Below are 55,056 nucleotides of genomic sequence, written 5' to 3'. Positions count from 1 at the left end.
CCCTGGAGCTCGGACACGATGATGACCTCGCTCGAATCATCGGCCGTGTGCCCGAGACCGGTGTTGCACCGCTCGGCCACCTCACCCGGGCGGCTCTGCGCGGAATCGGCCTCGCCCGCAGCGGTGACGCGCGTGAAGCCGTCCGACACCTCGAAGACGCCCTCAGCCTGGCGGAGAAGCTGGGCATCAACGAGCCGGGCCGTCGCCTCTGGATCGAAGTCGACCTCGCCCGCGCCTCTCTCCAGGTCGGTGACCCCGACCGGGCGCGGTCGTTGGCGACGAACCTGCACGAGATCGCCGAACGCACCGGTCGCGCCCTCCCTCGACTGCAGGCCCAGCGCATCGAAGCCTGGCTCGCCCTGGGTTCAGAACCGTCCGAGGCCGTCCTCAAGCGTGCGCTCGCCCTTCTCGTCGCATCCGCGACCATGGAGTGGCTGCCCGAACGCGCCCGCCTGACCACGGAAGTCCTTCGGCTCCTCCGTGACATCCCCGTCGACGATGCCCACCGAACGACGGTCACTCGCGCGGCCCACAGCATCCTCACCCTCCTCGAGGCGAGCGTGACGCGAAGCGCCCTGGCCGCCGAACTCGCCCGCTGGGAGCAGTCGCGAGTCTCGTCCCTCACCCCGAGCGAGCGCCGCGTCGCCGAACTCATCACCCAGGGCGTCTCGAACAAGGAGGCCGGCGAGATCCTGCGCCTCAGCCCCCGCACCATCGAGTCGCACCTCAGAAGCGTCTTCCTGAAGCTGGGCATCTCGAGCCGAAGCCAGCTCATCGCGCAGTTCTCGCCGGTGATGGGGGCGCGGGCGGTCTGATCGCGCGCCGGCACGCATGACGGCGGATGCCGGATGCCGGATGCAGTCCGGCGGCGGCCACGCGAGTTCGACGACCCGCCCTACGCGCTGAGAAGTGGCACGATCCGATCGAGCTCTTCGGTCTTCGCTTCGTTGACGAGCTCGAGGTCGTACCGCGTCTGCAGGTTCGTCCAAAACCGATCCGAGGTGCCGAACGCGCGGGCAAGCCGAGCGGCGGTATCGGGGGAGATGCCCCGCTTGCCGTGCACGATCTCGTTGATCCGCCGAGCGGGCACATTGATCGCCTGCGCCAGCCGATAATGACTGATCTCCAGCGGCCTCAGGAACTCCTCGAGGAGAATCTCGCCCGGGTGGATCGGTGCGTGTGCGGTTGCCATGGTGTCTCCCCTCAGTGGTAGTCGACGATCTCGACATCCATCGGGCCCATCGGGGTCCAGACGAAGCAGATGCGCCATTGGTCGTTGATCCGGATGCTGTACTGACCTTCGCGAGCACCTTCGACTCTTCAAGACGGTCGCCGGGCAATGGTAACGAGCGCGTCGCCAGTGGCATGGTGACCACTTTCTACCTAATCCTCTATCGGTGCAGTCGTCCCTAGAACGTGGAAATGGCCCCCGCCGCCAGGCGAGGGCCATTTCCAGTTGTTACTTACGGCTTGACGAAGATGTCGTCAGCGAGGATGCCCGGCTGCACGCGAAGCAGGACGCTCTCGCCGTCTGGAACGGCGAACGCCGCAGAGCCGGTGGCCGAAGCGCCCGAGAAGAGCTCGTCCAGTCCGATGCTGTCCGGGAGTGACACGAGCGAGGTGTAGCTGTCGATGACGTTGCCGGAGCTGGTCACGACGTCGACGAAGACCTCGCTGGCGTAGCTGGAATCCGCACCTGTGTACGTCACGGTGTAGTTGACGATCTCGTAGTGAGACCCGGCAGGTGCCACGTCGTTGAACTGGTTCGCCGATGCCACCGTCGCGTTGCCGTCCGCGTTGTACGAGTTGATGACTACAGTCCAGTCGTCATTGCTCAACGCGGTCCCGATCGGAATGGGGTTGGTTCGCGTCCCAGCCTCATCGGCAGGCGCCTGTTCCGCAGGTGCCTCCTCGACCGGCGCTTGTCCTGCCTGAGTCGGTTCTGTGATCGATATCTCCGATCCACCGTCGAACGCATCGTTGAACGACGTCGCAACGACCGCGAAGAACACGACGAATCCGACAATCGTTCCCACGATCGAGATGATGAGGGCGGCGATCCCCAGACCTTTACCGCGGCCTTTCAAGAACAGCGAGACGAGCGATAGCACGAACGCGATCGGCAGCAGGATCCAGCCGATGATGAGCGCGCCGGGGATGCACGCGAAGATGAACCCGATCGCAGACACGATCAGGGCGATGAGAGCGATGACATTCCGGCCACCCTGAGGCGGCGGAGCCTGCGGCGGCACCTGACCCTCGGGGTAATAGGGCGGCTGGTTTGCGATCGGTCCTGCGGGGTAGTTCGCCTGCACTGGCGGCACTGCTCCTGCGGGGTACTGGGGCTGCTGTGATTGCTGGGGAGGCTGTGGCTGTGAGCCCGCCCCGAACGGTTCTTGATGGGTCATGGACCCACACTGACACATGTTGATTATCCGACGCGGCGGCGCGACCAGCCGCGGCACCCCCAATTCGGGTGGCTTTCGAATTCCCGCTCATTGCCAGTCTGAATTTCCGCGATAGGCGAATGGCGGTCGTCGTCTGGCCTCTTCGACGGCCTGTGCAGCGACGACCGCAGTACCACAGTCTCCGGGGCTCTCAAGGTCCCGGAGCTGATAAACTGAGAAAAAATCGACGAAACGCGGTAAGTGGGTCCAAGGTCGCCTACTCTGTCCCCATGACCTGGCGACGAATCCTGCTCCTCTGGGTCAGCGCGGTGGCGATTGGCGGGGCGTCTGGAAGCATTCTCGGTGTGCTGGGCAGCATCTATTATCAAGCGAACCTCCCCGTCGGAGATGTCTTCTTCCCTTTGGTTCTCGCCACATCCTTGGTCACAGGCGCCGTCGGCGCGTGGTGCGGCTTCGTCGCAGGGCTCTTCGCCGTTGCTGCCGTGGCGTTGTTCGACCGTCGGCTGAGGCTTCACGCTCTTCACCGAAACCTGCTCATCGGTGTGGCGTCGGGTCTGGGAGGCTACGCCGCACTCCTGCTCTTCTACTCAGGTCCCTCAAATCTCGAGAGCCCTTGGGCCTTCGTGGGCGTGGGTGTTGCTATCGCCATCACGGCGTTCGTCGCGGCCGCCATCTGCGGTCGACGAGCTGAGACGCCAGGTCCCAGCTCGTCGGACTTCTAGAGCGAGAGGTTCTGCGCGAACCCCGCCCACTGGGCCGCAGCAAAGGTGACGTACAGCGGATTGGGTAGTCCACCGGGGAAGTCGTTGTGCACTATGCCGCCCACCCAGAGCCGCGTCTGCCCAGTGGAACGATTCCGGATGACGTCGAAGAAGATCGCTGAGCCGCGACCGTCGATGTGACCGTCTGCCGCGGCGAAGTACCAGCCCCATCCCGAGGGCATGCTGTTGTAAGTGGACCCCATCGTGCAGTGAAAGTTGTTCACCACGGTGGCGAACCTCACCACGAGAGGAAGGTCGCTTCCGTCGCTCGGGTAGACGGCAGGCGCGCCTTCGATCGGTAAGTAGCAGCTCAAGCAACTGTGCAGCTGCGCCCAGGCCGACCCAGGACTGGCGGAACCGAGCGAGTAATCCACTCCGTACTGCCAATCCGGGTCGGCGATGACGGGAAAGCGGATGGCCGGGCCCGAGAAATCGACGTGCTGCGTCAGCGTCGTTCCCTCCCAGGTGAACGAGGTCGGGAGCGACCGGCCGGTGGAGTCCACTGCCCACGGCGCCGCGAGCAGACCGATGCGGTCGCCGGCGGGATCCACGAGATTGAAGACAAGCCCATCGTGTGCCGAGACCAGATCGGTGCCGGCGGGGACGTCCAGCGTGTAGGAGAAGCTGTCGGGTGCATTCGCCGAAGCGATCGCCGTGATGATCTGCACTCCGTCATGCGTCGGATGCACGTAAGCGGCGATACCGGAGGTGGCGGACTCGAAGACGGTGAATTCTCCTGATTCCAAGCGAGTCGAGGCATCGACGTAGTCGACACCGATTGCGGTCCCGGCCCCGCCATTCATCGAAGACGCCTTGATCTGAGGTGCTTCTCGCCCCTGCGCTCCGTCCGGGTGGGTTGAGATGTCCAGGGCCGACTTCTCTCCCGGGGCTCCGACGAGCGTCGGGGCGATCTCCTCGACGATGGACTGCGCGTCGCGGAGGTCGACATCGGGTTCGTGCGGTGCTGCTGCGGCTGCCTGGGCTGAGGTGAAGCTCAGCATGAGGATGGCGGCAGTGGCCGCGGCGATTGCTCGGTTACGTTGGCGCATGGTGGAACTCGTTTTCAAGTCCCAACCCAGCCACACTCTAGCGCTAGCTGACAAATCCTCGTCAAAGACATCCTGATTGACGGAGTGAAGCGGTTCGTGCCGCCGCCTCGTCGCAATCAGCCCCGCTCTAACCTGTCGAAATGGCGAGCTCCCCAGCCTTCGCCTCGGTGACGAGTTCCAAGTCGTACCGGGCTCGCCGGTTCGTCCAGAACAGGTCGGAAATACCGAACGCCCAAGCGAGACGTACGGCGGTATGGGTGAGGTGCCCCGCTTGCCGTACGCGACCTCGGCGATCCGCCAAGCGGGCACGTCGGTCGTCTGCGCAAGTCGGTACTGACTGATCTAGAGCGGTTTCAGAAACCCCTCCAGAAGGATCTCTCTCGGATGAACGCGTGCGAATCATCGCCGCGTTAGGGGAGGACGGCGGCTGGTCGCGCTTGGCAACGGCGTCGCTTTCGAACGTCCCATCGGACATCCGCGCCGAGGCTCTCGCACCTCGTGCCTGACATGGACACTTACCGCCGGCCGGCCCCGATCGCTGGCGGCGGGGTGGGGAGCGAGTGGTTCGAGGTTCTTCGACTAGTTCCGGTTGAGCCCATGACGTCGCGAGTCGAGCGCATCTTTGAAGTGGCTCTCCGCGGCGTCGATGTTTCGTGTCGGCGTTGCCGGGTCGAAGACGCGAAGTATCGAGAAGCGAAAGCTTGAGGGTTCGAGGTCGCGCAGCTCGACGTTGCCGCCGTGTCCGTTGGTCGCGTAGGCATTCCAGCGTTGCCGGATGCTCTCTGCGCCGTCCGCCTTGCCGACGTAGTTTCGTCCGTCACGAGTATCAGTGATGAGGTAAATGCCGAAGACTGAGGAGAGCGCTGTGCGCCAAGACGCATAGCGGTGCTCCCGCATGACAGCCTGTAGCTGGACGTGGCTAAGCACGAGTTGATCGAAGCCGGGAAAGGGCACCGGTGCAGCATCCGCGATACCGATAACTGGGTAGCTCGCAGCAGTTGTGGCGTTCATCCTCCAAGTGCGGGGTGACCTCCAACCGATAACCAGTCGGTTGCGCAGATCCGCCATGTGCTCGGACTGCACTACATCGAAAACCCGGTGGACTCCGTCCGCACGAACTTCGCCTCGGTTTTCCACGACCGACCAGAGCCGCGCTTGATCACCACCTTCGCGGATGAACACGACCCAGAGCCGCGGGGGAACGGCCGGGAACCGCATGGTGTTTGCCGACTGCGTCAAGGTGTATTCGAGGATCTGCGCGTCGGTGGAGTCGGAGTGGATGCCGCGGAGACCACTGTCCTCGTGCTCGCGAACGTACGCGTGACGGAGAACGAGAGCCTGCGCCGGATCGATGCCGGCATCGACCAGAAGCGGGCCGAGAGTCAGCGCCATATCTTGAGATTCCCTTCATTCCCAGCCCGGACATCGGAGGGCTCACTAGCGCTTATCGTTCACCGGCGGGAGCTCATGATCATTGCCGGGACGGACCTTCTTGATGACTCCATCTGCAAGTTTGACGGCGGTCATCCTCGCGCTGTCGGCGGAGGCCGCTGCGTGTTTGCCGACGGCTGCGATACCGGCGGCGCCGATCTTTTTGCTTACATCGAAGCCGGCCACACCCGTGTTGCGCACCGTGTCTCCAGCTTCGACAGCAGCCGCGACCCAGCGCTTCTTCTCGAGCGCGTCGCGACTCATGGTGATACCAAGAGTTTCTTGAAAGACCAGGACGTCCGCACCGACTTCGTTGCTCGAGCGCACGACATCGCCAGGCTTGAACGGGTGCAGCAGCACCTTGCTGTTGGCTCGCCCCGCAGCGACATCCATCCGAGCAAGTAACCGCTCGGTGCTCTTGGCGATGAGCTCGCGGCGCCTGGTTCGTCCCGCCTGGATTGCCGCACGGTGACGATCGAGTTCGTCGGGGGCTGAATCCAGAACTCTATCCAGTTCAAGGACATCGAGGGAATCTTGAAGCTGGAAGCATCGCGCCAGCACGGCGAGCCATTCCTCGACATCGCGCTCCGCTTCCTTCGCAATTCTTGCGAGGTCGCTAACTTTCGACTTCTTCTCGATCTTCTCGGCGAGAGCTTTGAGTCTGTCGAGTGCGTACGACTGCGTTTCAGCAATTGACTGGGCAGCCCCGTGCAGGCTCGACCATGTCACTTCCGAAACTCGGCCTACGTGCTCACGCTTTAACAGGGCGTCGTCGATGACCAGGCCCACACCGACCATGCGTGAGATCGAAGCGTCTTTCTGTGAGCGCAAGATGTCATCGACCTTTTCGTCGATCACGGCAAGATAGTCAGTTATCTCGTTCATGGTCTGCTGCATGGCGAGTTGCGCCATGACACCGGCCGCACCCGCCAGCATGGCAGGGTTTGTGAGAATCGATCCGACGGTTCCAGGTTTCACAAACTCCAGGATGTTTGTGATCTTGCCTTTGCTTGTCGTCACGATGGCGCGGCTCACGCTGTCTGACGAACCCTTCATTGCATTGCCAAATTTGAGCGCCTTCGCGGACTCCTCAGTCAGCTTCACCCAGCGACCGGCGTTAGCGGCGACCTCGGACCCGGCCTTCGCGGCTGCAGAACCGATGCCGAGCGCAGCGCCAACCTTCTGCGTAAATTGCAGATCTCGAGAAGGCACCCCAGCAGAGGACAAAAACCGATCGACCGCGGCCGAGTTCCCGATGACAGCGACACCGTCTCCGTCGCTGACAAGCTCAACCGTGTCTTGTGGTTCGTCTTCGTCCGACATCGACGCCCCTTCCGCCCCAGCCTCAGGCTACCGCGGTGCAACCAGAACGGTGTGGCGACGGAGTTACGCGACTGTTCTGTCCGCCGCTTGTTCTGCTTGAAGACCTATTCGACAGCCTGAAGTTCGACGGCGTCTTCACCGGCCCCACCCTTGAAATTGTCAACAGCGACCTCGTCAAGCTGAGCCCGTTAACGTCGCTCATCGACGGTCAGGCCTTTGCCGTCGAGACTGTCGTGGGGAGCCTCTTCGACGACATGCGCAGCTACGACCGAAGCACCACGGACATCCCGGGCGTCCCCCGCACCGGCAGGACCGTCGTCGCGAACTAGTTGCTGAAGCTGCTCACCGACATCCACACCTCGACGCTCTCGACGACGACGACGGCGGCGGCTCCCTCATCTCGAGGACCGGATGCGCGCGAACCGACCGGTCGCTCGTTAAGCGTTCTTGTCAATGGACTCGCGCATCGTATCTGGCTGAACCCACAAACGCTGCTGGGCTGACTGAAGCAAGGATGTCTGCACCTGACGATACGGTTTGATAGACCAGCAGAAACAAGATGCAATGCGCTATGCGCGCAGGGGACGAATTACATGGCACCGACCACCAAAGAAGCACAGCGCGCCGAGGTCCACAAGACGATTTGGCGCATCGCAAACGACCTTCGCGGCTCGGTGGACGGCTGGGACTTCAAGTCGTACGTGCTCGGCACATTGTTCTACCGCTTTATCTCCGAGAACCTGAGTGCCTACATCAACCGGAACGAGCGCGCGGCCGGCGAGCAGGACTTCGACTACGCGCGACTCGGCGACGCCCAGGCTGAGTTCGGCCGCACAGAAACCGTCGACGAGAAGGGCTTCTACATTCTGCCGTCGGAGCTGTTCCAGAACGTGCGACGCGGTGCCGCGAATGACGCGAACCTGAATGAGACGCTTGCACGCGTCTTCAAGAACATCGAAGGATCGGCCGTCGGCACGGATGCCGAAGATGACCTCAAAGGCCTTTTCGACGACCTCGACGTCAACAGCTCCAAGCTTGGCAACACCGTCGCCAAACGCAACGAGAAGCTCGTCAAATTGCTCGACGCCATCGGCGACCTGCCCCTCGGCAACTTCGAGGACAACTCGATCGACCTCTTCGGTGACGCTTACGAGTACCTCATGCAGATGTACGCCTCGAGCGCCGGTAAGTCCGGCGGGGAGTACTACACGCCGCAGGAGGTCTCCGAGCTGCTGGCCCGCATCACCGTCGTGGGCAAGACCGAGGTGAACAAGGTCTACGACCCGGCCGTCGGATCGGGATCGCTGCTCTTGAAGTTCGCGAAGGTTCTCGGCAAGGAGAACGTTCGGCAGGGTTTCTACGGCCAGGAAATCAACCTCAACACCTACAACCTGGCTCGCATCAACATGTTCCTGCACGACGTGAACTACGAGCAGTTCAATCTCGCGCACGGTGACACGCTGACCGACCCGGCGCATTGGGACAACGAGCCGTTCGAGGCGATCGTCTCGAACCCGCCTTACTCGATCAAGTGGGACGGCGACGCGAACCCATTGATGATCAACGATCCTCGCTTCGCGCCGGCCGGAGTGCTCGCGCCGAAGTCGAAGGCAGACCTCGCGTTCACGATGCACATCCTGTCCTGGCTGGCCGTCAACGGAACTGCGGCGATCGTGGAGTTCCCCGGCGTGCTCTACCGGGGCGGGGCGGAGCAGAAGATCCGCAAGTACCTCATCGACAACAACTATGTGGACGCGGTCATCCAGCTTCCACCTGACCTCTTCTTCGGCACCACGATCGCCACGTGCATCATCGTGCTCAAGAAATCGAAGACCAACAACGCCGTGCTCTTCATCGACGCCTCGGCCGAGTTCACCCGCGTCGGCAACAAGAACAAGCTCACCGAGCCCCACCAACAGAAAGTACTCCACGCTTTCACTTCGCGACAGGAGGTCGCGCACTTCGCAGCGCTCGTTCCTAATGAGTCTCTGGCTGCCAACGATTACAACATCGCCGTCTCTTCCTACGTCGTGGCCGAGGACACCCGGGTGGCCATCGATATCACTGCCCTCAACGTCGAAATCGCCCGGATTGTCGCCCGCCAGTCCGAACTTCGCACCTCCATCGACGCCATCGTCGCTAGTTTGGATGGCGAGAATTGAACCCGATCTCGAGCCTCTTGAAGAGACTTGCTCCGAGAGGGGTCCCGCATCGAACAGTCGGAGAGACTGCGCGTATCGTATCGATGCCTGGTGCCGTGAAGCGCGAGGAGTTCGGCCTCGGTTCTCGCTTCCCGATTGTCGACCAGTCGCTCAGCTATCTTGCTGGTTATACTGATGACCCCCGATTCGTGGTCGACGCGGGCGAGTATGTCGTGTTCGGCGACCACACGCGAGCGGTCAAGTGGGTCGACTTTCCGTTTGCTCAGGGCGCTGACGGAATCAAGGTGCTGACTGCCAGCGAAGGGTTGATTTCGAAGTATCTGTACTACGCGATTGACAATCTTGAAGTCCCGAGCCGGGGTTACAACAGGCACTGGACGATCCTCCGGGACCTCCGAATCCCGGTGCCACCGCTCGCGGTGCAGCACGAGATCGTGGGGATATTGGACCAGTTCACAGAATTGAACGGGGAGCTGGAGGCGGAGCTCGATGCGCGGCAACGCCAGTATGCGCATTACCGGACTCAACTGCTCGATGGTGCAAGTCACGAGGCCAACTTCATCGAACTCGGCGCGGTCGGGCGAATTATTACTGGCAGAACGCCCAAAGCCTCTGATAACGCGGCATGGGGCTCTGCTCTCGCCTTCGTTACGCCGTCTGACATCAAGAATGGTATGAGGAGGATTTCGAAGCCAGCCCGCAGTTTGTCTCAAGCTGGTGCGGCAACGATGACGAAAATTCTCGTCCCGGCCGGGTCTCTGCTCGTCACGTGCATTGGCGCGGACATGGGGAAGACGGTGATGAACGTTAGCGAGTGCGTGACCAACCAGCAGATCAACGCGATCATCCCCGCCGGCGGCGTGGACGTCGATTATCTTTTCTTCGTTCTGACGTCAATGCGACGGCAAATACGTTCTCAAGGCGAGCGGGCCGGCGGAACTATGCCAATCCTCAATAAGAGCGACTTTTCAAGGATCCGAGTGCCAGTTCCAGCGCTAGAGGTCCAGAAACTGGTCGTTGCGAGGCTTGACCATTTCGACGCGCTTGCGAACGACTTGAGCGTCGGGCTGCCAGCGGAGTTGGCGGCGCGTCGGAAGCAATACGAGTACTACCGCGGGAAATTGCTGACGCTCAAGGAGGCCGAAGCGTGAGCGACGAGAGTTCGCGACGGTACGAACCGATCGTGGTGTCGGCCGAGAGCACCGTTGTCGCAGAGTACGTGCCCGACGAGACTGTCGAGACCAGCTACCAGTCGGAGGCCGACCTCGAGCGCGAGCTCCTGAGCCTGATGCAGTCTCAGGCCTGCGAGTATCTGCCCATCACTAGTGAGGCCCAGCTAATCGCCAATCTTCGAGTTCAGCTCGAGGCGCTGAACGGCCTCACGTTCTCCGACTTGGAGTGGGCGCAGTTCTTCTCCGTCAGGATTGCTGGCGCGACTGAGGGTATTTTAGAGAAGACCGTGCGCATTCAGGACGACCACGTCCAACTTCTCAAACGTGACGACGGCTCGGTCAAGAACATCCTGCTAATCGACAAGCAGAATATCCACAACAACCGCCTGCAGGTGATAAACCAGTACGAGGTGGGTCAGGAAGACGGCGGGGCGGCGCGCTCCAACCGATACGACGTCACTGTACTCGTGAACGGCCTGCCGATGGTGCACATCGAACTCAAGCGGCGCGGAGTCGACATCCGCGAGGCGTTCAACCAGATCGATCGCTACCAGCGTGACAGCTTCTGGGCGGGCTCCGGCCTGTTCGAATACGTGCAGCTGTTCGTCATCTCCAACGGCACCCTCACCAAGTACTACTCCAACACCACGAGGCGTCAGCACATCAGTGAGGCCGGCGGTGCCAAGCGCGTGCGCAAGACCTCAAACTCCTTCGAATTCACCTCGTGGTGGGCCGATGCGCAGAACAAGCCCATTCAAGATCTCACCGCGTTCGCCCGAACCTTCTTCGCCAAGCACACTCTTCTCAACGTGCTCACCAAGTACTGCGTGCTAACTGCCGACCGCTTGCTGCTTGTTATGCGCCCGTACCAGATCGTCGCGACCGAGCGCATTCTGCAGAAGATCGACATATCCACGAACTACAAGCAGCTCGGGCGAGTGGCCGCCGGCGGATACGTGTGGCACACGACGGGTTCGGGCAAGACCCTGACGTCATTCAAGGCGGCGCAGCTCGCATCACGACTCCCCAGCGTCGACAAGGTGCTCTTCGTCGTCGACCGCAAAGACCTCGACTACCAGACGATGCGCGAGTACGAACGGTTCGAGAAGGGGGCCGCCAACTCCAACGGATCGACGGCCGTGCTGAAGAAGCAGCTCGAAGATCCGGGCGCGCGCATCATCATCACCACCATCCAGAAGCTCGCCAACTTCATCGGTGCGAACAAGGGACATGAGATCTACGACGGTCACGTCGTGATCATCTTCGACGAATGCCACCGCTCCCAGTTCGGCGACATGCACAGCGCGATCACCAAGGCGTTCAAGCGATACAACCTGTTCGGCTTCACCGGCACCCCGATCTTCGCCGCCAACTCGGGCAGCGGCGGCAACCCGCAGCTCAAGACCACCGAGCAGGCATTCGGCGAGAAGCTGCATACGTACACAATCGTCGATGCGATCTCCGACAGGAACGTGCTGCCGTTCCGCATCGACTATGTCAACACCGTCAAGGTCGGTACGGTGATCGACAAGCAGGTTTCCTCGATCGACACCGAGAAGGCGCTGCTCGCGCCAGAGCGCATCGGGGAGATCGTCAGATACACCCGCGAGCACTTCTCGCAGAAGACCAAGCGAGCCGAGCACTACACGCTCGGCGAGCGGCGCGTTCGCGGGTTCAATGCCCTGCTCGCCACCGCATCCATCGGAGCCGCTCGCCGCTACTACAGCACGTTCCAGAAGCAGCAGGAGCAACTCCCGTCTGACCAGCAGTTCAAGATCGGACTGATCTACTCCTACGGCGCCAACGACGCCGTCGAAGACGGAGCGCTCGACGAGGAGGGCTTCGAGGTCGGCGACCTCAGCTTCGATGACCGATCCTTTCTTGAAGATGCGATCCAGGATTTCAATGAACAGTTCGGTGCCTCGTGGGACACCTCCTCTGACGGCTTCCAGGGCTACTACAAAGACCTGTCCCTCAAGCTGAAGAACCGCGAGATCGACCTGGTCATCGTCGTGAACATGTTCCTCACCGGGTTCGACGCCACGACGCTCAACACGCTCTTCGTGGACAAGAACCTGCGTGCGCACGGACTCATCCAGGCCTACTCGCGCACCAACCGCATCCTGAACTCGGTGAAGACCTACGGCAACATCGTGAGCTTCCGCGACCTCGAAGACGCGACGAACGACGCGATCGCGCTGTTCGGCAACAAGGATGCTCGGGGCGTGGTCATTCTCAAGCCCTACGCCGAGTACTTCGGTGACTATGCAGAGAAGGCCGCCGAGCTGCTGGCCGCCTTTCCGCTCGGCGCGCCGATTGTGGGGGAGACGGCGCAGAAGGAGTTCATCTCACTATTCGGTAGCATCCTCCGTCTGCAGAACATCCTCACCTCGTTCGACGAGTTCGCTGCCGATGAACTGCTGACCGCGAGGCAGAGCCAGGACTACCGGAGCGTGTACCTGGACCTCTATGCGGAGTTCCGCCGCGACACCGTCGCCGACCGCGAGCAGATCGTCGACGACATCGTGTTCGAGATCGAGCTGATCAAGCAGGTCGAGATCAACGTCGACTACATCCTGTTGCTCGTGCAGAAGTACCGAGACGAGCGCGGCGACGGCGACGACAAGGAGATCCGCGCCGAAATCTCCCGCGCTGTCGACTCCAGCCCGACTCTGCGGAACAAGAAAGACCTCATCGAGGACTTCGTCGACTCGCTCTCGGTCGATGGCGAGATCGATGAGGAGTGGAGCGCCTACATCGCCGCCAAACGCGAAGGCGAACTCGAGTCGATCATCGCTGACGAGAACCTGCGGCCTGAGGAGACGAAGGTGTTCGTCGAGACGGCGTTCCGCGACGGTCAGATCCGCGTCGGCGGCACCGCCATCACTACGGTGCTCCCGCCCGTTTCCCGATTCTCTGCCGACGGGGGCCACGGCGAGAAGAAGCAGCGGGTCATCCATAAGCTCACGACGTTCTTCGAACGATTCTTTGGACTAGGTGCAAGCGGGCAGGGCTAGACCTGCCCAAGTGTCGGTCCGTGATTAGAAGCTCTTGAGCCCGGACCATCAGACTCTGCACCCGGCCCTCCACGGAGTATGGCCGCATTTTAGAACCAACGGACCCTTGAACTGAGTGGGGGTGGGCTCAGCTAACCCAGCGCGAATCTTGGAACCTTCATCGCTCCCTCATTGCTTACCCGGCGGGATAGGCAGGGCCCAAGACCCATGTTGAAGATAGAAGGACAAGAACGGGTCCAAAATGTGCAGGGAGTCGTCCTTGTAGTCCAGAGCAGCATCGCTGGTTCCACGGTTTTCTCGCGCGATGTTCCGAAGGTGACCGAGCGAGGTTGTCACCTGCTGCGACTGAGGGGCTTCGAAAAATAGTTCATCAATTTTGTGCCAGAGATCGGTGTAGTGGACGGATGCCACTGGACCCATTCGGGCCACCGCGTAGAGAATTGCGCCATAGATATCGGTGGAGCCAGAACCGTCTTTGAGGCGCCGTTCAGATCGTTCTTGACCGTGAGTCTTTGGCCCGCGAGATAGGTAATCGAAAACGCCTGGAACGGAGCGGTTGGCCACACCCGTGAAAAAGGTGTTCCAGTCGCTCGAATCGGGTAGGTCGATTGCGGGCATCTGAGTGCCAATAATCTCCTCGTCGAGCAAGTAGTCGAGACAAAGCTGTTGCATTAAGAAAGGTGCGCCCATGCTCGCGGTGGCCAGCTGAGTCGACACCTTATTTGCAGCGTCTACTATCCCAAGCACCGCGAAGCCCGTCTGAGCAACTTCCACGAGCTCCTCGATCTCCCATGGGCTGATTTGGAGGTTCCATACTCGCCCGTTCATGTCCGGCTCCTGCCGTACGGCGTCGAAAGCCTCATGTGGAACGGCGATCATGATGACGTGTGTCCGCATGAGGAGCGCCTTGATTGCTCTGACAATGTCGAGTTTGACCAGCTCTGGCACGTAATGAAAGTCGTCGATGACTATGGGAACCGGTAGCTCCGCTAAGCCCTGCATTGCAACATCGGCTGGCGATCGAGTCCGAGAGAAGGTTTTAGTTTCAGAGTCGGTGAGCTTTCCACCCGCGTTTGCCTCGACTCCAGTCCCCCCGAACTTCGCCGAGACTTTGACTCCTGCTCCCAGGCCCGAACCTGTTTGCTGTTGGACTTCGTACATGTCGAAGATGCCCAGGAAGTCGATAATTTTGTTGTACAGAACGTCCGTGCTGACCAGCTCTGAGCCGTTTATCCAGATAGCATCCGACTCTGGAAGGAGATGCTGGAGCAGAACCGTCTTACCGGACTTGGAAGGCCCGGATACTGTCATCGCTTTGCCCGAGTCGTCCAGATATCGGCGGACCTCGGACTCCTGCTTTCTCGTGGACCTTGGGTTGTATGTGTAGGCGGGATAACGTCCAGCAACAAACACCTCAACCGTGCGCTTTTGATCCATGGGGCTCATCGTAGGGCGCGATGGGTGGCCGCCATGCTTGACACGACGGCTAGTAGTGCTCCTGATCACGCAATACTCGCTTCTGCTCCACGGGGAGCATTCGCGGATTGCCCTGCTGGCAGGCCGATGCACTTCATCGAAATCCGGTGTCGCGCACGCAACAGGGCGCCCCGACGTGTTCGCACACGTGTTCCGCCAGGTGCTTCAGATTGACCGTCTCGATAACTCCGAGGCGCGTCTGGAGAAAGCAACCGTCCCTGAGGCCCCAGGCGAGGGCAACGTCGAGGCGGGCGCTGATCGGCCCGGTCGTTCGTTTGCCGCCGAAGACTGTCAGTGCCTCGCGCTTGACGTCGAGCTCGGCCAGGCCGGCCGAGGCTCCGCAACGATCGACATCGCGTTGGCGATCCCGACGAGAGAGATGCGGTCGAGTGGGCGCGCTTCGCCGTGATGCGATGAGCGCGCTTGGTGCCACTTTGCGGGGTCGAGCTCGGTCGGCCGAGCGTCACGCGGCGTGCGCCAGGGGCCGCTGCATGGCTCGTCGTTCGTCAAGCGGACGGGCGAAGGGGCGCCGATGATTTGCACCGCTGCGCTACCGGAATTCGTGGCGGCGGGCTTCTTGGGTGTAATCCCGATTAAGAAGAGTGCCAGCGCGTCGCCGGCGTCGTGAAGCGGGCGTGGTGCGGGCTCATCGATGAGTACCAATTGCTCATGGGGACCCATCCCTCACTGGGCTGACAATCGCGGGAATTAGAAAGGCTGGTATCCGCCACCGATCAAGGCTGGCATTCGCCACCGATCAGGACTGAGGAGAACGATTTGATGAATGGCGGAGAGACGAAGAAGACGTCGAGGGGGAAGCCCGTCAGCTGGGCGAGCATTCGCGGGAAACTCGACAGCGACCCGGAGCGTGTCGCTGCTGCGCGCAGCGCTGCCGAGGCGGAGGTACTGGCCTATCAGCTCATGGCGCTGCGCAAAGACGCGGCGCTGGCTCAGTCAGAACTCAGCAAGACGATGGGAGTCTCACAGCGGTAGGTGTCTTCGATCGAGCGCGGACAGTTCGAGTCGTTCAAACTGGAGACCCTCAGGAACTACATTGCGGCGCTCGGGGGCCACGTTCGGGTGGTCCCCGACTTCGGCGGCCGGAGCTTCACTTTCGCCGGCTGACGGTGGACAGCTATCGCGCCTGAGTCGCCTAGCCCCGATGATAAGGCGCGTAGAGATCCTTCGAAGGCTGGCTCGGCCGCGGCGGCGTCGATGTTCTTCACCGCCCAATCCGCCAGGGCGATCGCGTGCGGCAGCAGCGTGCGCGCCTTCGGCGTCAGCTCGTACTCCACCCGCGGCGGCACCTCGGGGTAGGAGGTGCGGGTCACGAGACCGTCCTCGGCGAGGTGGCCGAGGGTGCGGGAGAGCATCCGTTGGGAGATGCCCGGCACGCTGCGCTGGAGGTCGGTGAAACGCAGGCGGCTGTCGTGGAGGGTGGCGATGATGAGCAGGGTCCACTTGTCGGCGACGCGATCGAGCAGCGCCCGGATGGCGCGGCCCTGGTCGCCGCGGATCAGGCAGACCTTCTCGTAGTCGGACATCCGCTCGCCCTTCGTTACACGCGTGTGCCTTTTGTAAGGCCGTTCGAGATGGCCCATGCTTGCGATGCTTACTGATCGTAACCAAAGGAAGAGGTTCGCCATGCTGATCGCCTACTGGATCGTCGCCGGGCTGCTGGCCGTGTTCTACGTGTACTCGGGCGGGATCAAGGCCGTGCGGTCGAAGGAGGCGCTCCGGCCGATGATGGGGTGGGTCGACGACATGCCCTTCGCTGCGGTGCGCGCGATCGGCATTCTTGAGGTGCTGGGGGCCATCGGGCTCATCGTGCCGCCGCTCGTCAGGGTCGCGCCGTGGCTTGCGTTCGCGGCATCCATTGGGCTCGTTCTCGTGCAGGTGGGTGCGGCTGTCGTGCACCTTCGGCGCGGGGAGAAGGTGTGGATGAACGTGGTGCTCTTCGTGATCGCTGCAGTGGCGGTGTGGCTTGCGACGGTCTGGCTTTGAGAAGCATCCTCGTTCGACCGTCGCGTGCTGCGTGCTGCGTGCCACGGACGCTCGACCGCCGGGGTTCGTGCGACTTGACCGTTCGGGGGCCGAGGCTAGCGGGGTGGAGTGCTGCCGGGACGCGTCAGCGGTCGACCCTGCGGCGCCGCGCACCGACGATGATCAGCCCGATGCCCACGACCGCGAGTACGAGGCCGATGTAGAGCCAGGTGCGGTCTCCGGTCATCGAGCTTCCGGGGATGAGGTTCGCACCTTGCCCGGCGAAGACGGCGCCGATCAGCAGAGCGACGACACCGATGATGATGAGCGCGAGGCGCCCGGCTCTGCTTGTCATGGTCGTCACGCTACTCGGCATCGTGGGCGGGTTGCGGGTGTCAGGCCAATTCGTGACGGAAACCTCGGCTGGCGACGGCACGGACGCGAGTGTCGGACGCTACGGTACGTCGTGTAGGAGAAGCCTCGGGGGCTTGATCTCAACGAGAGGACACCGAACCGTGGACAAGCCGAGACTGATCGTCGTCGACAGGGCGGGGGAGTTGCCGGGAGGATCCCGGTACGTGCTGTCGTTCGTGGAGCTGTGGCCCGAGCGGGTCGTCGTGCGGATGGTGGGGCTCACGGACGGCGTCGGGCGGGAGCTCGCGGGCCTCGGGCTCTCGCTCCGCGACGACGGCGGGCACGAGTACGAGTGGGTGGCCACGACCTCAGGCGGTATGGTGCTGCCCGAAGAGGTGAGCATCGGATTCGAGGGGCCGGTACGCGAAGGGGCGCGATCTCTCGAGTTGGGGGCGAGTGCGCCCGGCGTGCTGCAGCGCATCCAAATCACCTGAGCAAGTTCGGGCGATGGAGCGCCCCACCGACGACGAAGTCGAGGGCGGGGTGGAAGGGTTGTCCGGTTGGAGCCATAGGCATCGGGCCTGGCGGGAGCCCGCGCAGCGGGCGGGGGACTATGGCTCCAACCGGACAATCCTTCCTCCCCGACCGCCCCGCCGATCGACTACGACCGCGCCCGGCGCACCTGCTCGACCCACTGCGCATACGTCTGCACCCCGAGTTCGGCCCCGGCGCGCGCGGTGACCGTGCCGTCGCGGAGGGCCTTGCCGAAGCCGCCGGGGAGGGGGAGCTCGAGGATGCGGGCGGGGGTGCCGGCGGCCGACGCGTAGGCGCGGACCATGTCGGACATCCGCAGCACCTCCGGACCGGCCAGCTCGGGGGCGTGGCCGGAGGGCGCGCGCTCGGCGAGGTCGACCAGGCGCTCGCCGACCTCGCGCGCCGCGACCGGCTGCGAGAACATCTTCGGCACGAGGGCGATGGGGCCGACCTTGAACTGGCCGAAGATCTGGCGGGCGAACTCGTGGAACTGGGTGGCGCGCAGGATGGTCCAGGGGATCGGGCCGGCCTCGACCCGCTGCTCCTGCAGGGCCTTGCCGGCGTAGTAGCCGAAGGGGGCCAGGTCGCTGCCCACGATCGAGAGGGCGATGTGGTGGGCGACGCCCGCATCCTTCTCGGCCGTCAACAGGTTGGTGGTGATGGAACCGAAGAACTCCCTCGAGGCCCTTGCCGACTGGGTCTGGACGGAGGCGGCATCCACCACCACATCGACCCCCGCCAGGGCCTTCGCTAGCCCGGCGCCCGTCGTGAGGTCGATGCCGGTCGAGCGGGTCAGGACGACGACTTCGTGGCCGCGGGCGCGGGCGGTGGTGACGACGTGGTGGCCGGCGGTTCCGGTGCCTCCGGCTACGGCGATCTTCATGGGGTGGTTCCTTTCACGGGTGTGGTCGGTCGGGCGGTGCGGATGCGCGGACCCAAGAGGAGGGGGATCGGCAGCACCACGGTCAGCGCCAGCGAGATCGGCTCGGCGATGGCGTCGAGCGGGGCGAGGCCGTGCAGGTGAAGCACATGGTAGAAGAGGTGCGGGGCCGAGAAGACGATCCACGCGACCGCCACCGCCCGTGTCGCCGTCAGGCTCCGCGAGAGCGCCGCCACCACGCCGGCCGCGGCCAGCGCCAGGTACATCGCGCCGACGTCGCGGATGAGGTGCTCGTTGAACGGGCCGTCCATCAGGATCCACTGGCCGAACAGCCCGTCGGCCAGGCCGTCGGGGAACGTGTCGTACCAGGGCCGCGGCCAGAGCAGCGACCAGCCGCCGATCAGTGTGGCGAGGGTGGTGAGGATCCAGAGGATGACGCGGCGGGCCGTGAGCGTCATGACGCCCACTCCTCGTACCGGGTCGTGCCGAGGCGGGCGGCCGGGCCGGGGAGGAGGGTGTCTCGGGCTACCGGGGAGCCGAGGTAGGTGTAGCCGGGGGAGGTGACGACGGGGCGGGGATCGGCTGCGGGATCGAGGGCGCGGCGGATGAGGTCGTCTTGGGTGAACTGCTCGGGGCCGGCTAGTTCGATGGTGCCGGGGGCGGGGGTCGGGGGGTTCTTGGATGCTGGGTCGCCGGGTTCGGGGCTGGTCGCGGTGCTCGTTGGGGCGCTGTTCACGGCGCTGGTCGCGGCGCTGGCGAGCGCATCCTGGATCACCGTGGCGAGAGCCGCCGCCACGTCGTCGGCGGCGATCGGCTGCAGCAGCGCGGCGGTCGCGTGCACGGTGCCGTCGATCGTGGCGGCGTCGGCGAGAGTGGGGATGAACTCGAAGAACTGGGTGGCGCGCACGATGGTGAAAGGGACTCCCGAGTCGCGGACGAGCTGCTCCTGGTGGGCTTTCGCGGTGAGGTAGGCGGAATCGGGGACCGCGTCGGTGCCCACAATGGAGAGGAGCACGTAGTGGGTGACGCCGGCCTGCCGGGCTGCCTCGAGGGCGTTGCGCGTGGAGGTGTCGAAGAACTCGGCCACGTGGTCGAAGTCGGGGGCGTTGGTGACGTCGACCACAGCCTCCGCGCCGTCGAGTGTGGCGGCCAGACCGTGGGTGGTGAGGGTGTCGACGCCGGTCGTGGGGGAGGCGGCGATGGCCTCGTGGCCGGCCGCGACCAGGAGGGGGATGAGTCGTGAGCCGATCAGGCCTGTGCCGCCGAGGACGACGATCTTCATGTCTTGCCTTTCGTGATGCGGGGCGTGCGGCGTGCACGGCCTCGATCAGTTAGACGAAAGACCCGGGCGAAATGTGATCAGGGGTGGTTGAAGGTGCCGAGCTTGTCGGGGGTGCGGACGAACCAGACGTCGGCGATGAGGTCGTCTTTCACGTCGAACATGGCGATGCCGGTGACGGGGTTGGTGGCGTCGGCGGCGTCTCGCAGCACGATCGCCGTGCGGCCGTTGACCGTCTCGAACGAGGCCCGCTCGTCGCCCGGCTTCGAGAGGATGCCCAGCACGAAGCGTGCGACGCGGTCGGCTCCGAGGATGGGGCGGAGTGCCGCCCGCACCTTGCCGCCGCCGTCGACGCGCAGGACCGCGCCGGGGTCGAGCAGGCGGAGGAGTTCGGTGACGTCGCCGGTGCCGCAGGCCGTCCAGAACTCCTTGACCACGGCGGTGTGACGCTCGACCGGGGCCTCGCGGCGGCGGCGCTCGGTGATGTTTTTGCGGGCGGTCGAGGCGAGTTTGCGGGTGGCCTGGGGTGTGCGGCCGACGATCTCGGCGATCTCGTCGAAGGGCAGCGCGAAGACGTCGTGCAGCACGAAGGCGACGCGTTCGGCGGGGGAGAGGGACTCGAGGACGACGAGGAGGGCCATGGTGACGTCTTCGTCTCGGGTGACGTGGTCGAGGGGGTCGGTGTTCGTCGCGTTGCCGTGTTCGTGACCGTACCCGTGCCGGCTCAGCGCGTCGGCGGCCAGGGGCTCGGGCAGCCACTCGCCCACGTACTGCTCGCGGCGGTGGCGGGCCGAGCCGAGCACGTCGAGGCAGATGTTGCTCGCGACGCGGGTGAGCCAGGCCTGGGGCGAGCGGATGCCGGTGCGCTCGGCGTCGGTGAGGCGGAACCAGCGGGCGTACGTCTCCTGCACGGCGTCTTCGGCGTCGGCGGTGGTGCCGAGCATGCGGACGGTGAGGGCGAGGAGGCGGGGGCGCTCGGCAAGGGCGGCGTCGTCGGTGGTCTGTCCGCGGCCAACGACTTGCTCGGTCACGGTTCGTCCTCCCTCGCCCAGGGCGCATCGCTTCGCGCGCTCGGCGCCCTCTGCCGGTCTTGGAACCGGGCTCAGTCAGTCACGATATCGCGGTGGTGCATCCACTCTCGGTGCGCAGCACGCGACAAGCGAGTATCAATTACTCACCTGCGCACCTAGCGGGGCCGGTGCAAGCTCTCTAGTCAGACGAGGACGCGAGGAGTGGCAGATGGAGGCATTGCCTGTCGACCCGCGCGACGTCGTGCAGCGAGAAATCGAGCCGGTGTACCGCGTCACGTTCTGGATGCAGCCGTCGGACGGGTCGGGGGCGCACTCGTGGGAGTGGCGGATTAGCGGCGCGGACGACGTGTTCGGGGTGATCGCCTGGGCAGAGCTGAAGCGTGAAGGTCGTAGCTACGAGATGTTCGTGGAGCAGCCGGTGCACGCCCTGCCGAGCGGCGCCGGGGTGCGGCTGGTGCGGCTGTCGGGGTTCAATCCGACGCGCTCGGACCGGGCCGCGCAGACCGTGGCGTTTCGCCTAGGCAGCGGTCAACCCGGTCCTTCCTGAGCAGATGCGCTGCTCGCGCCCACTCAGTCGACGCTCACCTGCGCACTCGTGATGCTGGCGAGCTCGTCGAAGTCGACGAAAGGGCCGCACTGCAGAGTCGCGACGCTGCCGTTGTCGGTCGGCCAGGGAGCGACGCCCGAGATCGTGCAGTCCACTTGTCCTCCACGGCGCTTGCAGTCAGATCCACCAAATGATCATCGCCGCGAACGCAAATACGCGACGGTTGATAGAACAAATAATCTCTATCCGCAAAGGCAAGAATTCGTTGTCATACCTAGGAACGCCGAGCATCTGGCTAAAATAATGCAACTGCCGGCCGCAAGTAATGGAGACCCCATGACGAGAATCGCCCTGCCGGAAATCCAGTTCGACTCCGAGCTCGTGCGAGTTTCTTTTGAACTCGAGCGCTTGCGCGGTCAGATCGGACGAGGGACGACTCCGGAGTCTGTCTTTGTCGAGCTCCACGGACTGTTCCAACTACTGACAAGCATCGCGTCCGCGCGCATCGAGGGCAATCGCACCACGATCAATGACGCTGTCCGCGGTCTGCAAGCAGTTCGACCGGGGGTCGACAGCACCCCTGATCGATTCCGAGAGATCAGTAACATCCAGGAGGCCATGGAGTTCCTCGACGGACTCGATGAGAGCATTCCTCTCACCCACGTGTTGATCCGCAGCCTTCATGAGTCGACTGTTCGCGGGCTCCAGCGCGAAGGCGACCCCACACCGGGCGAGTATCGACGCGTGAACGTCGGCATCACGCACGCGGAACACATCCCGCCGAGCCACGTTCTTCTGATGCCCGAAATGGATGACTTTCTCGAGTTCGTTAACCGTGACGTCCCGGCACATCAGCAGCTGATTCACGCGGCGATTGCGCATCACAGGTTCCTTTGGCTGCATCCGTTCCAGAACGGCAACGGTCGCGTGTCACGGCTCATCAGCTACTTCATGCTTCGGCGACACGGCTTCGTGAGCGCAGTCGGGCTGCGTACCGTCAACCCGACTGCGGTGTTCGGGTCTGACCGGGCGGGTTACTACGACGCTTTGGCGGGAGCCGATGACCTGAGCGACGTCGGGGTGCGCGAGTGGTGCACATTCTTCGTCAGCGGGATGCAGCTTGATCTGCAGCGTCTCGAGCGACTTCAGCACTTCGACTTCGTCAACGATGAATTGATCGGGCCCGCGATCGAACAGATGCGAGTGGCCGGCGACTTGGCCGATACTGACGCGTCCGTCTTGAAAAGGGCCGTTCTGCTCGGCGAAGTCAAAGCCGGAGACGTGGCAGACATCCTCACTGGTTCAGCAAGCGCCCGGAGCATCAGTCTTCGCCGACTCCTCGACCGGCGGCTGCTGGTTCCCACCCGCGAGGGCTCGCGCTACTACCGGCCGTCCTTCGGGCCGAACGACCTCACAGTCCACATCGTCCGACGCCTCGATGTGATCGGAATGCTTCCGTCGATCCTGAGGGATTAGCGGACTTCGCGCTCGCGAACTAGGACCAGATCGACTCGGCGGCTCGGGCGTCGGCCACCTCGCGACCGCGTGCGGAGGCCCAGAAGCCCTCCGCCGCCGCACGCACGCCCGCGGCCGGGAGGTTCGCCCCGAAGAGGGCGCTTCCGGGCTGGAGGTTGATGCTGTCGCGGAGGGTGCCGACGCGCACCGGGTCGAAGCCGGACGCATCCACCAGGCGGGCCACCGCATCCAAATCGTCGTCGTCGCCCGCGATGCCGATGGCCTTGCGGTCGGGGGCGCCCGCGGGGGCGGGGCCCTCGTCGAGGTCGTGGTAGCCCATGTGGTTGAAGGCCTTGACCACACGCGAGGCGGGGAGGAACCACTGGATGAGCTCGCTCGTCGACTGCCGCGGGTCGTTGAGGTCGTCGCGGATGCCGTCGATCTCCCACCAGTAGTTCATCGCGTCGACCACGAGCTTGCCCTCGAGGAGGTCGGCCGGGATCGAGCGGTACTTGCCGAGGGGGAGCGCGAGGATGACGATGTCGGCGTTGCGGGCGACCTCCTCGGATGTCGTCGCGACGGCTCCCGGCGCGAGCACGTCGATGATGAGGGAGATCTTGGTGGGGCTGCCGGATCCGGCGATGAGCACGCGGTAGCCGGCGGCGAGGAAGCGGCGGCTGAGCACGGTGCCGACCTTGCCGGCACCGAGGATGCCGATCGTGGGAAGGGCGGTGGGCTGGGTGGCCTGAGTGGGCTCGGCGGCCTGGGTGGCCTGGGTGGCCTGGGTGGCCTGGGGGTCAGACAAGGGTCGCATCCGTTTCAGTGAGGGAGTTCTCGGCGGCTTCAGCAGCCTCGGCGGCCAGCAGTTCGCGCACCCGCGGCGCCACCTGCGTGCCGAACAATTCGATCGTACGGGCGCGGGCGTCGACCGAGAGGCCGCCGATGTCGTACTTGAGGTCGAAGCGGCTGATCTGCAGCTCCTTCGTCATGCGCACGATCTTCTGCGCCACGGTCTCGGGCGATCCGACGAAGAGCGCGCCGGTCGCCAGCTCGAGCTCGTAGCGCTCGCGGGTCGGCGGGTAGAAGCCGCGCTCGCGACCCATCTGCGTGACGAGCGGCTCCCACGATCGCCACCAGGTCTCGGCGGCCTCTTCGTCGGTGTCGGCGATCAGGCCGAGGGCGTGCTGGCCGACGGGCTGGATCGGCATGCCGAACTGCTCGAGGGCACGGTGGTAGAGGTCGACGTGTCCGGCGAAGCGGTGCGGCTCGCCGCCGATGATCGCGAGCATCAGGGGCAGACCGTAGCGGGCGGCCCGGATGACCGAGTTGGGGCTGCCGCCCACGCCGATCCAGGTGGGGATGCCGCCCGGGCGCATCGTGGGGTGCAGCGTCTGGTTCACCAGCGGCGTGCGCACGGTGCCCTGCCAGGTCGTCGGCATGTCGCGTTGCAGGGCCATGAACAGCTCGAGCTTCTCTTCGAACAGCGTCTCGTAGTCTTCGAGGTTGTAGCCGAACAGGGGGAACGACTGGGTCTGGGAGGCACGGCCCAGCACCAGCTGTGCACGCCCGTACGAGAGGGCGTCGAGGGTCGAGAACTCGTTGTAGAGGCGCACCGGGTCGTTGGTGCTCAGCACGGTGACGGCGGTGCCGAGTTGGATGCGCTCGGTCGCCGTCGCGATGCCGGCCAGCAGCACGGGGGTCGCCGAGTCGACGTAGCCCTCGCGGTAGTGCTCGCCCAGGCTGAAGACGTCGAGGCCGACCGCTTCGGCGTGCTTGGCCTCGTCGACGAGGAGGCGCACGGTCTCGGGGTCGGTGAGAGTGCGGTCGCCGTCGGTGGGGACGTCGCCGAAGGAGTTGAGTCCGAACTCGATCGGGGTGGGGGTGGTCATGGGGTGCTCCCGGCTTGTCGCTGAGCTTTCGCTCGTGTGCTCGCTGCTTGTGCGCATGTCGCTCATATGATTGACATGTCAACTAGGAGATCCGATGGAAAATTCCCGCACGTCGCCGACGGCTCACGAGCTGCGTGTGTGGCGCGATTTCCTCGAGACCGGCGACCGCCTCCGCTCCCTTCTCGGCGCGCGGTTGCAGGCCGAGTCGGGCCTGTCGACGGGAGATTACGCGGTGTTGCTCGCCCTCTCGGAGGCTCCGGGGAGGCGGCTTCGGTCGTCGTCGCTGGCCGACGTGATCGATTGGGAGCGGAGCCGGCTCTCACACCACCTCGGGCGGATGGAGTCGCGCGGCCTCGTCGCCCGTGAAGCGTCGGCGGCCGACAGCCGTGGGGCCGAGGTGGTGCTGACGCCTCTGGGTGCATCGCAGTTCAGGCGGGCGTCGGCGTCGCACCTGCGGGCGGTGCAGGAACTCTTCGTCGAGGCCTTCGCCTCGGACGGGACCGGCGGCTCATTGCGCGAGGTCGAGCTCGTCACCCGTTCATTGCGCCTCCATCTCGCCGATGGTTAGCGCATCCTGGCGCGACCCCTTTCGGTGAAATAATCTCAGTGAATGCTCAAAGGTTCATGTGCGCTAATTGACGCCCGACCCGAGTTCGGCCACGATTGCTTGGGTAACGCCCCAGTGACTATTCGGTACTCCGGACTCCTGGGGCGAAAGTCTTTAACGGGCACGCCGTGATCGATCCCAGTTCACTTGGCGAGCTTCCCCGGCTCATCAGCAGCCCGCGATTCTCCACCTACCTCCGTCACTACGGCGGCAATGTCAGGTACGCGACTCGCCTCTACCTCTGGAACGCGGAGGTCACGGCGGCGTTCTGGGGACCGATCAGCGTTCTCGAGGTCGTCATCCGAAACGCCATCCACGACGCGCTTCGGAAGGGACGCGCGGACGACTCGTGGAACGATCCGGTCGTGCGGCTGATGGACCGAGAGCGCTCGATGATCGACTCCGCCGTTTCGGACTTGCGTCGCAAGGGCGTGAGCGACCCTGTTGCCGGACAGGTCGTTGCGGCGACGACCTTCGGGTTGTGGGTCGGCCTCACGGATGCGGGGCTTCCTCGCGATCCGCTCCTGAGCTACGAGACGGCCCTGTGGCAGCCTCGGATCGCGCGGGCATTCCCTTACCTGAGCGGCCGGCGCCGGAAACAACTCCATCGAGAACTCGATGATGTGCGGCGTTTTCGGAACCGGCTCGCCCATCACGAACCCATATTCCGTGCGCCGTTGGAGCAGCTCAGAGACGACCTGGTCTCGATCGCGGGGTACGTCCACCCGGATGCGGCGAGCCTCATCCGTGACGCACAGCGCATCGACGATGTGCTCGCGCGCAAGGTCGAGGCCATCAGCCGCGGGGCTGGATCGTTGTAGCGCGGCTGAGGGGGCTCCAGGAAACGCGGATGCGGGTGCGGTAGCTTCGCTTCCCGTGTCGGAGAGTCAGGGGCAGAGCGAGGTTCGGGAGCCGTTCGTGTCGCGCGCGGCGGGCATCCGCGTGCGGGAGGCCGACCTCGGTGCCCGGGCGATGATCGGGAGTGGCGCCGCGACCGAGGTGCATCGCCTCGACACCTTCACCGTGCCCGGACACCTCGGCGGGCTCGCGTTCGTGCGGGTGCGCGATCGGGCGGCGGCGCACTGGGACTCGGCCGTGCTCTCGCGGCTCGTCGCCCTGCGGTGGGAGCTCGACGCGGGGGAGCGCGCCGTGCTCGACGGCGCTGCCGCGTGGCCACTGGCTGTGGTCGAAGACGACGAGGGCGAGGTCGTGGGGTGCCTGCTGCCGCTCGCCGCGCATCCGTTCTATTACGTGCCGATCGACGACGCCCCGGCCGACGGCCGCGGACAGACGAAGGCGCCTCAGCAGGCCAAGTGGCTCGTGGTCGCGCCGAAGCGGGCTCGACGCGCGGGTGCGGCCGCCGTCGGTGAGCGTGACGTGGTCACCCGGGCGACCGTGCTCGCGCGGGTCAGCCTGCTGCTCGCGATGCTGCATCGGCACGGGGTCGTGTTCGGGGATCTCTCCGACAGGTCGGTGCTGTTCGGGGTCGGGGAGGTCGCCGAGGCGTTCGTCGTGGGATGCGAGTGGGCTGCGTTCGCGGGCGAGGGGAGTCTGCAGCGCAACAGCGCGGGGTGGGCTGCTCCTGAGCCGGAGGTCGGCGTGGGCGGAGACGGAGACGACGACAGCGACGAGGACAGCGACGTAGATGGACGGAGCGACAAAGACGAACGCAGCGACGAAGACGGACGCCGCGACGACAAGACCGATCCCGCGATGTCGACCGCCGCGTCGGTGCAGTCGGTCGCGACCGACCTCTACAAGCTCGGCCTCCTCGTCCTCCGCGTGCTCGCCCCGGCCGGCGACGGGCTCGAGCGCAGTCGCGACGCCGACCGCATCCGCACCGTGCTCGACGACACCGGCCGACGGATGCTGCACGACGCCCTGGGCGACGACCCGGGCGCGCGGCCGACCCCGGGCGAGTGGTACCGCTACCTGCGCGGCGTGATCATCGAGAACCTGTCGGCCCCCGAGATCCGCAGCGTCGTGGTGAGCCCGGCTCTCGTGGCCGAGGGCGACGAGGTGCGCCTCGACGTCGAGCTGAGCGGCGCCCGGCAGCTCACGATCCAGCTCCCCGGCCGCGCCGACATCACGCGGGAGGTGGGTGGCCGCGTCGTCTCTGAGCGGTTCACGGCCCGGCAGAGTGGACGGATCGGCGTGCGCGCGAGCAACGACCACGGCGACGCCGCCGCCCTGTCGAACACGGTGCGGGTGCTTCCGGTGCCGACGCCGGGGCGCATCTCGGTCGAGTCTCCTGACCTCGACGGGATGCGCGGACTGCTGCCCGACCTCGGGCCGCTCGAAGCGGCGGTGGGCATCGCGTCGGAGGCCGCCGCGGACGGCTCGCCGTTCACCAGGGTCGCCGCGCTGCAAGCGAGGATCGACGTGGATTCGCAGCCACTGAACGACGTGCTCCGGATCGGGCTCGAGGCCGAGCGGGTGTCGCGGGAGCGCATGTTCCCGTCGTTCGAGGAGTTCCTCGGCGGGATCGCCTCGGCCAAGCCCCGGGGCGACTGAGCGGTACCGCGTCGAGAGGGGTGCGTGGTCTGTTTCGCCGACTCGCGCCGTAGCCCACTCGGGGTCTGCTGTCGACCCGGGTGCGGCCGCGTCGCTTCGGTCGTAGCGTGACCGACGACCGCAACGAAAGGCAGATCATGGACCTCGGACCTCTGGGCGGCTACCGCCTCCCCACCGCCATCAAGAACGCCTACGGAACGACGACGGCGCAAGAACTCGCCGATCAGCTCGGCGTCACCAAGCAGCCCACGCCCGGCCTCGGCGCGACCGCCGACGCCGCCTACCAGGCGCTCCAGCGGGGTGATCGGGGGCCGGCGCGCGCTCTACTGATCGACGATCTCGGGATCAGCCCCGAGAAGGCCGATGACGCACTCGCGCGGCTTCCCGAACTCTGAGGGGCGAGTACTGACCGGCGAGCACTGACCGGCGAGCCTTGGACGCGCATCCGCTCACCCGCCGCACGACCGCCCGAGCGCACTGAACCCGCACGCGACCCGCATCACGAGAGGACATCATGACCGACGAGAACGCCCCGCGCCCGCCCCAGCAGCAGGAGGTGCCCGGCACCGAAGCCGCCCTCACCCCGAAGGCCGACCACGGCGAGACGAGCTATGTGGGCACCGGCAAGCTCGAGGGCAGGATCGCCTTGATCACCGGCGCCGACAGTGGCATCGGCAAGGCCGTCGCCATCGCGTTCGCCCGTGAGGGCGCCGATGTCGTGATCAGCTACCTCAGCGAGCACGAGGATGCGGAGGACACCCGCCACTGGGTCGAGGAGGCGGGCCGGCGCGCGCTGGTCGTGCCCGGCGACCTCACCGACCCCGCGAACTGCCGCGACCTCGTCGCGCGCACGGTCGAGGAGTTCGGGCGCGTCGACGTGCTCGTGAACAACGCGGCCTTCCAGATGGTGCGCGAGAGCCTCGAGGAGATCCCCGACGAGGAGTGGGACCGCACGATCGCGACGAACCTCGGCGCCTTCTTCCACGTGACCAAGGCGGCGCTGCCGCACATGTCGTCCGGCGCGTCGATCATCGGCTCCTCCTCGGTGCAGGCCGATCAGCCCTCGCCGACGCTGCTGCCGTACGCGGCGACGAAGGCGGCCATCGCGAGCATGACCTCGTCGCTGGCGCAGCAGCTGGGCGAGCGGGGCATCCGCGCGAACAGTGTTGCACCGGGCCCGGTCTGGACGCCGCTCATCCCGTCGACCATGCCGGCGGACGTCGTCGAGCAGTTCGGCGCCGACACGCCCCTCGGCCGTGCGGCGCAGCCTGCCGAGCTGGCGCCGGCCTACGTGTTCCTCGCCTCGGACGAGGCGAGCTACGTGTCGGGCGCCGTCATCGCGGTGACGGGCGGGAAGCCGATCCTGTAGGGAGCGTCGTCGTGGGCGTCGGCGGGCGCGGATAGGCGGCGCACAGACGCGTGCCAGGGAACGCGGAGACGGGTGGGGTAGCTTCGCACCTCGTGTCTGGACCTCCGAGCTGCGCTGTGCGCGCATCCGGTGCCCCGACCGACGTCACGTCCCCGAAAGGTCGCCGCTGAATGGCTCGTCGCTACAACTCGAACCCCGTCTCGAACGGCATGGCCTGGCTGGGCGGTGCCCGCCTCGACGTGCTCGCGGATGCGCCGGGCGACCGCGCGCGGTTCGTCGCGATGGGCGGCGTCATCCTCAGCACGGCTTTCCTCTCGGCGGTGTCGGCGACTTTCGCGCTCGTGATGGCCGTGGGCGCGCCGCTTCCCGTCGCGATCATCGTGGGCATCTTCTGGGGTGTCATCATCCTGAACCTCGACCGGCTGCTGATCATCGGCATGGCGAAGCAGAAGGGCGTCTGGCGCAACATCGCGCTCGCCATTCCGCGCGTCGCCCTCGCGCTGATCATCGGCACGGTCATCTCGACGCCGCTGACGTTGCAGATCTTCGCGGCCGAGATCAACTCGGAGATCCAGGTCATGCAGGCCGAGGAGAAGGCGGCGTTCGAGCAGCAGATCGCCCAGGATCCGCGGTTCGCCGCCATCCCCGACCTCCAGGCGTCGATCGCCTCGAACCAGGCCATCGTCGACAAGGGTCTTCAGACCGACCTCTCCTCCGACCCGAACTACGCCGCCGCCGTCGCGGCGACCGCGGCGGCCCAGACGGCGTATGACGCCGCCCAGTCGGCCTACCTGGCCGAGATCGACGGCACGGGCGGAACGGGGATCCGTGGCGACGGCGCCGTGACGCAGTCGAAGCTCGTCGCGGTGCAACAGGCCGAGGCCCGGCTGGATGCGGCCAAGGCCGCCGAGCAGACGGCAGCGGATGCGGCGTCGACGAACCTGCAGGCCTCGGCCCAGAGCCGGCTGGACGCCGCGAAGGCCCAGCTGGCCGCCGATCAGGCCACGCTCGCGTCGGCCCAGTCCGAGCGCGCCACCGAACAGGCGGCCTACGAGAGCGCGGTGGACAACAGCGCGGGGCTGCTCTCGCGACTGCAGGCGCTGTTCCGGCTCGGCGAGGCGAACGCGCTGCTGAACGTGGCGCACATCATGATCGCGGCGCTGTTCGTGTGCATCGAGCTGCTGCCGGTGATCGTGAAGGTGCTGGCGAACCTCGGCGGGCAGACTGCCTACGACCGGCTCGTCGACGTGCGGGAGGACGGCGAGGTCTCGGGCGGGGAGGTCTGGGCTGCACGCCGGGCCGAGGCGATCTCGGCCGAGGCGTCGGTGCAGGTCGCCGTGGCCGAGGATCGGGCCGCTCAGCAGATCGAGTTCGGCAAGCGGATCAACCAGGCCGTGCTCGAGCAGCAGGAGGTCGTGATCTCGGAGGCGCTGCGGGTGTGGGGTGGGTACGCGAGCGAGCGGGCTGCGGAGCGGATGGGGGAGTGGGAGCGGGAGCTCGAGGCTTCGGCTTCGGGGACTGTGGATGCTTCTGAGCCGGCTGGTGCTGGTGCTGGTTCGGCTTCTGATGCCACTGATTCCGGCCTCGCCGGTGCTGCCGGTCGTTCGGCTCGTCCGGGCGCCGGTGGCTTCGACTTCGGCTTCGGTCGGGATGAGACTGTGACGCGCCCGCTGGGTCTGACCGGCGCACGCGGTGTTGCTCGTGACGCGGACGCGTCGGCCGAGGCGGCGCGGGCTGCGCGACCGGGGCGGATCGGGCGGCCGGGCGAGAACGCTTGGTGGCGGCGCGGAAGCGGTGCCGGCTCCGGTGCCGGTGCCGGTGCCGGTGCCGGTGCCGCTGCCGGCTCCGGGCGCGCCGGCGGCTCGACCGCGGGGGCTGCTTCGCCAGCCGACGAGGATGCGACGGACGAGCTGTCGGCCCTCTTCGCCGACGTCGAGGCCGACACCACGACGGATGCGCCCACGCGCGATGACGCGGCTTCGACCCGCGGCGGGGCCGGGAGCGGCGCAGGCCGGACGGCACGCGATCGCGAGATCGGCGAGGCGGCCACGCGACCGCTGCCGCGCAATACCGACCGGGCCGCGTTCCTCCGCAAGGCGGGTCTGCCCGACCAACTCTGAGTAGAAACTGCTCAGGCGGCCCTACGGCCGGCGTTCGGCAAGCTGGATGCAGCCGGTGCCGTTCGAGGAGGGTTCCGGGGATGGAGCCGCGATGGACAGCACTTCGGCCGATCGCTCAGAGACCACGACCTTCTGCCTGATCACGCGCGACTGCAGCCTCTGGCGGTTGTGGCTGCTGGATGCGACGACGGACGTCGCGCCCGAGACAGCCCCGGCTGAATCCGGCGGCCCCGACGACCTCTGTTTCTCAACTGAGCTCGACGAGGTCATCGGTGCCTGGCGGGTCCACCACTCCCTGCACCACTTGCCCGACCGAGGCTGGGACTCCCGCCTCCACGAGCAGGTCTCCGCCGGCCTCGGCGACATGATCGTCGCCCAACTCCGCGAAGAGCTCCCCGCCCGCATCCAGGTCGTCGACGCTCGAGCCCTGCCCGAGTTGCCGATCGGTGACTCTTCCTGACGAATGAGGCCCGCAACGGCCGGGCTGCATTCTTCTACCAGCGGGGATAGCGTGGGGGCGTGCGCGTACTATGCTCGTTCGTCGGTGGGGCCGGGCATCTGGTTCCGCAGCTTCCGCTGCTTCGGGGGCTGGCGGACGCCGGACACGACCTCACGCTCGTCGGGCGCGCCTCGGGGGTGGCCGGGGCGCCGGCGGGGCTGTTCAGGCGGGTCGTCGCCCGACCGGATGCGCGGACGCGGGTGCGCACGGAGATCACTCCGCTGGCGCCGGTCGATCGAGAGGCCGAGGTCGATGTCGTCGCCCAGTACTTCGCGGGGGACGCCGCCCGAGCATCCGCTGCCGCTGTGGGCGCCGCGTTCGATGCCCACGACGTCGTCGTCTGCGACGAGCTCGACTTCGGAGCGATGGCCGCGGGCGCGCTCGCGGGGGTGCCGGTCGTCGTGGTGGCGGTCATCGCATCCGGAGCCCTGGTGCGGCCCGAGCGGGTCGGTAGGTCGCTCGAGACGCTCGGCCACGAACTCGGGCTGGGGCGCGCGATCGGTCACCAAGGCGGCCTCTTCGTCGTGCCGTTCGCCCCGGCCATGCGTGATCCTCGGTTCCCCACGCCGGCGGACGCCGTCTGGATGAACCCCGGTGCGCCTCGACCGACCGGACGCGATGCCGCGCAGCCGTCGATCATCGCCACGCTGGGCACCGAATTCAACACTGAGTCCGGTGACCTCTTCGACCGGATCATCGGCGCGCTCGAAGGAATCGACGTGCCCTCCGTCGTCGCCATCGGCCGCGACCTCGACCCAGAGCGGTTCCGGCACGGGGAGGGCCAGAAGAAGACGGTGGAGATGGCCGGCGAGTGCCGCATCGGCCCCGTCCGCATCCGTCAGTTCGTCGACCTCGACGCTGTCCTCCCGCACGCCGACCTCGTCGTGCACCATGGCGGCAGCGGCGTCTTCCTCCGATCGGTGCTGGCCGGGGTGCCTCAACTCGTCCTGCCGATGGGCGCCGACCAGCCCTTCACCGGCGACACCGTCGAGCGCACGGGCGTGGGCCGCGTGCTCGACGCGGTGACGGCGGACGCCGGGCGCATCCGGGACCAGGCGCGAGAATTGCTCGGTGACGCGGCGATGAAGGACCGCGTCGAGCACCTGCGGGATGCCGTGCGGGCGCTCCCTGGCCCTGAATCTGCGGTCGCCCGGGTCGAGGCGTTCGCGGTCTCGGGGTGACCTCGCGCCCCGTTCCTGCGCATCCACTGCACGGTTGATGAACGGGGGTCGAAGACGCGGCTCCGAGGTATATCGTCGAGTATCGTTCGCGATCGACATTGGAGGGCACCATGGGCAACTCGTATCCCGCAGGAGGCTTCGGCAACCGAGGCGCAGGCAACATGGGCGGCGGAATGAACGCCGACGGAATCTGGCAGGCGATGGAGCAGTTCCGCGCCCGCTTCGAGAAGAAGGTCGGCACCCGGATGGGCCGCGGCGACGTGCGCGCCGCCGTTCTCGCCCTGCTCGCCGAGCGCCCGATGCACGGCTACCAGATCATCCACGAGATCGAGGAGCGCTCCGGCGGAAGCTGGAAGCCGAGCCCCGGATCCGTCTACCCGACCCTGCAGCTCCTGAACGACGAAGGCCTCATCTCGGCCGAGGAGTCCAACGGCCGCAAGACCTACGCGCTCACCGAGGCCGGCCGCGTCGAGGCTGCTCGCGCCGGCGCATCCGAGCCGTGGGGCGCATCCGGAACCGGCTCCGAGGGCGGCGACCGCGACTTCGCAGCACTGCCCAAGGCCGGCTTCGAGCTCGCCCAGGCCGCGGCCCAGGTCGGCCGCACCGGAACCCCCGAGCAGGTCAAGCAGGCCGTCGCCGAGCTCGAGGACGCGCGTCGCCGGCTCTACTCGATCCTCGCCCAGGACTGAGCGGGGTGGCATCGGTTCAACCCGGGCGCGCGGATCGCGGAGACGCGGTCCCGACGCCGGCCGAGGCGCGCGCCCGCTACCGTCGCATCCTGCGGTTCGCGGCGTGGAATCTCGCCGTGACCTGGTGGTTCGAGCTGGCTCTGCCGCGCCTCGGACTCACCCGCATCACCGAGCGCACCCGCTCGCGCCGCATGCAGCGGTTCGCGCGGCGGTTCCACGTGCTCGCGGTCGACCTGGGCGGACTGATGATCAAGGTGGGGCAGTTCATGTCCTCCCGGCTCGACGTGCTGCCGCCCGAGATCACGAGAGAGCTCGAGGGGCTGCAGGACGAGGTGCCCGCCGTGCCGTTCGCGGCGATCAAGGCGCTCGCCGAGGCCGAGCTCGGCATCCCGTTGTCTCGGGCGTTCACCTGGGTCGACGAGACCCCGGTCGCGGCGGCGTCGCTCGGCCAAGCTCATCGCGCGCGCCTCGACCCCGTCGACGCACTCGCGACCGGGCTCGACCGGGTGGTGTTGAAGGTGCAGCGTCCCGGCATCGATGCGATCGTCGAGGTCGACCTGGCCGCTCTGCGCAAGGTCGGCGGATGGCTCAGCCACGTGCGCCTCGTCTATTCGCGCGTCGACGCGCCGGCGCTGGTCGAGGAGTTCGCGGCGACCTCGCTCGAGGAGATCGACTACCTGCACGAGGCCGCCAGCTCGGTGCGCTTCGCCGAGGAGTTCGCGGGCGACGACCGCGTCGCCGTGCCCGAGGTCGTCTGGGAGCGCAGCACCCGCCGCGTGCTCACCCTCGAAGACGTCACCGCCATCAAGATCACGGATGCGGCCGGGCTGGCCGCCGCGGGCATCGACCCGGCCGAGGTCGCGCCGGTGTTCGCCGCGGTGATGTTCGATCAGTTGTTCACGAACGGGTTCTTCCACGCGGATCCGCACCCGGGGAACATCTTCGTGACGCCGGTGGGGCGGGGTGCGGATGCTGCCGATGGCCTCGGAGTTGGGGTTGGGGCTGGGGCTGGGGCCGGGGTCGGTTCTGTCGACGTCGGTGACGGTTCGGCCGTCGGCGCCGCCGCTCGGGGCTGGAAGCTCACATTCATCGACTTCGGCATGATGGGCGAGGTCGGCGCACGCACGCGAGCCGGGCTCCGAAAGATGCTGATCGCCGCCGCCTCGCGCGACGGCAAGGGGCTCGTGGATGCGGCCCGCGACCTGGGCGTGCTGCTCCCGTCGGCCGAGACCACCGAGCTCGAACGCGCCATGACCCAGCTCTTCGCCCGCTTCGGCGGCATGGGGTTCGCGGAGCTGCGGGAGGTGGATCCGCGGGAGTTCCGCGAGTTCGCCGTGCAGTTCGGCGACGTGGTGCGGTCGCTGCCGTTCCAGCTGCCGGAGAACTTCCTGCTGATCATCCGGGCCATGTCGTTGACCTCGGGGGTCTGCAGTGCGCTCGACCCCGCCTTCAACCTCTGGGACTCGGTCGAGCCCTACGCGCAGCAGCTCATCCGCGAGGAGCGCGGCAACGTCGTGCAGGATCTCGGCAAGCAGGCGCTCGAGAACGTCGGCATCGCCTGGCGTCTGCCCAAGCGGCTGGATGCGCTTGTCACGCGTGTCGACGAAGGGTCGCTGGCGGTGACGAGCCCGGCCCTCGAGCGCCGGGTCGCGCGGGTCGAGCGGTCGATCGGTCGGGTCGTCTCGGCGGTGCTCTTCGGGGCGCTGCTGGTCGCGGGTGCGATCGTGCGGGTGGATGACACGGTGTTCGGCACGGTGCTGATGATCGCGTCGGTGCTGCCGCTGTTGCACGCGTTGTTCGCGGGGCGCCGCGGGCGCTGAGCCGTCACTAACCGCCCTAAAAGGGGAGCTATGGGGCGATTTGTGACGGTTCGCGGGGCCGAGAGGCGGGGGGCGCCGGGGTCTCCCGATGAGAGCATTGAGGCATGACCGCAACGCTCGTCGCCAAGGGCCTGGCCGGAGGCCACGACCACCGCACCCTCTTCAGCTCGCTCGACCTCGTCGTCGCTCCCGGTGACGTGATCGGCGTGGTGGGCGCGAACGGGGCGGGCAAGTCGACGCTGCTGCGCATCCTCGCCGGTATCGACCAGCCCCAGGAGGGCAGCGTCGCGCTCGCCCCGGCCGACGCCTTCATCGGCTGGCTGCCCCAGGAGCACGAGCGCGTGCCCGGCGAGACCGTCGCCGCGTACGTCGGGCGCCGCACCGGTACGACCGCCGCGACCGTAGAGATGGATGCCGCGGCCGAAGCCCTCGGGTCGACCGAGCCGGTCGCATCCGGTGCCCCCGATCCCGCCGACGTCTACTCGACCGCCCTCGAGCGTTGGCTCGCGAGCGGTGCCGCCGACCTCGAGGAGCGGCTGCCCGTCGTGCTCGGCGAGCTCGGGCTGGGCGCCGAGCTGACGGCGGATGCGCTGATGACCTCGCTCTCCGGTGGCCAGGCGGCGCGCGTCGGACTCGCCGCGCTGCTGCTGTCGCGATTCGACATCGTGTTGCTCGACGAGCCGACCAACGACCTCGACCTGGACGGACTCGAGCGGCTGGAGGCGTTCATCCGGGGCCTGCGGGGTGGGGTGGTGCTGGTGAGTCACGACCGCGAGTTCCTGGCGCGGAGCGTCACGCGGGTGCTCGAACTCGACCTCGCCCAGGGGAGCAACCGGGTCTACGGCGGTGGGTACGACGCGTTCCTCGAGGAGCGCGAGGTCGCGAAGCGGCACGCCCGCGAGGAGTACGACGAGTTCGCGTCGAAGAAGGAGGACCTCGTCTCGCGGGCCCGCACCCAGCGCGAATGGTCGAGCCAGGGCGTGCGGAACGCGATGAAGAAGGCGCCGGACAACGACAAGATCCGCCGCAAGGCCTCGGCCGAGTCGAGCGAGAAGCAGGCGCAGAAGGTGCGGCAGATGGAGAGCCGGATCGCGCGGCTCGACGAGGTCGACGAGCCGCGCAAGGAGTGGCAGCTGCAGTTCACGATCGGCACCGCGCCGCGCTCGTCGTCGGTGGTGTCGACGCTGTCGGCCGCGTCCGTGACCCGGGGGTCGTTCACGTTCGGGCCGGTGTCGCTGCAGGTGGATGCGGGGGACCGGATCGGGATCACGGGGCCCAACGGGGCCGGCAAGTCGACGCTGCTGGCGCTGCTGCTGGGGCGGCTCGCGCCGACCGCGGGGACGGCGAGTCTGGGGGCGTCGGTGGCGATCGGGGAGATCGATCAGGCGCGGGCGGTGCTTGCGGGGGCGGGGGCTTCGGGTGCTCTGGATGCGTCGGGCGCTTCGGGCGCGTCGGTCGGTTCGGTATCGGGAATCGCCGCCTCAGCTGCATCCGGCGCTCCTGTACGAGGGTCGGCCGCGACATCCGCATCCGCTGCCCGTTCGCTGGCCGAGGCCTTCGAGGAGCAGGTGCCCACCTGGCCCGTCGCCGAGGTGCGCACGCTGCTGGCGAAGTTCGGGCTCAAGGCCGACCACGTCAGCCGTCCCGTCGCCGAGCTCTCGCCGGGCGAGCGCACCCGTGCCGGGCTCGCTCTGCTGCAAGCGCGCGGCGTGAACCTGCTCGTGCTCGACGAGCCCACGAACCACCTCGACCTCGTCGCGATCGAGCAGCTGGAGGAGGCGCTGGAGTCCTACACCGGCACCCTCCTCCTCGTCACCCACGACCGCCGCATGCTCTCGACCGTGCGCCTCAACCGCCACTGGTCGGTCGACGCCGGCCAGGTCACCGAGGGCTGAGGCTAGGCGCGGAAGGGGCGGAAGAAGGCGCGGAGCTCCTGGGCGTAGAGCTCGGGCTGCTCGAAGGGGGCGAAGTGGCCGCCGCGCGGGGGCGTCGAGACGTGCACGGTGTTCGCCGTGCGCTCGAGCCAGTCGCGCGGGGGCCGGAGCAGGTCGCCCGGGAACAGGGCGAAACCCGACGGCACCTCCACCCGCCGCGCGAGCTGGTCGGGTGGGATCGTGGCGTTCGCGTGGTACATGCGCATCGACGATCCGATGGTCTCGGTGAACCAGTAGATCGTGATGTCCGTCAGGATCTCGTCCCGCGTGTACACGCTCTCGAGGTCGCCCGAGGGGCCGAGGTCGCTCCACGAGCGCAGCTTCTCGACGATCCACGCCGCGAGCCCGGCCGGAGAGTCGGTGAGGCCGACCGCCGCGGTCTGCGGACGCGTGCGGTGCATCGCCGCGTAGGCGCCCTCGGTCGCTCCCCATGCCGCCGCCCGGTCGAGGTAGGCGCGCTCGTCGTGGGTGAGGTCGGCCGGGGCGGCGGCGGCATTGGGGATGCCGGCATCCATCCGGTGCACCGCGATGACGCGGTCAGGATGATCGAGCGCCAGGTAGCGGCTGACATGGCTGCCGATGTCACCGCCCGCCGCCACGAAGCGATCGTGGCCGAGACCGGTCATCAGCTCGGCCCAGAGCGCGGCCACGTCGATCGAGCTGAGCGGCGCGCCCGCCGGCTTCTCCGAGTAGCCGTAGCCTGGCATGTCGGGCACGATCACCTCGAAGGCGTCGGCGGGGTCGGCTCCGTGCGCGCCGGGGTCGGTGAGCAGGGGGATGACCTTCGAGTAGCGCCAGAACGAGTCGGGCCAGCCGTGGGCGAGGAGCAGGGGGAGGGGCGCGGGGGCACCGGCGCGTTCTCCGCTGCGGCCGACGTCCCGACGTCCGGCGTGCTCGCGGCCGGTGCGTGGACGAAGTGGATGGCCAGCCCGCCCACATCCGCCGTGCGATGCGGCAACCGACCCAGCTCGGCCTCCCGCGCGGGCCAGTCGAACCCGTCGGCCCAGTACGCGACGAGCTCGCGGAGGTACGCGACATCCGTGCCGAGCGCCCACCCCGCATCCTCGGCCGACGCGTTCGACGCGTCCACGGCGGGCGGATCTGGCCAGCGCGTCGCCCGCAGCCGCCTCCGCAGGTCGTCCCACGCCACCGGATCGGTCGTCAAGTCGAACGGCTTCGAGAACTCGTCACTCGCCATGCCCACACGCTATCGCGGGCCACCCGGGCCACCCCGGGCTACCCGGCCTACCCGGCCCACCCGGCCCACCCGGGCTACCCGGCCCACCCGGGCTCGCGCGCCCCGATATCTCACGATCGGGCTGTGGCTCAAAGGCCTATTCGCAGCCCATCCCGTCGCCATCCCGGTCGAGGCCGTAGATGTCGGTGCCGACGACTTGAACGGGGCCGGGCGCGTAGGACGGACCGTTGCCGCTTCCGCCAGGGCAGTCGACGTCCGAGTCGATCGGCACGCAGCCACCCGCGTAGTTCGGGTCGCAGCCGGCGCCGGGGGCCTCGGGAGCCGGGGCGGGTTCCGGCTCGGCAGGCGGGGGCGGAGCCTGACGGGTACCGATCGCCGTGTCCTCCGCGATCTGCGCCACTGTCACCGATTCCGAGACGACCTTGCGGCCGGTCTCGACCCCGTCGACGAGGGTGATCTCCCAGGTTACGACCTTGGTCCCCGGGACGCCGGCCGTGGTCACCTGGGTCGTCCCGGCATCCATCGCCGGATCCTCGTGCTGGGTCGACGAGTACGCGACCGCCTCGGAGGTCTGGGCCGACTGCACCGTGGTCTTCGGAGTAGGGGTGGGAGTGGGGGTCGGAGCCGGGCTGGGCGCGGGCGACCGTTTGGCCGAACCCGGCGCGGTGGCCGCCGACGACGACTCGATCAGCCCTTCGTCGACTCCGGCGACGCTGTCGCTCGAAGAGCTCCCCGACGATCCCGCGAGCGACTGGGCCGGATGCGCCGAGGCGGTGAGCCCACCCCCGATGAGCAGCGCGACGGCGGCCGCGCCGACGACGAGCCCGGCCGAGAGCCGCCCGGCGGGCAGATTCAGCCAGCCCGGTCGGCGCGAGCCCAGCGTCCAGATGCCGGCGACGAGAACGAACAGTGCGGCGACGACGATCAGTGCACCGAACCCGCCCGCGATCGAAGCGAGGCCACCCACGAACAGCGCGGCGGCGCCCACGAGGAAGGTCAGGAGGGTCGGCCGCCACGGGGGTCGGCGCGGCGGGGTGGGCTGCTGGGTCATCGGATCGCTCTCGTAGGGAAGGGGCGGGCGAATGGATGCACATGGTGCGTGCATCCGACCCCCGCCTGAACACTACGGTTGTCGACCAGACGCGGATAGACCTCGTTCGGGGGAGGACCGGCGGGCGAGATGGCGAAGCCGAGACGAAGCGGTGCCGTGCGGGCGCGGCTGCTCGTCTGTCAAGATCGGGGGATGAGTTACTCGCCGCCGCCCCCGTACCAGCCCGCGCCGACCGGCCCCGCCCCCAAGCGCGGCAACGGGCTGGGGCTCGCCGCCCTCATCCTCGGCATCGCGGCGCTCGTCGGCGCGTTCATCCCGTTCGTCAACTACATCAGCGGCGTGATCGCGTTCGTCGGGCTCGTGCTCGGGATCATCGCGGTCGTGCTCAAGGCCCGGCGCCGGGCCGCGGCTATCGCGGGCATCATCCTGAGTGCCGTCGCGCTCGTGCTCTCGATCATCCTCGCCGTCGTCTACACGGCCTGGCTGTTCGGCAGCATCGCCGAGGGCATCCGCCAGGGGCAAGACGGCGCGACCGGCCAGACCTCGCTGATCTACCAGGTCGACGGCACCGGATCCGACGTCGACATCTCCTACTCCGCCTACACCGACGGCATCTCGACGACCCAGCAGAGCACGGGCCAGGCGCTGCCGTTCGAGCAGGAGTACGTCGTCTCGACCGGCGGTGCCGCGACCTACAACAGCTACACGATCACGGCGACCAACGGCGCGGCCGAGGGGGATGTCACGTGCCGGATCATCCTCGACGGCAAGGTGCTCACCGAGCAGACGAGCACGGGGCCGTACGCGACCGCGAGCTGCACGGCGTCGGGGACGGAGCTGCTGCGCTGAGCTGGGGCGGCTTCGCTCTTGAGGCTTCCTCCCTGAGGAGAGGCCCGGAGACCGAGCTGCGCGCGTGGGCGGAATCTAGAGTGGGTGGATGAGCGAGCCGATCATCCTCCCGCCGTCCCAGCCCGCCGCGCCGTCTGAGCCTGGCGCGAATGCCGCGGGTGCGCCCGAGGGCGTCGGCGCCGCCGCGAAGAACCTCGGTCGCGCGGTCGGTCGGGCCGCCGGGAAGACCGCGGGGCGGGCGGCGCACGGTGTGCGTGAGCAGATCCGCAAGAACCCGACCACCGACACCGTGTACCGCACGGGGGTCGGAGTGGTGGGCGGGGCGACGGTCGCGCTCGGCGTGGTGATGATCCCGCTGCCCGGCCCGGGTGCGCTGGTGGCGATCGGCGGTCTCGGCATCCTGTCGACGGAGTTCGAGGGTGCCAAGAAGGCGCGCGTGCGGGCGACCTCGGTGGCGAAGAAGGCGATGGGGGCGGCGAAGGATGCGCGCGACCGCCGTCGCGCGTCCCGTCCCTCCACTTCTGCGTAACCCGCCCCTGGCGGCATTCTGCGGGGTGGAACGGGTGAATACGATGGAGGGATGATCCGCCTCGACTTGCGCCGGTGGGCGCCCGTGACGCTCTGATGGGCGCGCCGTTCTTCTCCCGTGACCTCGGCGACGGGATATCGCTCGGACTCCGCACGCTCGACACCGTCGCCGAACTCCAGCAGCTCGCCGTGCAGAACCTCGACCGCCTGCGCCTCTGGGAGCCTTGGGCCCAGTTCGACCAGTCCCTCGAATCCACCCGGGCCTACACCGAGTTCGAACTCGGGCGGTTCGTGCGCGGGGAGGTCGTTCCCGTCGTGATGTACGACGGCGCGGTGGCCGTCGGATCCGCGGGGCTCAAGATCGACCCGTCGGCCGGCAACGCCGAGCTGGGGTACTGGATCGACGCCTCATCCGAGGGCCGCGGGATCGTCACGCGCACCTGCGCCGCACTGCTCGAGCACGCGTCGGCGCTAGGGATCCGGCGTGTCGAGATCCGGGCGGCGACGGAGAACGCGCGCAGCATCCGCGTCGCCGAACGCCTCGGCTTCGAGCGCGAGGGCGTGCTGCGGCAGGCGCTGCAGGTGGGCGACCGCCGCCTCGACCTCGCGCTCTACGCCCGCCTGCTGTAGTCGGGCCGAGCCGGGGTTGAGCCTCGGCCGCCCCGGCCACCACACCCCTAGATGTCCTTCGTGTTGAAGTAGTCGAGCGTCGGTGAGGAGGGCTCTCCGCCGAACTGGCAGATCCAGACAGTTCCCGTCGGCATCGGCGTCTCGGGCGTCTCGAAGAACACGTACACCTCGGGCTTGCCGTCCGGCGTCAGGTGCGCCGTATCCGCCCGATAGTCCTCTGTCACCGCCCCCGGGAAGCTCTTCATCCCCTCCGCCACGCAGAGATTCCAGAGCAGGTGCGTCTCGTAGCCCGCGATCGGGTCGACCTGCGCGCCCGGATCCCAGTTGAGCGTCCCGCCGAACACGGCCTGCAGGGCCACGAGGTCGTCGCGCATCCCGTTGACGTCGTTGATGCCCGCGATCCAGGTCGGTCCGGAGAGGTAGGCACCCCGTTCCAGGCTCGCATCGTTCAGCGCGAGCACCTGCGCGGCATCGGCCTCGGTGGCGAAGACCGAGTACCACAGGCCGGAGCTCTGGCACGTCCCGACCTCGACCGCCCCCGGCGTGCCGCTCGATTCCGGCACCCACGACGAGCAGTCCAGCCCCGCCGCCACCACGGCGGCCTGGAACTCGGCGACGGAAGGGGCGGCGCCGGCGGCCGGCGTCCCGGTCGGGGTCGGTGTCGGAGTCGCCGAAGGGGTCGGAGACGGGCTCGGCACCGGCGTCCGGGTCGGAGTCGGCCGCGGTGTCTCGGTGCTCGTCGCCGCGGGCCCCGACGAGATCGGCAGACCGGCGACGCCGATGCTCACCGCCCCGACCGCGACCGCGGCGACCAGCCCGATGGCCAGTGAGAGGCTGAGAACCCGGCGCTTCGACGCGGCGGCGCCGGCGCCCGCGAGATCATCACGGGCATCCTGCACGAGGAGCGAGCGTAGGAGGGCCCGGCGACCGGGGTCGAGTTCGTCACGGCTGTCGTTCATCGTGCACCTCCGGGAAGGGCGTTCGGGGTCGAGTCGGGTGAGGATGGGGCTGAGGATCGGGATGCCGCGGATGGGGCTGCTGATGAGGGCGCGGATGCGGATGCGGACGCCGATCCAACCGCGGATGGCGACCCACCCGCGAGCGGCGGCCCGGCAAGGGCGGCGAGCACGTCGGCGCTGAGCCGGCCCCGCGCCCGGGAGAGCCGCGACTTGACGGTGCCCGGCGCGATGTCGAGGGCCTCCGACGCCTCCTGCGTCGTCAGCCCCTGAAGGATGCACAGCGCGATCACGTCCTGATCCCGGCGGGGGAGCCGGGCGAGCGCGGCCCGGGCGGTCGCGGCCAGCGCGGCCCGGTCCATCCGCTCGTCGACCTCGGCCGCCGGGTCGGGGACGACGGCCGACGAGAACGCGGCGGAACCGTTCGTGTCGTGCAGTCTCGCCAGCAGCGCGCGGTGGCGGTTGCGCGACCGGGTCGAGTTGCGGGCGATGTTCGTGGTCGTCACGGCGAGCCAGGCCACCACCGAGCCGTCGACCAGCCGAACGGCCTCGCGCTTCCGCCACGCCTCGAGGAAGACGAGGGCCGTCACGTCCTCGGCGTCGTCGTACGACCCGGTCAGGCGTCGCGCCTGCCGGAAGATGCGGGCCTCGTGCAGGTCGAAGATCGACCCGAACGCGTCGGGGTCGCCCGAACGGGCGCGCTCCCAGAGGGAGGCTTCGGTGGTCTCAGGGATGGTCACATCTAGAGATGTCCGGATGCGGCGATCCGGTTCCCGATGATCGGCCGCTGCTTCGAAATGTGTTGTTAGCTCTTTAGCGTTTGTGCTACATTGCGAACATGCAGGACAAGACGAGCGACGTGTTCTCGGCCCTGGCGCACCCTACGCGCCGGCAGATCCTCCAGGATCTGAAAGAGGGCGAGCTCGCCGCCGGCGACATCGCCTCGCGGTTCGCGGCCTCGGGGCCGACGGTCTCACGGCACCTCGCGGTGCTGAAGAACGCCGGGCTCGTGACCGAGCGACGGGATGCGAACCGCATCCTGTACTCGCTGGTGGGCGATCGGCTCGCGCTCTCGGTCGGCGACTTTCTGTCGACCGTGTGCCCGGAGCAGATCGTGCTGCGTGAGGTGCGGAAGGTGCGTGGCGACCGGGATGACCGCGGTGAGCTCGGCACGGATGCGCCCGCGGTGGGCTCGACCGGCTGAGGACGGGCGGCACGCCCGGCTGAGATGGCCGAGTCGCCGCGCCCGCGAGGTGGCAGTCGTCGTCATCGTCGGCTGACGGAACGAACCGAACACGAACACAGGGTCGGGGGACACTGATGTACGACAGCACGCTGAACGCGCGCGCCCGCACGGGCGCGACAGACATCGACGAGGGCCCCGGTGCTCCGGACTCGGGCCAGCACCGCCTCCCGGTGCGGACTCGGCGGTACGTGCTGCCACCCCTCGCCGCCACGATCGAGCGGCGGCTGCTCGTGAGCTACCGCCTCGACGCCGAGGTCGCCGCGTCGCTGCTGCCGGAAGGGCTCCGCCCGCAGCTGGTCGACGGGAGCGCTGTGGCCGGGATCTGCCTGCTGCGGCTCGGCGCATTCCGGCCCGCGTTCATCCGGACCCAGATCGGGTGGGGCGCCGAGAACGCCGCCCATCGGATCGCGGTGGAGTGGGACGAGCCCGTCGAGGGCAGTGCGGTGACCGGCCGCAGCGATGGCAGTTCTGACGCGACGGGAGACACGGCATCGGAGCCCAGTGCGCGCACCCGCACCCGCTCGGGCGTCTACATCCCGGTGCGCCACAGCGCCTCGCGCGTCCCGCAGCTGGCCGGAGGCCGCCTGTTCCCCGGGGTGCACCGGCATGCCCGGTTCGACGTGCACGAGACGCCCTCGCGGCTCGCGGTCGGATTCACCGCTCCGGATGCGCGGGTCGCGCTCGACGTCGACGTGATCCCGGATGCGGACTGGTCGAGCTCGCTGTTCTCCAGTGTCGACGAGGCCTCGGCCTTCTACCGGCGCGGGTCGGTCGGCTGGTCGCCGTCGCGCGGACCGGCGTCGGCGCCCCGGTACGACGGCCTCGAACTGAAGACGGATGCGTGGAAGGTCGCGGCCGGGCGCATCCGGAGCATCCGCTCGTCGTTCTTCGACGCCCTGCCCGCCGGGAGGGCGGAGGTCGACAGCGTGCTCGTGATGCGCGACGTGCAGATGCGCTGGGCGATCGTCTGACGCGACGCGACGCGACGGCGACGGCGACGGCGGGTGCGCCTGACGGAAGCGGGCTAGGAGCCCGAAGCCGCCTCGGCCTCGGCCCGACGGCGGGCCCGGGCCTCGTCGGCCGCCGCGGCCTCCTCGACCGTGGGAGCCGTGCCGCCGAGCGAGCGCGGCTGCCACCACTGGCCGGTGCCGTCCTGCGGGTAGTCGCGCTGGAGGGTGTCGGTGAGCTGCTGCAGGGTTCCGCGGAGCTGGGCGGTCGTGGTCGCGACGTCGTCCTCGGACGTGACGGCGATCGGCGCACCGAACGCGAAGTCGATCTCGACGCCGATGCGGTCGCGCAGGCGGATCTTGCGGTTCTTCGTGAGCAACCGCTGGCCACCCCAGACGGCGACCGGGATCACCGGCACGCCGGCCTCGGCCGCCAGCCGCACCGCGCCGGACTTGAGCTCACGCACGGTGAAGCTCGAGCTCACGCCCGCCTCGGGGAAGACCCCGATGATCTCGCCCCGCCGCAGTGCCGCGACGGCTTCGGCGTAGGCCGTGCCGCCGGCGGTCATGTCGACCTCGATGTGCTTCATTCCGCGCAGCAGTCCGCCGACCACCGGCTTGTCGAAGGCGCGCTTGGTCGCCATGAAGCGGATACGCCGACGGTTGTGCATCCAGGTCTGCCACTCGACGAGCGCGAACTCGAGGTAGCCGAAGTGGGTCATGGCGAAGACCGCGCCGCCGGTGTCGGGGATGTTCGACACGCCCGTCGCTCGGCGCTTCAGCCGCAGCGCGGCGAAGAGCGAGCGCCCGGCGCCGATGGCGATCGTGTAGATGGGCTCGGCTTGGCGGCGGGACATGGGTCCACCGTAGGGTGCGCAGATGGGTAACCGGCCGGAAAGCGCAGGGAAGCTGCACGAACGGGCTGAAATTCGGCTCTATACGTGCATAGTGCACGTATAGACGCGATTATCAGCCCGTTCGGCCATCAGTCGGCGAAGATCTTCCCCACCGGCGACCGCTTCTCGGCCTGGAACGCATCCTCGGCCCGTCCGTAGGCCCAGTACGCCGACAGCGAGAGCTGCGCGCGCGGGATTCCCCACGCATCCAGCAGCAGCGGCCGCAGCGCCTTCATCGTCTCGCGCTCGCCGTGCACGAAGGCCTGCGTGCCGGCCGGCGGCACGTCGAGCGCCCGCAGTGCGGCGGTCAGCACGGTCGAGGTTCCGGCGGGCGCACCGTCGCGGTGCACCCAGTCGATCGCGACGCCGGCGGGAGCGGTGAGGGCGAGGTGGTCGGCGTCGCCGTCGACCTCGATCACGACGTGTCCGCGGGTGTCGGCCGGCATGGACTCGAGAGCGGATGCGATCGCCGGGATGGCGGACTCGTCGCCGGCCAGCACCTGGAAGGCCGCCGACGGATCCGGCTCGTAGCCGCCACCGATTCCCGAGAGCACGACCGCGTCGCCCGGCTGGGCCGCGCTCGCCCAGGGGCCCGCGACGCCGGTGTCGCCGTGCACGACGAAGTCGATCCAGACCTCGCCGGCCTCGCGGTCGATCTTGCGCAGGGTGTACGTGCGCTGCGTCGGCAGCTCGGACGGCTGGAGCCGCTCGCGCAGCTCGGCCAGGTCGTAGGGCGGGACGAGGCCGGAGCCCGCGGGCGCGAACAGCATCTTGGCGTAGCGGTCGGTCTGGGTCGACTCGGGGATGGTGTCGATCGCGTCGCCCTCGGCGACGACGCGCACGAGGTGGGGCGCGATCGCCTCGGTGCGCTTGACGCGCAGCACGCGCTGCGGCTGCGGCGGGCGGGCAGGCCGCCCTGCCGGGGCGGCGGATGCGGTGGGAAGAGGTGCGAGGCGCGGGGCGTCGGTCATCGGGAGGTCTCCTTGTTACGGGCCGACCGGCGGGCGGGAAGCCGCCGCGGTCACCCTTCGACGCTAGTCGCTCCCCGGAGGGGTGGGGCGCTGAGCGGGTCGGGTGCTCGGCACTCTCAAAGAGGCAGAGCGCCGAGCCGAACACCGCGCCACGGTCGCCGCCGACTTCGGCCGGCACGGCTGACACGGCGGCCGGAGAGGCCTAGGGTCAGGGACACGCGATGCGGCGGAGGTGGTGGGGATGTGCCGGTGGGTGGCCTACACGGGCGAGGCGCTGCATCCGTCGACCGTCATCCTCGACACCCCGCACTCGCTCGTCGCCCAGTCGCTCAACTCGCCGCTCGGCAAGGAGACTGTCAACGGCGACGGATTCGGGCTCGGCTGGTACGGGCGCGACGCGGTGCCGGGCTCGGCGCCGGCGCTGTTCCGCAGCATCGAGCCCGCCTGGTTCGACGAGAACCTCGCCGAGATCGCCCATGCCGTCTCGACGCCGCTGTTCTTCGCGCACGTGCGGGCGGCGAGCGGGCCGCCCATCCAGCAGACCAACTGCCATCCGTTCCGGCACGAGAACTGGCTGTTCATGCACAACGGAGCGTTGGCGCAGTGGAACACCATCAAGCGCGACGTGCTGCTCGAGATCGATCCGGCACTGTTCACCTCGATCAAGGGCACGACCGACTCCGAGGCGCTGTTCAATCTCGCGCTGACCCTCGGGCTCACGGCTGACCCGATCGGAGCGATGGGGCGGGCGATCCGCGAGATCGAGCGGATCGGGGAGGCCCTGAGCGTGCCGAACCCGGTGCAGGGCACGTTCGCGGTCAGCGACGGCACGACGGTCTGGGCCTTCCGCTACTCGACCGCGCACGAGTCGCGCACGCTGTTCTACTCCGAGGACATGCCCACCCTGCAGGCGACCTACCCCGACATCGAGCGGCTGCGCATCTTCGGCGCGGGGGCGAAGGTGATCGTCTCCGAACCCCTCACCGACCTGCCGGGCGCGTTCATCGAAGTTCCCGAGTCGACGGTCGTGATCGCGGATGCGGGCGGGTACCGCGAAGAGGCGTTCCTGCGCTGAGCGGGCGACCGCTGAGCGGCAGGCGAGAGCCCGCCCGCGCCGCAAACGCGTCCGGGCACAGAAAAGCCGTGACGTCCGGCCGGCTGGGAAGGGGACGGACGCCACGGCGACTCTGTGGGCAGTGGGCCTACTCCTCCTGCTTCAGCGCGATGCCGATCGCGAAGAAGGTGGGTGCCCAGTGTCCGATGAAGATGCCCCAGCGGTCGGACTGCGCCTTGTCGTGGTTCTTCTTGCCTCGCGAGGCGAGCCACGCGATGAGCGAGATCACGACGGAGGCGAAGCCGGCCAGGTAGGCGTGCTTGCTCTGGATGCCGAGATCGTGCGCGAATTCGATCGGGTCGAAGCCGACCTTCTCTAAGTCCTTCTTGGCCATGGTGGCGCTTCCTTTCCGACGCCCGGGCGGAGGATCGGGTGTCTGGTTCCACCATCCACCACAAAGCGTCCGAGGGCCACCATGCGCTCAATAGAATCAGGGCCATGGCACCCCGGCTCCTCGTCCACGCCGTGCCGGAGGCGCTGACGCTCCCGATCGACCGGGCCTTCGCCGCGGTGCACGGCTACGACGACGACGTGTTCTGGCTCGACGACCACGCGGGGTGGTCGGTGTTCGGGGCGGGGATCCGATGGAGTGCGGCCGATCCTGCTCTTCCCGCGCTCGAGGCCTGGCTCGGAAACGCGGTGACGCCTTTGCCGGTGGACGAATCCGACGCCCTCGACGGTCTGGCGTGGCGCCCGGGGCTCGTGGGCTGGCTCGAGTACGGACTCACGGCTGAGACGATGGGGGCGCCGGTGACGTCGGCGGCATCCGGCGGGACAGAAGCGGATGCGCCCGCCGCGTTCCTCCGCGTCGACCGGGCGGTGGCGGTCGCGCCCGACGGCCGGATGCTCCTGGTCGCGCAGGGCGAGGGCTGGGACGGCGCGCTCGGCCAGTGGCGGGATCTCGTGCTCGAGCGGCTCGGGAACAGCGGGGGCGCGGACGCGGACACAGACACAGACACGGACACCGACGCGGGCGCGGGCGCTGGCGCTGGCGCGCAAGCCGAGCCCGCCCCCGCATCCCCGCCCCGTGCATCCGACCCGGTCTGGCGCGACGACCGAGACGCCTACCTCGCCAAGGTGCGGGCCTGCCAGGAATCGATCCGCCGCGGCGACGCCTACGTGCTCAACCTCACGACCGAGGTCGTGGTCGACGGCGTCCGCCAGGAGCCGCTCGACGTCTTCCTCCGCCTGCGCGCCCTCGCCCCCACGCGGCACGGCGGCCTGATCCGCATCGGGGGAGTCGGCCTGATCAGCTCCTCGCCCGAGAGCTTCCTCGAGCTCGACGGACGCGGCGGTGTCGCGACGCGGCCGGTGAAGGGGACCCGGCCCCGTTCATCCGACCCGCTGCGCGATCGGCAGCTGCGCGACGAGCTGGCCGAGAGCCCCAAGGAGCGGGCCGAGAACACGATGATCGTCGACCTGATGCGCAACGATCTCGCCCGGGTCGCGCGGCCGGGGTCGGTCGAGGTGACCGCGCTGCTCGAGGTCGAGAGCGTGCGGCAGGTGCATCAGCTCGTGAGCACGGTGCGGGCGCGGCTCGCCGACGGTATGGGGGTGGCGGAGGTGCTGCGGGCGGCGTTCCCGGCGGGGTCGATGACGGGGGCGCCGAAGCGGAGTGCCGTCGAGATCCTCGACCGGCTGGAGGGGCGGGCGAGGGGCGTCTACTCGGGGGCGTTCGGGTTCATCGGGGCCGACGGGCGGGCCGAGCTGGCCATGACGATCCGGTCGATCGTGCTCGAGGGGGGCGGCGTCGGGGGCGGAGTCGCCCGCATCGGGGTCGGCGGGGGAGTGACGGCGCTCTCGGATCCGGACGAGGAGTACGACGAGGTGCTGCTGAAGGCGCGCGCGATGCTCGAGGCGCTGGTCTGACGGCCCGTCCGGCCCCTGTTGGTAGCATGTGGATATGGCGCGCACACGGGAGTTCGACGAGACGGCGCTTCAGGCGTCGGCTCTCGATGCCTTCTGGTCGCACGGCTTCGGCGGTACCTCGATCGGCGACATCTCGGCCGTGACCGGTGTCGGCAACGGCAGCATCTACGGGGCCTACGGCAGCAAGTTCGAGCTGTTCTACCAGGTGCTCGAGGCGTACTGCCGCTCCCGGGTCGAGACGGTCCGGGATGCGATGTCCGTCGAGGGGCTCCCCGCGGTCGCGACCCGTCACTTCCTCGACGTGATCATCGACGACTGCGCCAGCCAGCCCGGCCGCCGCGGCTGCCTGATGCTCAACAGCCTGAGCGAGTTCGGAGACCGCGAACCGCGGGTGCGCGAGCTGATCGCGCTCACGAACGCGGCCATGGAACTGGCGGTCGCCGAACGGCTGCGCCAGTCCGAGCAGGACGGCGATCTCGACACCTCGGGTGTCTCGGTCGAGGTTCTCGCGGCCGAGATCGTGATGATCTCGCAGGGCATCATCCAGCTCAGCCGGCTCGGTGCGCCGGTGGAGCGGATGGCGGCGATCGCCGACTCCTACAGCGCGGGGCTCGCCCGCCTGTCCTGAGGTGGTCGGGCTCTGCCCCGGATCCGGGCGCGCCGGGCTGCCCGGCTCCCGCCGCTGTTCCGACCGCTTCGCGACGGCGGCTGGAACAGAGCGGCAGGGGTCAGGCGGCCAGCAGTTCGTCGATCTGGGCCATGGCGAGGCGCATCCCGTCCTCCATGCCCATCGCGACCAGCTGTTCGAGCTGCTCGAGGGACTCGAAGGTGTTGACGGTGGTCATCCGCGTGCGGGCTGAGCCGTCGGCGGCGCCGGTCCCGGATGCGTCGGAACCCGCCGGCTCGAGGGTCACGGCGATCTTGGTCACCGGCATCGACTCGTCCGGCTCGCCGTTCTCGTTCGCGAAGCCGTCGTCGAAGGCCAGTCGGGTCGGGGCGTCGACCTCGGTGAAGTGCCACCAGCCGGGTGCCTTCTCACCCTCGGGGCCGGTCATGTAATAGCTCGCGCGGCCGCCGGGCGTGACGTCGTGCGCGTCGAACGTCGCGGGCCAGCCGGGCGGGCCCCACCAGCGCTCGAGCTGACGGGGATCCTCCCAGATCTGCCAGACGCGGTCGACGGGGGCGTTGAATTCGGCGACGAAGGTGAGGGTGAGGGCCTCGGGATCCTTCTCGGAGCTGATGACGGTCATCAGGGGTGTCCTTTCTCTGTGGGGCGGGTGGGGGTGGTCTCGGATGCGGGGTCGGCAGGGTCGGCCAGGAGCTCCTCGATGCGGAGGGTGCGCTCGCGCCAGAGCGCCTCGAACTCGCCGAGCAGCTCGGTCGCCCGGGCGAGGGTCTCGAGTCGTGCGCGCACGATCTGCTCCTTCCCGCGCCGTTGCTTCTCGATGATGGCGGCGCGTTCGAGCACGGCGACGTGCTTCTGCACCGCCGCGAAGCTCATCTCGTAGCGCTCGGCGAGGGCCGAGATCGACTGCTCCTGCCGGATCGCCCGACGCAGGATGTCGCGCCTGGTCGGGTCGGCGAGGGCGCGGAAGACCGCATCCGTCTCGTCGTCGCTGAGTCGTGTAACCATTTGGTTGTACGTTAGCGCTGTGACGATCGCGCCACAACCCCTCTGGTTCCTGCCTGATCGGCTCAGCCGTGCTGGGTGGTCGTGTGCGCTGCGGGCACGGTGCCACCGAGCAGCTGCTGCACCGTGACGAGCGTGAAGCCGCGGCCCTGCAGGCCGTCGACGATCGAGGGCACCATGCGGGCGGTGTTCTCGTGCACGTCGTGCAACAGGATGATCGCGCCGGACGCCGGCTTCGTGACCGCTCGGTCGAGCAGGGTCGCGTCGTCGGGGATCTGCCAGTCGTTGGTGTCGATGCTCCAGAGGATGGCGGGGAGCGTGGTCTGGGCGAGCACGCGGGGGTCGACGGCGCCGTAGGGCGGGCGGAAGGTGGAGGGGATGGTGCCGGGGCCGGTGCCGGTGCCGGTGCCCAGCGCGTCGCGGATCGCCTGGCTGGTGCGCCGGAGCTGGTCGGCGATCTCGGGGTCGGTGAGCTTGGTGAGGTCGGGGTGGTTCCAGGAGTGGTTGCCGATCTCGTGACCCTCGTCGTTCATCCGTCGCAGCACCGCCGGCGACTGGCCGACCCGATAGCCCTGCACGAAGAAGGTGGCCGCCGCACGCCGGGCGTCGAGGTCGTCGAGCACGCCGGAGGTGTACTGACCGAGGCCGTCGTCGAAGGTCACGGCGACGCAGGCGAAGAAGGTGCAGTCGACGGATTCCTGGCCGCGGAGGGGTGCGGCGGGGAGGGTGAGCGGGGCGCCCGAGGCGAGCACCGACTGGATCTGCTGCGCCTCGGGGCTGAGCAGGGGCGTCGCGGTCGCCGCGGGCACGGTGACGAAGAGCGGCTCGGGGCGCACGAGGGTGCCCAACGCGTCGAGCTCGGGGGTCGTGAAGGAGTCGGGAAGATGGATGCGGAGGGATCCGTCGGCCGTGAACGACAGGTGTGAGAAGAGGGTGCGCAGCTGGTCGGCGGGGAAGTCGGCCGGGTTCTGGCGCATCGCGGGTTCGAGGGCGCCGGCCGAGACCTTGAGCGACTGCACGCTGTCGGCGAGAAGGATGCGCAGACCGTCGTCGGTGAGGAAGGTGTCGCTCGTGGTGACGAAAGCGCCCGAGGTCTCGGTGTAGTACACGGTGGTCTCGTCGGAGGTCACCTGGCCGCCGACCGCGGTGGTGATGCGGAGCGCCTCGACCATGACGTTCCCCGCGGCGGCGACGAGGTCGCAGGTGACGGTGAGGCTCGCAGCGCCGCCCGGCGGGGTGAGGGCGGCGTCGGCGATGAGTTCGGTCGCCGGACGTGTGCTCGAGCCGGGCACGCAGCCCCGCTTCTCGGGCGTGATCGCGGGGGCGTCGGCGGCGGGCGCGTACGGGATGCCGGTCGAGCCCGCGTGAGCGGCGATCGCGTCGGCGACCCGCCCGCGGATCATTCCCGTGAAAGCCGGGTTGCCCGGGATTTCCGCCCACCGTGCCGCGACCGGTGAACCTTCCGTGGCGGCGTACAGCAGGCGCACGTCGAGTCCGGCGACCCCTGTGCCGGTGAGCGCGGGCGGCCCTGCGGACACGGTGGTCGCCGGCTCGCTCTCGCCCTCGTTCTCGCTCTCGTTCCCGTTCTCGCTCTCGTCGCCGGTGGTGGCGGGTGGGTCGGTGGAAGGCTGGTCGGTGGTGGTGGCGTTCGGATCCCGAGCGCCGTCGCCGACCGCGAGCAGAGGGGTCGCGGCGGCGGGCGGGCTCCACTCGGGAGCGGGAGGGATGCTCGCGCACCCCACGAGCACGCTCGCAATCACTGCGATGCTCATGGTCGTGAGGCCACGCCAGGCCGTTCGGACGCCGACTCGGATCGTCATGACTCGTCCTCGGAAGCGCTGGGGACCGAGGTGGACGAGCCCGAAGCGAAGACGGCCGAGGCGAGCAGCGAGGCGGTGACGGTGCGGTAGTCCGCGGCGACCGCGGTCGGGGTGCGGGCCAACAGGACCAGTCGGGACTCCGCGGCGGCGGTGATCGGAGCTGACGCGGAGGCTTCAGCGGAGGCGCCCGCAAGGCTCGCTGGGCCCGTCGCGATCGCGACGGTCACCGTGTCGTCGCCGTCGACCAGGTCGGCGTACCGGACCCGAACGCCGGAGCTGAGCGTCTCGTCGTTCCACACGGCCGTCTCGACGGCAGCCCCGACCCCGCGCTCATCCAGCAGCTCCTGAAGGGCCTGGTCGATCGGAGGCTCGGTCACTTCGATCGATTGCTCGCCGGGCGCCTGGTCGTCGGGCGGGCCCGAGGCGGGCGCTTGAGACGGAGGCGCGGCTGTGTCCGTGCTCGCGGAGGGCGCGGAGGAGGTCGGCGCCGGCGGAAGGAGCTCGATGTCGGCGCGGTAGACGCCGTCGGGCGAGGTGGCGGCGGCCGAGTCGGCCGGGAGGAATGGTCCCACCCCGATCACCACCCAGCCCGCATCGAGCGTGACCGACGCCGAGACCAGGTTCGGATCGGGTTTCGAAGCCGATGGCGACGGTGGACTGGATGTCGCGGAGGTCGCAGCTGTGACGGCCTCGGCGGTACGGGTCACGGTCAGGGGCTGTGCGGAGGTGAGGCGTTCGCGAGGGGTCTCGGCGAGCACGGGCGGGAGCACGAACAGCGCGATCCCGGCTGCGACCAGGGCTGCGATCACCACCGTGCCGACGGCAGCCAGCACGATCGTGCGGAGGGCGCGACCGGGAGGTCGGCGGTCGAGGCGGTCGCGGGTGGACATGGCGGGCTCCGTGCGGGCGGGGAACTCGGCGTTCGGTGGGCCCGCGGGCGTTCACCGGCGCCCGTTCCCCCGGCGCCGCCCCCGCGACGGCCCCAGGATACGCACCCCCGCCCCCGTATCCCCGCACCGCCACGACCTTCCCCCCGCCCGTTGCCCACTCGTTACCCGCCCCCACCCCGCCCCACCCCACCTTTCCCGCGAGCCGTCACAAACCGCCCTTCCCGCCGACCTTAGGGGCGGTTTGTGACGGCTGGCGGGGCAGGGGGGGACGAGGGCCGGGAGGGTGCGCGCTCGCCCCACCCCACCCCGCCCTACCCCTCCCGCGAGCCGTCACAAACCGCCCTTCCTGCCGGGCTTTAGGGCGTTTTGTGACGGCTGGCGGGGGCCGAGGGGAGGGGCGAGCGCAGGGAGGGTGGGGGTCGGGGCGCGCCGTCACAGACCGCCCGCGCGAACCGTCAGAAACCGCCCTTCCCGTCGAGTTTTGGGGCGGTTTGTGACGGGTGGCGGGGGTGGGGTGGGAGTGGGGTGAGAAAAGCTCGGAAACGTGTGGCGTGGACGCCATATGTGTATATGCTTCCTACGCGGACAGGTCCCGGGGGCGGAAGACACCGACGAAAGGCACCTCCATGTCCCGTTCCCCTCGATCCAAGCCGCGGCTTGTCTCCGTCGCTCTGACCGTGGTCGCGGCGACGGCGCTGCTTGCCGCCGGTGGCGCCCTCCCGGCCACCGCGGCACCCGCTACGACCAGCGCCGCGACCAACCCGTCGGCCGGTGCCGCATCGGCCGGACCCGCATCCACCGACCCGGTCGCCGTGCTCGAGCGCCTGGCATCCCAGCTCCTCGCCGAGACGGTCGAAGCCGCCGCGCCGGCCGCTGACGGGCTCGACCCCACCAGCCCGGCGACCGACACGGCCGATCCCGCGACCGGCGCAGCCGGGCCGGCGACCGGCGCAGCCGGGCCGGCGACCGGCGCAGCC

Annotated in this window: 57 protein-coding genes and 1 pseudogene (1 of these 58 only partly in view); 31 read left to right on the top strand and 27 right to left on the bottom strand. The window is 68.1% G+C overall.

Going from position 1 to position 55,056, the window contains the following annotated elements; translation table 11 throughout:
* On the top strand, window positions 1–815 hold the 3' portion of the coding sequence (locus HSO01S_RS15195) for a helix-turn-helix transcriptional regulator (protein ID WP_066043057.1). The gene continues 1,186 nt to the left of window position 1, outside the view; the window shows 815 of its 2,001 coding nt (coding positions 1,187–2,001); its start codon lies off the left edge, out of view; the stop codon is at window positions 813–815.
* A gap of 80 nt (window positions 816–895) precedes the next feature.
* On the opposite strand, the gene HSO01S_RS15190 is transcribed toward HSO01S_RS15195, so the two are convergent.
* A complete protein-coding gene (locus HSO01S_RS15190) occupies window positions 896–1,192 on the bottom strand; it encodes a HigA family addiction module antitoxin (RefSeq protein WP_066043056.1) in 297 nt (98 codons plus the stop codon).
* A 271-nt stretch (window positions 1,193–1,463) separates the two neighbouring features.
* Window positions 1,464–2,315, bottom strand: a complete 852-nt coding sequence (locus tag HSO01S_RS15185; protein ID WP_066043055.1) for a DUF4352 domain-containing protein — start codon at window positions 2,313–2,315, stop codon at window positions 1,464–1,466.
* 362 nt (window positions 2,316–2,677) lie between these two features.
* Between HSO01S_RS15185 and HSO01S_RS15180 the strand changes: the two genes are divergently transcribed.
* Window positions 2,678–3,130 (top strand): hypothetical protein, encoded by a 453-nt coding sequence (locus tag HSO01S_RS15180; RefSeq protein ID WP_157079107.1) that lies wholly within the window; start codon window positions 2,678–2,680, stop codon window positions 3,128–3,130.
* On the opposite strand, the gene HSO01S_RS15175 is transcribed toward HSO01S_RS15180, so the two are convergent.
* The 3 genes from HSO01S_RS15175 to HSO01S_RS15165 all read right to left on the bottom strand — a co-directional run bounded on the left by HSO01S_RS15175 (window position 3,127) and on the right by HSO01S_RS15165 (window position 6,972).
* Complete coding sequence (locus HSO01S_RS15175; RefSeq protein ID WP_157079106.1) at window positions 3,127–4,218, bottom strand: hypothetical protein; 1,092 nt, start codon at window positions 4,216–4,218, stop codon at window positions 3,127–3,129. The two genes, HSO01S_RS15180 and HSO01S_RS15175, sit on opposite strands and share 4 nt — an antisense overlap.
* A gap of 579 nt (window positions 4,219–4,797) precedes the next feature.
* Window positions 4,798–5,610 carry a GIY-YIG nuclease family protein gene (locus HSO01S_RS15170; protein WP_066043052.1) on the bottom strand — a complete coding sequence of 271 codons (813 nt, stop codon included), beginning with the start codon at window positions 5,608–5,610 and terminating at the stop codon, window positions 4,798–4,800.
* Window positions 5,611–5,655: 45 nt separating this feature from the next.
* Window positions 5,656–6,972 (bottom strand): hypothetical protein, encoded by a 1,317-nt coding sequence (locus tag HSO01S_RS15165; protein ID WP_066043051.1) that lies wholly within the window; start codon window positions 6,970–6,972, stop codon window positions 5,656–5,658.
* Between the two features lie 35 nt (window positions 6,973–7,007).
* Between HSO01S_RS15165 and HSO01S_RS15160 the strand changes: the two genes are divergently transcribed.
* From HSO01S_RS15160 to HSO01S_RS15145, 4 genes are all read left to right on the top strand, one after another.
* On the top strand, window positions 7,008–7,301 hold the full coding sequence (locus HSO01S_RS15160; protein ID WP_066043050.1) for a hypothetical protein: 294 nt from the start codon (window positions 7,008–7,010) through the stop codon (window positions 7,299–7,301).
* A gap of 264 nt (window positions 7,302–7,565) precedes the next feature.
* On the top strand, window positions 7,566–9,134 hold the full coding sequence (locus tag HSO01S_RS15155; protein WP_066043049.1) for a type I restriction-modification system subunit M: 1,569 nt from the start codon (window positions 7,566–7,568) through the stop codon (window positions 9,132–9,134).
* A gap of 95 nt (window positions 9,135–9,229) precedes the next feature.
* Entirely contained in the window at window positions 9,230–10,285 is a 1,056-nt protein-coding gene (locus HSO01S_RS15150) for a restriction endonuclease subunit S (protein WP_066043048.1), read from the top strand.
* On the top strand, window positions 10,282–13,323 hold the full coding sequence (locus tag HSO01S_RS15145) for a type I restriction endonuclease subunit R (RefSeq protein WP_066043047.1): 3,042 nt from the start codon (window positions 10,282–10,284) through the stop codon (window positions 13,321–13,323). Before HSO01S_RS15150 ends, HSO01S_RS15145 begins: the two co-directional genes overlap by 4 nt.
* 168 nt (window positions 13,324–13,491) lie before the next feature.
* On the opposite strand, the gene HSO01S_RS15140 is transcribed toward HSO01S_RS15145, so the two are convergent.
* On the bottom strand, window positions 13,492–14,760 hold the full coding sequence (locus tag HSO01S_RS15140; protein WP_157079105.1) for a hypothetical protein: 1,269 nt from the start codon (window positions 14,758–14,760) through the stop codon (window positions 13,492–13,494).
* A 55-nt stretch (window positions 14,761–14,815) separates the two neighbouring features.
* On the opposite strand from HSO01S_RS15140, the gene HSO01S_RS15135 reads away from it, so the two are divergent.
* Window positions 14,816–15,208, top strand: a complete 393-nt coding sequence (locus HSO01S_RS15135) for a hypothetical protein (RefSeq protein ID WP_157079104.1) — start codon at window positions 14,816–14,818, stop codon at window positions 15,206–15,208.
* 640 nt (window positions 15,209–15,848) lie between these two features.
* Here HSO01S_RS15135 and HSO01S_RS15125 read toward each other — a convergent pair.
* Window positions 15,849–16,343, bottom strand: a complete 495-nt coding sequence (locus tag HSO01S_RS15125; protein ID WP_084361728.1) for a winged helix-turn-helix transcriptional regulator — start codon at window positions 16,341–16,343, stop codon at window positions 15,849–15,851.
* A gap of 100 nt (window positions 16,344–16,443) precedes the next feature.
* On the opposite strand from HSO01S_RS15125, the gene HSO01S_RS15120 reads away from it, so the two are divergent.
* The gene (locus tag HSO01S_RS15120) at window positions 16,444–16,803 is read left to right on the top strand and encodes a DoxX family protein (RefSeq protein WP_066043043.1); all 360 of its coding nucleotides are present in this window, start codon (window positions 16,444–16,446) and stop codon (window positions 16,801–16,803) included.
* Window positions 16,804–16,927: 124 nt separating this feature from the next.
* Here HSO01S_RS15120 and HSO01S_RS15115 read toward each other — a convergent pair whose 3' ends face one another.
* Window positions 16,928–17,137: a hypothetical protein gene (locus HSO01S_RS15115; RefSeq protein WP_066043042.1), complete on the bottom strand. Its 210-nt coding sequence runs from the start codon at window positions 17,135–17,137 to the stop codon at window positions 16,928–16,930.
* A 160-nt stretch (window positions 17,138–17,297) separates the two neighbouring features.
* Here HSO01S_RS15115 and HSO01S_RS15110 point away from each other — a divergent pair, with 160 nt between their 5' ends.
* The gene (locus HSO01S_RS15110; RefSeq protein WP_157079103.1) at window positions 17,298–17,630 is read left to right on the top strand and encodes a hypothetical protein; all 333 of its coding nucleotides are present in this window, start codon (window positions 17,298–17,300) and stop codon (window positions 17,628–17,630) included.
* 167 nt (window positions 17,631–17,797) lie between these two features.
* On the opposite strand, the gene HSO01S_RS15105 is transcribed toward HSO01S_RS15110, so the two are convergent.
* The 4 genes from HSO01S_RS15105 to sigJ form a co-directional block, all read right to left on the bottom strand.
* Complete coding sequence (locus HSO01S_RS15105) at window positions 17,798–18,553, bottom strand: SDR family oxidoreductase (protein WP_066043040.1); 756 nt, start codon at window positions 18,551–18,553, stop codon at window positions 17,798–17,800.
* Window positions 18,550–19,008 carry a hypothetical protein gene (locus HSO01S_RS15100; RefSeq protein ID WP_066043039.1) on the bottom strand — a complete coding sequence of 153 codons (459 nt, stop codon included), beginning with the start codon at window positions 19,006–19,008 and terminating at the stop codon, window positions 18,550–18,552. Before HSO01S_RS15100 ends, HSO01S_RS15105 begins: the two co-directional genes overlap by 4 nt.
* A complete protein-coding gene (locus HSO01S_RS15095) occupies window positions 19,005–19,832 on the bottom strand; it encodes an SDR family oxidoreductase (RefSeq protein ID WP_066043038.1) in 828 nt (275 codons plus the stop codon). The genes HSO01S_RS15100 and HSO01S_RS15095 overlap by 4 nt, the downstream gene beginning before the upstream one ends.
* A gap of 77 nt (window positions 19,833–19,909) precedes the next feature.
* Entirely contained in the window at window positions 19,910–20,860 is a 951-nt protein-coding gene (sigJ, locus tag HSO01S_RS15090) for an RNA polymerase sigma factor SigJ (protein ID WP_066043037.1), read from the bottom strand.
* A gap of 208 nt (window positions 20,861–21,068) precedes the next feature.
* Between sigJ and HSO01S_RS15085 the strand changes: the two genes are divergently transcribed.
* A complete protein-coding gene (locus HSO01S_RS15085; protein WP_066043035.1) occupies window positions 21,069–21,407 on the top strand; it encodes a hypothetical protein in 339 nt (112 codons plus the stop codon).
* A 23-nt stretch (window positions 21,408–21,430) separates the two neighbouring features.
* Here HSO01S_RS15085 and HSO01S_RS19645 read toward each other — a convergent pair whose 3' ends face one another.
* Window positions 21,431–21,562: a hypothetical protein gene (locus HSO01S_RS19645; RefSeq protein ID WP_281177829.1), complete on the bottom strand. Its 132-nt coding sequence runs from the start codon at window positions 21,560–21,562 to the stop codon at window positions 21,431–21,433.
* 181 nt (window positions 21,563–21,743) lie between these two features.
* Between HSO01S_RS19645 and HSO01S_RS15080 the strand changes: the two genes are divergently transcribed.
* Window positions 21,744–22,883 (top strand): Fic family protein, encoded by a 1,140-nt coding sequence (locus tag HSO01S_RS15080; RefSeq protein WP_066043034.1) that lies wholly within the window; start codon window positions 21,744–21,746, stop codon window positions 22,881–22,883.
* Between the two features lie 19 nt (window positions 22,884–22,902).
* Here the strand turns inward: HSO01S_RS15080 and HSO01S_RS15075 are convergent, their stop codons facing one another.
* Window positions 22,903–23,667 (bottom strand): NADPH-dependent F420 reductase, encoded by a 765-nt coding sequence (locus tag HSO01S_RS15075; RefSeq protein ID WP_245636025.1) that lies wholly within the window; start codon window positions 23,665–23,667, stop codon window positions 22,903–22,905.
* Window positions 23,660–24,751 (bottom strand): LLM class flavin-dependent oxidoreductase, encoded by a 1,092-nt coding sequence (locus HSO01S_RS15070; protein ID WP_066043032.1) that lies wholly within the window; start codon window positions 24,749–24,751, stop codon window positions 23,660–23,662. Before HSO01S_RS15070 ends, HSO01S_RS15075 begins: the two co-directional genes overlap by 8 nt.
* Before the next feature lie 94 nt (window positions 24,752–24,845).
* Between HSO01S_RS15070 and HSO01S_RS15065 the strand changes: the two genes are divergently transcribed.
* From HSO01S_RS15065 to HSO01S_RS15015, 11 genes are all read left to right on the top strand, one after another.
* On the top strand, window positions 24,846–25,319 hold the full coding sequence (locus HSO01S_RS15065) for a MarR family winged helix-turn-helix transcriptional regulator (RefSeq protein WP_066043031.1): 474 nt from the start codon (window positions 24,846–24,848) through the stop codon (window positions 25,317–25,319).
* Window positions 25,320–25,486: 167 nt separating this feature from the next.
* Entirely contained in the window at window positions 25,487–26,179 is a 693-nt protein-coding gene (locus HSO01S_RS19120) for a hypothetical protein (protein WP_066043030.1), read from the top strand.
* Window positions 26,180–26,234: 55 nt separating this feature from the next.
* Window positions 26,235–27,872, top strand: a complete 1,638-nt coding sequence (locus HSO01S_RS15055) for a hypothetical protein (RefSeq protein ID WP_066043029.1) — start codon at window positions 26,235–26,237, stop codon at window positions 27,870–27,872.
* A gap of 137 nt (window positions 27,873–28,009) precedes the next feature.
* Window positions 28,010–28,267, top strand: coding sequence for a hypothetical protein (locus HSO01S_RS15050; protein WP_066043028.1), 258 nt, complete (start codon window positions 28,010–28,012; stop codon window positions 28,265–28,267).
* 119 nt (window positions 28,268–28,386) lie between these two features.
* Entirely contained in the window at window positions 28,387–29,241 is an 855-nt protein-coding gene (locus HSO01S_RS15045) for an SDR family oxidoreductase (protein ID WP_066043027.1), read from the top strand.
* A 170-nt stretch (window positions 29,242–29,411) separates the two neighbouring features.
* The gene (locus HSO01S_RS15040; protein WP_066043026.1) at window positions 29,412–31,361 is read left to right on the top strand and encodes a DUF4407 domain-containing protein; all 1,950 of its coding nucleotides are present in this window, start codon (window positions 29,412–29,414) and stop codon (window positions 31,359–31,361) included.
* A 91-nt stretch (window positions 31,362–31,452) separates the two neighbouring features.
* Complete coding sequence (locus HSO01S_RS15035; RefSeq protein WP_157079102.1) at window positions 31,453–31,821, top strand: hypothetical protein; 369 nt, start codon at window positions 31,453–31,455, stop codon at window positions 31,819–31,821.
* Window positions 31,822–31,880: 59 nt separating this feature from the next.
* The gene (locus tag HSO01S_RS15030; RefSeq protein ID WP_157079101.1) at window positions 31,881–33,041 is read left to right on the top strand and encodes a glycosyltransferase; all 1,161 of its coding nucleotides are present in this window, start codon (window positions 31,881–31,883) and stop codon (window positions 33,039–33,041) included.
* A 110-nt stretch (window positions 33,042–33,151) separates the two neighbouring features.
* A complete protein-coding gene (locus HSO01S_RS15025; protein WP_066043023.1) occupies window positions 33,152–33,730 on the top strand; it encodes a PadR family transcriptional regulator in 579 nt (192 codons plus the stop codon).
* A 5-nt stretch (window positions 33,731–33,735) separates the two neighbouring features.
* Complete coding sequence (locus HSO01S_RS15020; protein ID WP_066043022.1) at window positions 33,736–35,550, top strand: ABC1 kinase family protein; 1,815 nt, start codon at window positions 33,736–33,738, stop codon at window positions 35,548–35,550.
* A gap of 104 nt (window positions 35,551–35,654) precedes the next feature.
* Window positions 35,655–37,445 (top strand): ABC-F family ATP-binding cassette domain-containing protein, encoded by a 1,791-nt coding sequence (locus tag HSO01S_RS15015; protein ID WP_066043020.1) that lies wholly within the window; start codon window positions 35,655–35,657, stop codon window positions 37,443–37,445.
* Window positions 37,446–37,447: 2 nt separating this feature from the next.
* On the opposite strand, the gene HSO01S_RS15010 is transcribed toward HSO01S_RS15015, so the two are convergent.
* The 3 genes from HSO01S_RS15010 to HSO01S_RS19530 all read right to left on the bottom strand — a co-directional run bounded on the left by HSO01S_RS15010 (window position 37,448) and on the right by HSO01S_RS19530 (window position 39,733).
* On the bottom strand, window positions 37,448–38,257 hold the full coding sequence (locus tag HSO01S_RS15010) for an alpha/beta fold hydrolase (protein ID WP_245636032.1): 810 nt from the start codon (window positions 38,255–38,257) through the stop codon (window positions 37,448–37,450).
* Complete coding sequence (locus HSO01S_RS19535) at window positions 38,203–38,682, bottom strand: epoxide hydrolase N-terminal domain-containing protein (RefSeq protein ID WP_245636024.1); 480 nt, start codon at window positions 38,680–38,682, stop codon at window positions 38,203–38,205. Before HSO01S_RS19535 ends, HSO01S_RS15010 begins: the two co-directional genes overlap by 55 nt.
* Window positions 38,683–38,818: 136 nt before the next feature.
* Window positions 38,819–39,733 (bottom strand): G5 domain-containing protein, encoded by a 915-nt coding sequence (locus HSO01S_RS19530; protein ID WP_084361725.1) that lies wholly within the window; start codon window positions 39,731–39,733, stop codon window positions 38,819–38,821.
* Window positions 39,734–39,925: 192 nt separating this feature from the next.
* Here HSO01S_RS19530 and HSO01S_RS15000 point away from each other — a divergent pair, with 192 nt between their 5' ends.
* From HSO01S_RS15000 to HSO01S_RS14990, 3 genes are all read left to right on the top strand, one after another.
* Window positions 39,926–40,582 (top strand): MmpS family transport accessory protein, encoded by a 657-nt coding sequence (locus HSO01S_RS15000; protein ID WP_066043019.1) that lies wholly within the window; start codon window positions 39,926–39,928, stop codon window positions 40,580–40,582.
* Window positions 40,583–40,670: 88 nt separating this feature from the next.
* A complete protein-coding gene (locus HSO01S_RS14995; RefSeq protein ID WP_066043016.1) occupies window positions 40,671–41,111 on the top strand; it encodes a PGPGW domain-containing protein in 441 nt (146 codons plus the stop codon).
* A gap of 74 nt (window positions 41,112–41,185) precedes the next feature.
* Window positions 41,186–41,740, top strand: a complete 555-nt coding sequence (locus tag HSO01S_RS14990; protein WP_066043014.1) for a GNAT family N-acetyltransferase — start codon at window positions 41,186–41,188, stop codon at window positions 41,738–41,740.
* A 47-nt stretch (window positions 41,741–41,787) separates the two neighbouring features.
* Here the strand turns inward: HSO01S_RS14990 and HSO01S_RS19270 are convergent, their stop codons facing one another.
* On the bottom strand, window positions 41,788–42,699 hold the full coding sequence (locus HSO01S_RS19270; protein ID WP_066043012.1) for a hypothetical protein: 912 nt from the start codon (window positions 42,697–42,699) through the stop codon (window positions 41,788–41,790).
* Window positions 42,696–43,436: an RNA polymerase sigma factor gene (locus tag HSO01S_RS14980; RefSeq protein WP_245636023.1), complete on the bottom strand. Its 741-nt coding sequence runs from the start codon at window positions 43,434–43,436 to the stop codon at window positions 42,696–42,698. The genes HSO01S_RS19270 and HSO01S_RS14980 overlap by 4 nt, the downstream gene beginning before the upstream one ends.
* 98 nt (window positions 43,437–43,534) lie before the next feature.
* On the opposite strand from HSO01S_RS14980, the gene HSO01S_RS14975 reads away from it, so the two are divergent.
* Both HSO01S_RS14975 and HSO01S_RS14970 read left to right on the top strand, forming a co-directional pair.
* A complete protein-coding gene (locus tag HSO01S_RS14975; RefSeq protein ID WP_084361722.1) occupies window positions 43,535–43,900 on the top strand; it encodes a metalloregulator ArsR/SmtB family transcription factor in 366 nt (121 codons plus the stop codon).
* A gap of 116 nt (window positions 43,901–44,016) precedes the next feature.
* The gene (locus HSO01S_RS14970; RefSeq protein WP_066043010.1) at window positions 44,017–44,913 is read left to right on the top strand and encodes a hypothetical protein; all 897 of its coding nucleotides are present in this window, start codon (window positions 44,017–44,019) and stop codon (window positions 44,911–44,913) included.
* Window positions 44,914–44,966: 53 nt separating this feature from the next.
* Here HSO01S_RS14970 and HSO01S_RS14965 read toward each other — a convergent pair whose 3' ends face one another.
* Both HSO01S_RS14965 and HSO01S_RS14960 read right to left on the bottom strand, forming a co-directional pair.
* Entirely contained in the window at window positions 44,967–45,746 is a 780-nt protein-coding gene (locus HSO01S_RS14965) for a lysophospholipid acyltransferase family protein (protein WP_066043008.1), read from the bottom strand.
* Window positions 45,747–45,874: 128 nt separating this feature from the next.
* Entirely contained in the window at window positions 45,875–46,756 is an 882-nt protein-coding gene (locus HSO01S_RS14960) for a siderophore-interacting protein (RefSeq protein ID WP_066043007.1), read from the bottom strand.
* A gap of 241 nt (window positions 46,757–46,997) precedes the next feature.
* Between HSO01S_RS14960 and HSO01S_RS14955 the strand changes: the two genes are divergently transcribed.
* Window positions 46,998–47,831, top strand: coding sequence for a class II glutamine amidotransferase (locus HSO01S_RS14955; protein ID WP_066043006.1), 834 nt, complete (start codon window positions 46,998–47,000; stop codon window positions 47,829–47,831).
* 127 nt (window positions 47,832–47,958) lie between these two features.
* Here the strand turns inward: HSO01S_RS14955 and HSO01S_RS14950 are convergent, their stop codons facing one another.
* Window positions 47,959–48,204: a hypothetical protein gene (locus HSO01S_RS14950; RefSeq protein WP_066043005.1), complete on the bottom strand. Its 246-nt coding sequence runs from the start codon at window positions 48,202–48,204 to the stop codon at window positions 47,959–47,961.
* A gap of 104 nt (window positions 48,205–48,308) precedes the next feature.
* On the opposite strand from HSO01S_RS14950, the gene HSO01S_RS14945 reads away from it, so the two are divergent.
* Both HSO01S_RS14945 and HSO01S_RS14940 read left to right on the top strand, forming a co-directional pair.
* The gene (locus HSO01S_RS14945; RefSeq protein WP_066043004.1) at window positions 48,309–49,739 is read left to right on the top strand and encodes an anthranilate synthase component I family protein; all 1,431 of its coding nucleotides are present in this window, start codon (window positions 48,309–48,311) and stop codon (window positions 49,737–49,739) included.
* Window positions 49,740–49,773: 34 nt separating this feature from the next.
* The gene (locus HSO01S_RS14940) at window positions 49,774–50,367 is read left to right on the top strand and encodes a TetR/AcrR family transcriptional regulator (RefSeq protein WP_066043003.1); all 594 of its coding nucleotides are present in this window, start codon (window positions 49,774–49,776) and stop codon (window positions 50,365–50,367) included.
* Between the two features lie 100 nt (window positions 50,368–50,467).
* Here the strand turns inward: HSO01S_RS14940 and HSO01S_RS14935 are convergent, their stop codons facing one another.
* The 4 genes from HSO01S_RS14935 to HSO01S_RS18825 all read right to left on the bottom strand — a co-directional run bounded on the left by HSO01S_RS14935 (window position 50,468) and on the right by HSO01S_RS18825 (window position 54,079).
* Window positions 50,468–50,989 carry an SRPBCC family protein gene (locus HSO01S_RS14935; RefSeq protein WP_066043002.1) on the bottom strand — a complete coding sequence of 174 codons (522 nt, stop codon included), beginning with the start codon at window positions 50,987–50,989 and terminating at the stop codon, window positions 50,468–50,470.
* Entirely contained in the window at window positions 50,989–51,372 is a 384-nt protein-coding gene (locus HSO01S_RS14930; RefSeq protein ID WP_066043001.1) for an ArsR/SmtB family transcription factor, read from the bottom strand. The genes HSO01S_RS14935 and HSO01S_RS14930 overlap by 1 nt, the downstream gene beginning before the upstream one ends.
* A gap of 62 nt (window positions 51,373–51,434) precedes the next feature.
* Window positions 51,435–53,189 carry a polysaccharide deacetylase family protein gene (locus HSO01S_RS14925; protein WP_066043000.1) on the bottom strand — a complete coding sequence of 585 codons (1,755 nt, stop codon included), beginning with the start codon at window positions 53,187–53,189 and terminating at the stop codon, window positions 51,435–51,437.
* Complete coding sequence (locus tag HSO01S_RS18825) at window positions 53,186–54,079, bottom strand: hypothetical protein (protein WP_066042999.1); 894 nt, start codon at window positions 54,077–54,079, stop codon at window positions 53,186–53,188. Before HSO01S_RS18825 ends, HSO01S_RS14925 begins: the two co-directional genes overlap by 4 nt.
* 626 nt (window positions 54,080–54,705) lie before the next feature.
* On the opposite strand from HSO01S_RS18825, the pseudogene HSO01S_RS14915 reads away from it, so the two are divergent.
* A pseudogene (locus HSO01S_RS14915) lies at window positions 54,706–55,056 on the top strand (hypothetical protein); the annotation flags it as partial.

The organism is Herbiconiux solani NBRC 106740 (assembly GCF_001571005.1).
Classification (GTDB): domain Bacteria; phylum Actinomycetota; class Actinomycetes; order Actinomycetales; family Microbacteriaceae; genus Herbiconiux; species Herbiconiux solani.
This window is presented reverse-complemented; position numbering and strand designations above follow the sequence as displayed.

Excerpts from the sequence above, each read along its gene's own strand:
- HSO01S_RS15190 (WP_066043056.1), bottom strand. The coding sequence starts at position 1,192 with ATGGCAACCGCACACGCACCGATCCACCCGGGCGAGATTCTCCTCGAG.
- HSO01S_RS15180 (WP_157079107.1), top strand. The coding sequence starts at position 2,678 with ATGACCTGGCGACGAATCCTGCTCCTCTGGGTCAGCGCGGTGGCGATT.
- HSO01S_RS15175 (WP_157079106.1), bottom strand. The coding sequence starts at position 4,218 with ATGCGCCAACGTAACCGAGCAATCGCCGCGGCCACTGCCGCCATCCTC.
- HSO01S_RS15170 (WP_066043052.1), bottom strand. The coding sequence starts at position 5,610 with ATGGCGCTGACTCTCGGCCCGCTTCTGGTCGATGCCGGCATCGATCCG.
- HSO01S_RS15165 (WP_066043051.1), bottom strand. The coding sequence starts at position 6,972 with ATGTCGGACGAAGACGAACCACAAGACACGGTTGAGCTTGTCAGCGAC.
- HSO01S_RS15155 (WP_066043049.1), top strand. The coding sequence starts at position 7,566 with ATGGCACCGACCACCAAAGAAGCACAGCGCGCCGAGGTCCACAAGACG.
- HSO01S_RS15140 (WP_157079105.1), bottom strand. The coding sequence starts at position 14,760 with ATGGATCAAAAGCGCACGGTTGAGGTGTTTGTTGCTGGACGTTATCCC.
- HSO01S_RS15125 (WP_084361728.1), bottom strand. The coding sequence starts at position 16,343 with ATGTCCGACTACGAGAAGGTCTGCCTGATCCGCGGCGACCAGGGCCGC.
- HSO01S_RS15120 (WP_066043043.1), top strand. The coding sequence starts at position 16,444 with ATGCTGATCGCCTACTGGATCGTCGCCGGGCTGCTGGCCGTGTTCTAC.
- HSO01S_RS15115 (WP_066043042.1), bottom strand. The coding sequence starts at position 17,137 with ATGACAAGCAGAGCCGGGCGCCTCGCGCTCATCATCATCGGTGTCGTC.
- HSO01S_RS15105 (WP_066043040.1), bottom strand. The coding sequence starts at position 18,553 with ATGAAGATCGCCGTAGCCGGAGGCACCGGAACCGCCGGCCACCACGTC.
- HSO01S_RS15100 (WP_066043039.1), bottom strand. The coding sequence starts at position 19,008 with ATGACGCTCACGGCCCGCCGCGTCATCCTCTGGATCCTCACCACCCTC.
- HSO01S_RS15095 (WP_066043038.1), bottom strand. The coding sequence starts at position 19,832 with ATGAAGATCGTCGTCCTCGGCGGCACAGGCCTGATCGGCTCACGACTC.
- HSO01S_RS15085 (WP_066043035.1), top strand. The coding sequence starts at position 21,069 with ATGGAGGCATTGCCTGTCGACCCGCGCGACGTCGTGCAGCGAGAAATC.
- HSO01S_RS15080 (WP_066043034.1), top strand. The coding sequence starts at position 21,744 with ATGACGAGAATCGCCCTGCCGGAAATCCAGTTCGACTCCGAGCTCGTG.
- HSO01S_RS15070 (WP_066043032.1), bottom strand. The coding sequence starts at position 24,751 with ATGACCACCCCCACCCCGATCGAGTTCGGACTCAACTCCTTCGGCGAC.
- HSO01S_RS15065 (WP_066043031.1), top strand. The coding sequence starts at position 24,846 with ATGGAAAATTCCCGCACGTCGCCGACGGCTCACGAGCTGCGTGTGTGG.
- HSO01S_RS15050 (WP_066043028.1), top strand. The coding sequence starts at position 28,010 with ATGGACCTCGGACCTCTGGGCGGCTACCGCCTCCCCACCGCCATCAAG.
- HSO01S_RS15045 (WP_066043027.1), top strand. The coding sequence starts at position 28,387 with ATGACCGACGAGAACGCCCCGCGCCCGCCCCAGCAGCAGGAGGTGCCC.
- HSO01S_RS15040 (WP_066043026.1), top strand. The coding sequence starts at position 29,412 with ATGGCTCGTCGCTACAACTCGAACCCCGTCTCGAACGGCATGGCCTGG.
- HSO01S_RS15035 (WP_157079102.1), top strand. The coding sequence starts at position 31,453 with ATGGACAGCACTTCGGCCGATCGCTCAGAGACCACGACCTTCTGCCTG.
- HSO01S_RS15025 (WP_066043023.1), top strand. The coding sequence starts at position 33,152 with ATGGGCAACTCGTATCCCGCAGGAGGCTTCGGCAACCGAGGCGCAGGC.
- HSO01S_RS15015 (WP_066043020.1), top strand. The coding sequence starts at position 35,655 with ATGACCGCAACGCTCGTCGCCAAGGGCCTGGCCGGAGGCCACGACCAC.
- HSO01S_RS19535 (WP_245636024.1), bottom strand. The coding sequence starts at position 38,682 with ATGGCGAGTGACGAGTTCTCGAAGCCGTTCGACTTGACGACCGATCCG.
- HSO01S_RS19530 (WP_084361725.1), bottom strand. The coding sequence starts at position 39,733 with ATGACCCAGCAGCCCACCCCGCCGCGCCGACCCCCGTGGCGGCCGACC.
- HSO01S_RS15000 (WP_066043019.1), top strand. The coding sequence starts at position 39,926 with ATGAGTTACTCGCCGCCGCCCCCGTACCAGCCCGCGCCGACCGGCCCC.
- HSO01S_RS14995 (WP_066043016.1), top strand. The coding sequence starts at position 40,671 with ATGAGCGAGCCGATCATCCTCCCGCCGTCCCAGCCCGCCGCGCCGTCT.
- HSO01S_RS19270 (WP_066043012.1), bottom strand. The coding sequence starts at position 42,699 with ATGAACGACAGCCGTGACGAACTCGACCCCGGTCGCCGGGCCCTCCTA.
- HSO01S_RS14975 (WP_084361722.1), top strand. The coding sequence starts at position 43,535 with ATGCAGGACAAGACGAGCGACGTGTTCTCGGCCCTGGCGCACCCTACG.
- HSO01S_RS14970 (WP_066043010.1), top strand. The coding sequence starts at position 44,017 with ATGTACGACAGCACGCTGAACGCGCGCGCCCGCACGGGCGCGACAGAC.
- HSO01S_RS14965 (WP_066043008.1), bottom strand. The coding sequence starts at position 45,746 with ATGTCCCGCCGCCAAGCCGAGCCCATCTACACGATCGCCATCGGCGCC.
- HSO01S_RS14960 (WP_066043007.1), bottom strand. The coding sequence starts at position 46,756 with ATGACCGACGCCCCGCGCCTCGCACCTCTTCCCACCGCATCCGCCGCC.
- HSO01S_RS14955 (WP_066043006.1), top strand. The coding sequence starts at position 46,998 with ATGTGCCGGTGGGTGGCCTACACGGGCGAGGCGCTGCATCCGTCGACC.
- HSO01S_RS14950 (WP_066043005.1), bottom strand. The coding sequence starts at position 48,204 with ATGGCCAAGAAGGACTTAGAGAAGGTCGGCTTCGACCCGATCGAATTC.
- HSO01S_RS14945 (WP_066043004.1), top strand. The coding sequence starts at position 48,309 with ATGGCACCCCGGCTCCTCGTCCACGCCGTGCCGGAGGCGCTGACGCTC.
- HSO01S_RS14940 (WP_066043003.1), top strand. The coding sequence starts at position 49,774 with ATGGCGCGCACACGGGAGTTCGACGAGACGGCGCTTCAGGCGTCGGCT.
- HSO01S_RS14935 (WP_066043002.1), bottom strand. The coding sequence starts at position 50,989 with ATGACCGTCATCAGCTCCGAGAAGGATCCCGAGGCCCTCACCCTCACC.
- HSO01S_RS14930 (WP_066043001.1), bottom strand. The coding sequence starts at position 51,372 with ATGGTTACACGACTCAGCGACGACGAGACGGATGCGGTCTTCCGCGCC.
- HSO01S_RS14925 (WP_066043000.1), bottom strand. The coding sequence starts at position 53,189 with ATGACGATCCGAGTCGGCGTCCGAACGGCCTGGCGTGGCCTCACGACC.
- HSO01S_RS18825 (WP_066042999.1), bottom strand. The coding sequence starts at position 54,079 with ATGTCCACCCGCGACCGCCTCGACCGCCGACCTCCCGGTCGCGCCCTC.